General features: G+C 65.2%; 71 protein-coding genes and 1 tRNA gene (2 of these 72 running past the window's edge). 38 read left to right on the top strand and 34 right to left on the bottom strand.

Annotated features, from left to right (window positions below; translation table 11 throughout):
* Together sciP and IC614_RS11420 are read right to left on the bottom strand one after the other, a co-directional pair.
* Positions 1-238: the 5' portion of a CtrA inhibitor SciP gene (sciP, locus tag IC614_RS11425; RefSeq protein WP_200971587.1), read on the bottom strand. Its footprint begins 59 nt before the window's first position; the window shows 238 of its 297 coding nt (coding positions 1-238); it begins with the start codon at positions 236-238; the stop codon falls past the left edge of the window.
* Positions 239-339: 101 nt separating this feature from the next.
* Positions 340-579, bottom strand: coding sequence for a hypothetical protein (locus IC614_RS11420; RefSeq protein ID WP_207791118.1), 240 nt, complete (start codon positions 577-579; stop codon positions 340-342).
* Between the two features lie 169 nt (positions 580-748).
* On the opposite strand from IC614_RS11420, the gene mnmA reads away from it, so the two are divergent.
* A complete protein-coding gene (gene mnmA, locus IC614_RS11415; protein WP_200971585.1) occupies positions 749-1858 on the top strand; it encodes a tRNA 2-thiouridine(34) synthase MnmA in 1110 nt (369 codons plus the stop codon).
* Between the two features lie 30 nt (positions 1859-1888).
* On the opposite strand, the gene IC614_RS11410 is transcribed toward mnmA, so the two are convergent.
* Entirely contained in the window at positions 1889-2326 is a 438-nt protein-coding gene (locus tag IC614_RS11410) for a hypothetical protein (RefSeq protein WP_200971584.1), read from the bottom strand.
* Between the two features lie 111 nt (positions 2327-2437).
* Here IC614_RS11410 and IC614_RS11405 point away from each other — a divergent pair, with 111 nt between their 5' ends.
* From IC614_RS11405 to IC614_RS11385, 5 genes are all read left to right on the top strand, one after another.
* Positions 2438-2617, top strand: coding sequence for a hypothetical protein (locus IC614_RS11405; protein WP_200971583.1), 180 nt, complete (start codon positions 2438-2440; stop codon positions 2615-2617).
* Between the two features lie 115 nt (positions 2618-2732).
* Complete coding sequence (locus IC614_RS11400; protein ID WP_200971582.1) at positions 2733-2906, top strand: hypothetical protein; 174 nt, start codon at positions 2733-2735, stop codon at positions 2904-2906.
* Positions 2907-2925: 19 nt separating this feature from the next.
* Positions 2926-3156: a hypothetical protein gene (locus tag IC614_RS11395; RefSeq protein WP_200971581.1), complete on the top strand. Its 231-nt coding sequence runs from the start codon at positions 2926-2928 to the stop codon at positions 3154-3156.
* Positions 3153-3335 carry a hypothetical protein gene (locus IC614_RS11390; protein ID WP_200971580.1) on the top strand — a complete coding sequence of 61 codons (183 nt, stop codon included), beginning with the start codon at positions 3153-3155 and terminating at the stop codon, positions 3333-3335. Before IC614_RS11395 ends, IC614_RS11390 begins: the two co-directional genes overlap by 4 nt.
* Positions 3336-3415: 80 nt before the next feature.
* Entirely contained in the window at positions 3416-3859 is a 444-nt protein-coding gene (locus tag IC614_RS11385) for a hypothetical protein (RefSeq protein ID WP_200971579.1), read from the top strand.
* 60 nt (positions 3860-3919) lie between these two features.
* Here IC614_RS11385 and IC614_RS11380 read toward each other — a convergent pair whose 3' ends face one another.
* Positions 3920-5257 (bottom strand): amidohydrolase, encoded by a 1338-nt coding sequence (locus IC614_RS11380; RefSeq protein WP_200971578.1) that lies wholly within the window; start codon positions 5255-5257, stop codon positions 3920-3922.
* Positions 5258-5319: 62 nt separating this feature from the next.
* Here IC614_RS11380 and uvrB point away from each other — a divergent pair, with 62 nt between their 5' ends.
* Positions 5320-7524: an excinuclease ABC subunit UvrB gene (gene uvrB / locus IC614_RS11375; protein WP_200971577.1), complete on the top strand. Its 2205-nt coding sequence runs from the start codon at positions 5320-5322 to the stop codon at positions 7522-7524.
* A 44-nt stretch (positions 7525-7568) separates the two neighbouring features.
* Entirely contained in the window at positions 7569-8054 is a 486-nt protein-coding gene (locus tag IC614_RS11370; RefSeq protein WP_200971576.1) for a DUF2721 domain-containing protein, read from the top strand.
* 46 nt (positions 8055-8100) lie between these two features.
* On the opposite strand, the gene IC614_RS11365 is transcribed toward IC614_RS11370, so the two are convergent.
* The 3 genes from IC614_RS11365 to IC614_RS11355 form a co-directional block, all read right to left on the bottom strand.
* Positions 8101-8649, bottom strand: coding sequence for a hypothetical protein (locus tag IC614_RS11365; RefSeq protein ID WP_200971575.1), 549 nt, complete (start codon positions 8647-8649; stop codon positions 8101-8103).
* Between the two features lie 251 nt (positions 8650-8900).
* A complete protein-coding gene (locus IC614_RS11360) occupies positions 8901-9074 on the bottom strand; it encodes a hypothetical protein (RefSeq protein ID WP_200971574.1) in 174 nt (57 codons plus the stop codon).
* 21 nt (positions 9075-9095) lie between these two features.
* Positions 9096-9971, bottom strand: a complete 876-nt coding sequence (locus tag IC614_RS11355) for an alpha/beta hydrolase (protein WP_226372647.1) — start codon at positions 9969-9971, stop codon at positions 9096-9098.
* 155 nt (positions 9972-10126) lie between these two features.
* Here IC614_RS11355 and IC614_RS11350 point away from each other — a divergent pair, with 155 nt between their 5' ends.
* From IC614_RS11350 to IC614_RS11325, 6 genes are read left to right on the top strand one after another with little or no spacing between them, the layout of a single operon-like run.
* Positions 10127-10744 (top strand): YceI family protein, encoded by a 618-nt coding sequence (locus tag IC614_RS11350; RefSeq protein ID WP_200971573.1) that lies wholly within the window; start codon positions 10127-10129, stop codon positions 10742-10744.
* A 41-nt stretch (positions 10745-10785) separates the two neighbouring features.
* A complete protein-coding gene (argC, locus tag IC614_RS11345; protein ID WP_200971572.1) occupies positions 10786-11802 on the top strand; it encodes an N-acetyl-gamma-glutamyl-phosphate reductase in 1017 nt (338 codons plus the stop codon).
* Entirely contained in the window at positions 11799-12959 is a 1161-nt protein-coding gene (gene argJ / locus IC614_RS11340; RefSeq protein WP_200971571.1) for a bifunctional glutamate N-acetyltransferase/amino-acid acetyltransferase ArgJ, read from the top strand. The genes argC and argJ overlap by 4 nt, the downstream gene beginning before the upstream one ends.
* Positions 12956-13822 (top strand): acetylglutamate kinase, encoded by an 867-nt coding sequence (argB, locus tag IC614_RS11335; RefSeq protein WP_200971570.1) that lies wholly within the window; start codon positions 12956-12958, stop codon positions 13820-13822. Before argJ ends, argB begins: the two co-directional genes overlap by 4 nt.
* Positions 13819-14697 carry an ornithine carbamoyltransferase gene (gene argF / locus IC614_RS11330; protein ID WP_200971569.1) on the top strand — a complete coding sequence of 293 codons (879 nt, stop codon included), beginning with the start codon at positions 13819-13821 and terminating at the stop codon, positions 14695-14697. The genes argB and argF overlap by 4 nt, the downstream gene beginning before the upstream one ends.
* Entirely contained in the window at positions 14694-15170 is a 477-nt protein-coding gene (locus IC614_RS11325; protein ID WP_200971568.1) for an arginine repressor, read from the top strand. Before argF ends, IC614_RS11325 begins: the two co-directional genes overlap by 4 nt.
* Here IC614_RS11325 and IC614_RS11320 read toward each other — a convergent pair.
* From IC614_RS11320 to IC614_RS11310, 3 genes are read right to left on the bottom strand one after another with little or no spacing between them, the layout of a single operon-like run.
* Positions 15167-15811 carry a TadE/TadG family type IV pilus assembly protein gene (locus IC614_RS11320; protein ID WP_200971567.1) on the bottom strand — a complete coding sequence of 215 codons (645 nt, stop codon included), beginning with the start codon at positions 15809-15811 and terminating at the stop codon, positions 15167-15169. The genes IC614_RS11325 and IC614_RS11320 overlap by 4 nt on opposite strands.
* Positions 15812-15828: 17 nt before the next feature.
* A complete protein-coding gene (locus IC614_RS11315) occupies positions 15829-16416 on the bottom strand; it encodes a TadE/TadG family type IV pilus assembly protein (protein WP_200971566.1) in 588 nt (195 codons plus the stop codon).
* Positions 16416-18188, bottom strand: coding sequence for a pilus assembly protein (locus IC614_RS11310; protein ID WP_200971565.1), 1773 nt, complete (start codon positions 18186-18188; stop codon positions 16416-16418). Before IC614_RS11310 ends, IC614_RS11315 begins: the two co-directional genes overlap by 1 nt.
* 137 nt (positions 18189-18325) lie before the next feature.
* Between IC614_RS11310 and IC614_RS11305 the strand changes: the two genes are divergently transcribed.
* From IC614_RS11305 to IC614_RS11280, 6 genes are all read left to right on the top strand, one after another.
* Complete coding sequence (locus tag IC614_RS11305; protein ID WP_200971564.1) at positions 18326-18649, top strand: polyhydroxyalkanoic acid system family protein; 324 nt, start codon at positions 18326-18328, stop codon at positions 18647-18649.
* Positions 18650-18712: 63 nt separating this feature from the next.
* A complete protein-coding gene (locus IC614_RS11300) occupies positions 18713-20020 on the top strand; it encodes an FAD-dependent oxidoreductase (RefSeq protein ID WP_200971563.1) in 1308 nt (435 codons plus the stop codon).
* An 89-nt stretch (positions 20021-20109) separates the two neighbouring features.
* Positions 20110-20186 (top strand) — tRNA-Pro (locus tag IC614_RS11295).
* Positions 20187-20279: 93 nt separating this feature from the next.
* Positions 20280-20456, top strand: a complete 177-nt coding sequence (locus IC614_RS11290; RefSeq protein WP_200971562.1) for a hypothetical protein — start codon at positions 20280-20282, stop codon at positions 20454-20456.
* Positions 20457-20576: 120 nt separating this feature from the next.
* On the top strand, positions 20577-20951 hold the full coding sequence (locus IC614_RS11285; RefSeq protein ID WP_200971561.1) for a hypothetical protein: 375 nt from the start codon (positions 20577-20579) through the stop codon (positions 20949-20951).
* Between the two features lie 115 nt (positions 20952-21066).
* A complete protein-coding gene (locus IC614_RS11280; protein WP_200971560.1) occupies positions 21067-21693 on the top strand; it encodes a hypothetical protein in 627 nt (208 codons plus the stop codon).
* Between the two features lie 102 nt (positions 21694-21795).
* Here the strand turns inward: IC614_RS11280 and IC614_RS11275 are convergent, their stop codons facing one another.
* The gene (locus IC614_RS11275) at positions 21796-22098 is read right to left on the bottom strand and encodes a glycine zipper 2TM domain-containing protein (RefSeq protein ID WP_200971559.1); all 303 of its coding nucleotides are present in this window, start codon (positions 22096-22098) and stop codon (positions 21796-21798) included.
* A gap of 166 nt (positions 22099-22264) precedes the next feature.
* On the bottom strand, positions 22265-22570 hold the full coding sequence (locus tag IC614_RS11270; RefSeq protein ID WP_200971558.1) for a hypothetical protein: 306 nt from the start codon (positions 22568-22570) through the stop codon (positions 22265-22267).
* 129 nt (positions 22571-22699) lie between these two features.
* Here IC614_RS11270 and IC614_RS11265 point away from each other — a divergent pair, with 129 nt between their 5' ends.
* The 4 genes from IC614_RS11265 to IC614_RS11250 all read left to right on the top strand — a co-directional run bounded on the left by IC614_RS11265 (position 22700) and on the right by IC614_RS11250 (position 24822).
* Positions 22700-23218, top strand: coding sequence for a hypothetical protein (locus IC614_RS11265; RefSeq protein ID WP_200971557.1), 519 nt, complete (start codon positions 22700-22702; stop codon positions 23216-23218).
* Positions 23219-23618: 400 nt separating this feature from the next.
* On the top strand, positions 23619-23810 hold the full coding sequence (locus IC614_RS11260; protein ID WP_200971556.1) for a hypothetical protein: 192 nt from the start codon (positions 23619-23621) through the stop codon (positions 23808-23810).
* An 89-nt stretch (positions 23811-23899) separates the two neighbouring features.
* Complete coding sequence (locus IC614_RS11255) at positions 23900-24469, top strand: CC0125/CC1285 family lipoprotein (protein WP_200971555.1); 570 nt, start codon at positions 23900-23902, stop codon at positions 24467-24469.
* A gap of 65 nt (positions 24470-24534) precedes the next feature.
* Positions 24535-24822 (top strand): hypothetical protein, encoded by a 288-nt coding sequence (locus tag IC614_RS11250; protein WP_207791117.1) that lies wholly within the window; start codon positions 24535-24537, stop codon positions 24820-24822.
* Here the strand turns inward: IC614_RS11250 and IC614_RS11245 are convergent.
* Positions 24819-25211 (bottom strand): hypothetical protein, encoded by a 393-nt coding sequence (locus IC614_RS11245; protein WP_200971553.1) that lies wholly within the window; start codon positions 25209-25211, stop codon positions 24819-24821. The genes IC614_RS11250 and IC614_RS11245 overlap by 4 nt on opposite strands.
* Positions 25212-25264: 53 nt before the next feature.
* On the opposite strand from IC614_RS11245, the gene IC614_RS11240 reads away from it, so the two are divergent.
* The gene (locus tag IC614_RS11240; RefSeq protein WP_200971552.1) at positions 25265-25495 is read left to right on the top strand and encodes a KTSC domain-containing protein; all 231 of its coding nucleotides are present in this window, start codon (positions 25265-25267) and stop codon (positions 25493-25495) included.
* Positions 25496-25516: 21 nt separating this feature from the next.
* Here the strand turns inward: IC614_RS11240 and IC614_RS11235 are convergent, their stop codons facing one another.
* The gene (locus IC614_RS11235; protein ID WP_200971551.1) at positions 25517-26119 is read right to left on the bottom strand and encodes a YdeI/OmpD-associated family protein; all 603 of its coding nucleotides are present in this window, start codon (positions 26117-26119) and stop codon (positions 25517-25519) included.
* 104 nt (positions 26120-26223) lie between these two features.
* On the opposite strand from IC614_RS11235, the gene IC614_RS11230 reads away from it, so the two are divergent.
* The 4 genes from IC614_RS11230 (at position 26224) to IC614_RS11215 (ending at position 31736) form a co-directional block, all read left to right on the top strand.
* Positions 26224-29055 (top strand): M16 family metallopeptidase, encoded by a 2832-nt coding sequence (locus tag IC614_RS11230; RefSeq protein WP_200971550.1) that lies wholly within the window; start codon positions 26224-26226, stop codon positions 29053-29055.
* Positions 29056-29140: 85 nt separating this feature from the next.
* Positions 29141-30211, top strand: coding sequence for a sensor histidine kinase (locus IC614_RS11225; protein WP_200973206.1), 1071 nt, complete (start codon positions 29141-29143; stop codon positions 30209-30211).
* Positions 30208-31008, top strand: a complete 801-nt coding sequence (locus tag IC614_RS11220; protein WP_200971549.1) for a LytR/AlgR family response regulator transcription factor — start codon at positions 30208-30210, stop codon at positions 31006-31008. Before IC614_RS11225 ends, IC614_RS11220 begins: the two co-directional genes overlap by 4 nt.
* A gap of 77 nt (positions 31009-31085) precedes the next feature.
* Positions 31086-31736, top strand: coding sequence for a DUF4893 domain-containing protein (locus IC614_RS11215; protein WP_200971548.1), 651 nt, complete (start codon positions 31086-31088; stop codon positions 31734-31736).
* Here the strand turns inward: IC614_RS11215 and IC614_RS11210 are convergent.
* Together IC614_RS11210 and IC614_RS11205 are read right to left on the bottom strand one after the other, a co-directional pair.
* The gene (locus tag IC614_RS11210; RefSeq protein ID WP_200971547.1) at positions 31733-32968 is read right to left on the bottom strand and encodes an ABC transporter permease; all 1236 of its coding nucleotides are present in this window, start codon (positions 32966-32968) and stop codon (positions 31733-31735) included. The genes IC614_RS11215 and IC614_RS11210 overlap by 4 nt on opposite strands.
* Complete coding sequence (locus tag IC614_RS11205) at positions 32965-33909, bottom strand: ABC transporter ATP-binding protein (protein WP_200971546.1); 945 nt, start codon at positions 33907-33909, stop codon at positions 32965-32967. Before IC614_RS11205 ends, IC614_RS11210 begins: the two co-directional genes overlap by 4 nt.
* 43 nt (positions 33910-33952) lie before the next feature.
* On the opposite strand from IC614_RS11205, the gene queG reads away from it, so the two are divergent.
* Positions 33953-35011, top strand: a complete 1059-nt coding sequence (gene queG, locus IC614_RS11200; RefSeq protein ID WP_200971545.1) for a tRNA epoxyqueuosine(34) reductase QueG — start codon at positions 33953-33955, stop codon at positions 35009-35011.
* A gap of 50 nt (positions 35012-35061) precedes the next feature.
* Here the strand turns inward: queG and IC614_RS11195 are convergent, their stop codons facing one another.
* Positions 35062-35457 (bottom strand): hypothetical protein, encoded by a 396-nt coding sequence (locus IC614_RS11195; protein ID WP_200971544.1) that lies wholly within the window; start codon positions 35455-35457, stop codon positions 35062-35064.
* A 120-nt stretch (positions 35458-35577) separates the two neighbouring features.
* On the opposite strand from IC614_RS11195, the gene IC614_RS11190 reads away from it, so the two are divergent.
* Complete coding sequence (locus IC614_RS11190; protein ID WP_200971543.1) at positions 35578-36573, top strand: adenosine kinase; 996 nt, start codon at positions 35578-35580, stop codon at positions 36571-36573.
* A 70-nt stretch (positions 36574-36643) separates the two neighbouring features.
* Here IC614_RS11190 and IC614_RS11185 read toward each other — a convergent pair whose 3' ends face one another.
* Entirely contained in the window at positions 36644-38224 is a 1581-nt protein-coding gene (locus IC614_RS11185) for an amino acid permease (RefSeq protein WP_200971542.1), read from the bottom strand.
* 96 nt (positions 38225-38320) lie between these two features.
* Positions 38321-38698, bottom strand: coding sequence for a histidine triad nucleotide-binding protein (locus tag IC614_RS11180; protein WP_200971541.1), 378 nt, complete (start codon positions 38696-38698; stop codon positions 38321-38323).
* A gap of 91 nt (positions 38699-38789) precedes the next feature.
* Here IC614_RS11180 and IC614_RS11175 point away from each other — a divergent pair, with 91 nt between their 5' ends.
* From IC614_RS11175 to IC614_RS11160, 4 genes are all read left to right on the top strand, one after another.
* Positions 38790-39272 (top strand): SspB family protein, encoded by a 483-nt coding sequence (locus tag IC614_RS11175; protein WP_200971540.1) that lies wholly within the window; start codon positions 38790-38792, stop codon positions 39270-39272.
* A gap of 88 nt (positions 39273-39360) precedes the next feature.
* On the top strand, positions 39361-40758 hold the full coding sequence (gene fumC, locus IC614_RS11170; RefSeq protein WP_200971539.1) for a class II fumarate hydratase: 1398 nt from the start codon (positions 39361-39363) through the stop codon (positions 40756-40758).
* Positions 40759-40991: 233 nt separating this feature from the next.
* The gene (gene gmk / locus IC614_RS11165; protein ID WP_200971538.1) at positions 40992-41624 is read left to right on the top strand and encodes a guanylate kinase; all 633 of its coding nucleotides are present in this window, start codon (positions 40992-40994) and stop codon (positions 41622-41624) included.
* A 63-nt stretch (positions 41625-41687) separates the two neighbouring features.
* A complete protein-coding gene (locus tag IC614_RS11160; RefSeq protein WP_200971537.1) occupies positions 41688-42245 on the top strand; it encodes a hypothetical protein in 558 nt (185 codons plus the stop codon).
* Between the two features lie 77 nt (positions 42246-42322).
* On the opposite strand, the gene IC614_RS11155 is transcribed toward IC614_RS11160, so the two are convergent.
* Genes IC614_RS11155 through IC614_RS11120 form a run of 9 tightly spaced genes read right to left on the bottom strand, consistent with a single transcriptional unit; the run spans position 42323 to position 46850 of the window.
* Positions 42323-43012, bottom strand: coding sequence for an ATP12 family chaperone protein (locus tag IC614_RS11155; RefSeq protein WP_200971536.1), 690 nt, complete (start codon positions 43010-43012; stop codon positions 42323-42325).
* Positions 43009-43239 (bottom strand): hypothetical protein, encoded by a 231-nt coding sequence (locus IC614_RS11150; protein WP_200971535.1) that lies wholly within the window; start codon positions 43237-43239, stop codon positions 43009-43011. Before IC614_RS11150 ends, IC614_RS11155 begins: the two co-directional genes overlap by 4 nt.
* Positions 43236-43895, bottom strand: a complete 660-nt coding sequence (locus tag IC614_RS11145) for an HAD-IA family hydrolase (protein WP_200971534.1) — start codon at positions 43893-43895, stop codon at positions 43236-43238. The genes IC614_RS11150 and IC614_RS11145 overlap by 4 nt, the downstream gene beginning before the upstream one ends.
* Positions 43892-44386: an FMN-binding negative transcriptional regulator gene (locus IC614_RS11140; RefSeq protein WP_226372781.1), complete on the bottom strand. Its 495-nt coding sequence runs from the start codon at positions 44384-44386 to the stop codon at positions 43892-43894. Before IC614_RS11140 ends, IC614_RS11145 begins: the two co-directional genes overlap by 4 nt.
* Complete coding sequence (locus tag IC614_RS12420) at positions 44359-44490, bottom strand: hypothetical protein (protein ID WP_264175510.1); 132 nt, start codon at positions 44488-44490, stop codon at positions 44359-44361. The genes IC614_RS11140 and IC614_RS12420 overlap by 28 nt, the downstream gene beginning before the upstream one ends.
* Positions 44491-45585 carry an RluA family pseudouridine synthase gene (locus IC614_RS11135; protein ID WP_200971533.1) on the bottom strand — a complete coding sequence of 365 codons (1095 nt, stop codon included), beginning with the start codon at positions 45583-45585 and terminating at the stop codon, positions 44491-44493.
* Positions 45582-45959 carry a fluoride efflux transporter CrcB gene (crcB, locus tag IC614_RS11130; RefSeq protein WP_200971532.1) on the bottom strand — a complete coding sequence of 126 codons (378 nt, stop codon included), beginning with the start codon at positions 45957-45959 and terminating at the stop codon, positions 45582-45584. Before crcB ends, IC614_RS11135 begins: the two co-directional genes overlap by 4 nt.
* A gap of 46 nt (positions 45960-46005) precedes the next feature.
* Positions 46006-46365 (bottom strand): ribose-phosphate pyrophosphokinase, encoded by a 360-nt coding sequence (locus tag IC614_RS11125; protein WP_200971531.1) that lies wholly within the window; start codon positions 46363-46365, stop codon positions 46006-46008.
* Between the two features lie 2 nt (positions 46366-46367).
* Positions 46368-46850 carry a hypothetical protein gene (locus tag IC614_RS11120; RefSeq protein ID WP_200971529.1) on the bottom strand — a complete coding sequence of 161 codons (483 nt, stop codon included), beginning with the start codon at positions 46848-46850 and terminating at the stop codon, positions 46368-46370.
* 103 nt (positions 46851-46953) lie between these two features.
* Between IC614_RS11120 and rarD the strand changes: the two genes are divergently transcribed.
* Entirely contained in the window at positions 46954-47871 is a 918-nt protein-coding gene (gene rarD / locus IC614_RS11115) for an EamA family transporter RarD (RefSeq protein WP_200971527.1), read from the top strand.
* Here rarD and IC614_RS11110 read toward each other — a convergent pair.
* Complete coding sequence (locus tag IC614_RS11110; protein WP_200971525.1) at positions 47866-49050, bottom strand: BaiN/RdsA family NAD(P)/FAD-dependent oxidoreductase; 1185 nt, start codon at positions 49048-49050, stop codon at positions 47866-47868. The genes rarD and IC614_RS11110 overlap by 6 nt on opposite strands.
* A 155-nt stretch (positions 49051-49205) precedes the next feature.
* Here IC614_RS11110 and IC614_RS11105 point away from each other — a divergent pair, with 155 nt between their 5' ends.
* Complete coding sequence (locus IC614_RS11105; RefSeq protein WP_226372646.1) at positions 49206-50492, top strand: spinster family MFS transporter; 1287 nt, start codon at positions 49206-49208, stop codon at positions 50490-50492.
* A 108-nt stretch (positions 50493-50600) separates the two neighbouring features.
* Positions 50601-50864 carry a DksA/TraR family C4-type zinc finger protein gene (locus tag IC614_RS11100; protein WP_200971523.1) on the top strand — a complete coding sequence of 88 codons (264 nt, stop codon included), beginning with the start codon at positions 50601-50603 and terminating at the stop codon, positions 50862-50864.
* A 25-nt stretch (positions 50865-50889) separates the two neighbouring features.
* Here the strand turns inward: IC614_RS11100 and IC614_RS11095 are convergent, their stop codons facing one another.
* From IC614_RS11095 to IC614_RS11075, 5 genes are all read right to left on the bottom strand, one after another.
* A complete protein-coding gene (locus IC614_RS11095) occupies positions 50890-51183 on the bottom strand; it encodes a glutathione S-transferase N-terminal domain-containing protein (RefSeq protein WP_226372645.1) in 294 nt (97 codons plus the stop codon).
* An 18-nt stretch (positions 51184-51201) separates the two neighbouring features.
* Positions 51202-51528 (bottom strand): hypothetical protein, encoded by a 327-nt coding sequence (locus IC614_RS11090; RefSeq protein WP_207791116.1) that lies wholly within the window; start codon positions 51526-51528, stop codon positions 51202-51204.
* Positions 51529-51638: 110 nt separating this feature from the next.
* Positions 51639-52025, bottom strand: a complete 387-nt coding sequence (locus IC614_RS11085; RefSeq protein ID WP_200971518.1) for a hypothetical protein — start codon at positions 52023-52025, stop codon at positions 51639-51641.
* 117 nt (positions 52026-52142) lie between these two features.
* Positions 52143-52538: a hypothetical protein gene (locus tag IC614_RS11080; protein ID WP_200971516.1), complete on the bottom strand. Its 396-nt coding sequence runs from the start codon at positions 52536-52538 to the stop codon at positions 52143-52145.
* Positions 52539-52590: 52 nt separating this feature from the next.
* Positions 52591-52654, bottom strand: partial view of a class II aldolase/adducin family protein gene (locus IC614_RS11075; RefSeq protein WP_200973204.1) — the 3' end only. Its footprint extends 722 nt past the window's final position; only the last 64 of its 786 coding nucleotides appear in the window; its start codon lies beyond the right edge, outside the window — the gene reads right to left on this strand; it ends in the stop codon at positions 52591-52593.

The raw sequence follows: 52654 nt of genomic DNA, 5'->3' as shown, positions 1-52654 counted from the left end.
CGGCCATGCCGGCACGCTCGACCGCGCGCTGCCAGGTCGCGAATTCTTCGAGCGTCAGGCCGTAACGCTCGCAAGCCTCGTCGACGGACAGAAGGCCGCCATTGACCGCCGCCACCACCTCGGCCTTCCGGCGCACCACCCACCGGCTGGTCGAACGGGGCGGCAGCGTGTCGAGCGTCAGCGGATCGCCAAGCGGGCCGATCACCTGGGCGGGACGGATGGTCTGGTTCTCGATCATGGCTATCTCGTTTGAGCCCGTGACCGGGCCTTCTCCTTCCTGAGTGCGCCGTCGCGGGCGGGGTTTTGGAAGGTTCTAGGCAAGGGAGGTAAATTTTCCCTTCACGCCCCAGAACCGTCGAAATCCCGTTCCGCAATGTCGCGGTTGAACGATCCGCTCTGGCCCAGAATGGCCTGGCGCCACGCGGGGCCGCCCGCGATGAGTTCGATGAAGCTATCGCCTTCCGGAGGGGTTTCGGATTCGTCCGCCATGGGGAATAGGGCCGAATGGCCGGCCTGGGTGGCATTCAGCAGGGCGACCAGCGTCGCATAGTCTTGCGCCGCCGATCCGGATGCCGCCATCTTGAAGCGCGGCCGTGAAAGAGGTGCCAAATTCATGGGGCGGGAAGCTAGAATCGAAGGCTGACGATTCGGTAAATGCGGCGGAAAGGATTCCTCGCCCTGCCGGAATCGTGCCAAGGCGAGACAGGGCTGTCCGAACCGGCGGGAAATCCCTATACGCGTCCGCATCATGACAGCCGATTTCCAGCTCGATCGCCCGGCCAGCGAGGCGCGGATCGTCGTCGCCATGTCGGGCGGAGTCGATTCCTCCGTCGTGGCCGCCCTCGCCGCCCGCACGGGCGCGGAAGTGATCGGCGTCACGCTGCAGCTCTACGACCATGGCATGGCGGTACAGAAGCCGGGCAGCTGCTGCGCGGGACAGGACATTTACGACGCGCGCTCGGTGTGCGACCGGCTCGGCATCGCCCATTATGTGTTCGATTATGAAAGCCGCTTCCGCGAAGGCGTGATCGACCGCTTCGCCGACGAATATATGAACGGCCGCACGCCGATTCCCTGCGTGCGCTGCAACCAAGGGGTGAAATTCACCGACCTTTTAAGCCTTGCCAGAGAGCTTGGCGCCGATTGTCTCGCCACCGGCCATTATGTCCGCCGCGTTGCCGGGCCGAAGCGGGTCGAATTGCACCGCGGCGCCGATCCCGCGCGCGATCAAAGCTACTTCCTGTTCGCGACGACGCAGGATCAGCTCGATTTCCTGCGCTTTCCTTTGGGTGGCATGCCCAAAAGCGCGGTGCGCGAAATCGCGAAGGACATTTCGCTCACCGTCGCGGAAAAGCCGGACAGCCAGGACATTTGCTTCGTCCCCAATGGCGATTACGCATCGGTAGTGAAGAAAGTGCGCCCGGAAGCCGGGGATGGCGGCGAGATCGTCGACCGCGCCGGCAACATACTCGGCCTCCACAAGGGCCTCATTCATTACACGGTCGGCCAGCGGCGCGGCCTCGAGATCGGCGGCCAGCCCGAACCGCTTTATGTCGTCAGGCTGGAGCCGGAGAGCCGCCGCGTCGTCGTTGGCCCCAAGAGCGCCCTTGCAGTGCGCGCCGCCCGGCTTGGCGAGATCAACTGGCTCGGCGGCAAGGAAACGTCAGATCGTCTTACCGCCAAGGTCCGTTCGATGGCCCGGCCGGCGCCGGTGCGCTTCGACGGCGAAAGCATCCATTTCGACGCGCCCGAATATGGGGTGGCGCCCGGACAGGCGGCAGTACTTTATCTTGGCGACCGGGTCATGGGCGGCGGCTGGATCGAAGAGACCTTCGCGGCCGAATTGGAAACATTTTAGGCCTGTTTGCAATGTCCACCGCGCCGGGCCTTATCCTGCGCGCGGCGGACGCTGGGGCTTAACCGGGGCGGCTGGCGGCTGGGGCGCGTCGGCATCGCCAGGTGCGGAGGATGGGGCCGCCGCTTTGGCGCCGGACAGGCTTTGCTCGAGGCCGTCGAGCGCCGAAAGCGCCTTATCCGCCATTTCGTCGGCCAGCAGCGTGAAACGATCGCGCAGCGATCCGCCCGCGCGGTTCAGACGTTCACGCATGTCCCCCACCTTATCGGCGATTTCGGTTTTGTGGCGCCGCGCCGTAAGCGCGCCCGCGGCGGCGACCAGGGCGGCGGCGGCGATTTCAGCCACGATGGGATTCTTGGCGACCTCCAGGATCGGATCGGCCGCCTTGCGGACCTTCTTCGATACCTTCACGCCCGCAATCTTCTTCGGCATTTTCAATTTGGCCTTCGCCTTCTTGCCTTCCTTCGCCATCGTTCACCTTCCATCCGCTTCATCTGATATAGCTCAGTAACACACTAACCTGTAAATCCCAACAAAAAGGGCGGCCCGCCTGCGCGGACCGCCCTGATTGAAGCTCATGACATGAGCTTATTGTTGCTGGCGATCCTTACGATCACCCTGATGCTGCTGTTGCTGGCGGCCCGATTGGCGCTCGTCCTGCTGCTGCTGTTGCTTCTGCGGTTGGCGGCCGGATTTATTTTGATTGGCCATGACATCTCTCCTTGGTCTTCAGGCTCCCGTCGCTGGGAAGCTGGCTTATGAAAAAACGCCTGGCCACCCTTACCGTTCCGGCTTTCGTCCCACGCCGCGCTCCATTCAGCGACGCGGAACGGGGAAGCCGCATGGACGTTATTATCTCATGACTACCAAGCACATAGTGGCCGACAAGGCTCCGTGCAGCCAGGGCCGCGCGCCCGGCCTCTATGACGAGCAATTGCAGCGTCAGCAGCAGGAGCGGTTGCTCTTCACCCAAATGGCGACGCGCGATGCGCTCGCTCCGCATTCCGCCGCTTCGGCCGTGGAGCGGCGGCGCAAGGCGCTGCATTTCTAGTTTGTAAAAGGATCATGCCATGACCGCCGACGACGATAATCTTTCGACGCGTCACCAGCGGCCCGGCGACGCCGCCCGCCCGCAGGACACGCTGGACCGGGAGGATGAGCGGGGCCGCCGCGCATCCTTCGATCCCAAGACCGGGCGCGTCGCGGGCTCCGGTTCGGGCGCGGGCGGCGGCAACCTTGGCGAAGATTATGACGAGGATCCGCAAGCCGGGGGCGGCGCGGAGGAAGGCAAGCCGCGATGAACGGGCGCCCCGGCACCGGCCACCCTCTTCCGGCGAGCGAAGAAGCGCGGCATGGCGAAATACCCGAAGCGCTCGAACGGGAAAAAGGCACGGGCGCGGACGACCCGGCGCTTCTGACCCCAAACCCGGAGGGCATCGATCCGTCCGGCGAACAATATCCCGTCGACCCCGACCTTTAGAAACCGCGTCTTCGCCTCACAAGGAAGGTGCATTGCGCCGCCGGATCGGCTAATCGGCTCTTCCGATTGGGGGGAAAGACATGATGACGCGCCGACCGATCCTGTTCATCCTGGGCCTGGCCTGCGCCGCCGCGGCCGGCGCGCAAAAGCCGTCGAGCGAAAGCACGCCGCCGCCTGAAAAACTGCTCGCCCAGATCGGCCTCGGCGTGTCGGACGAGGAACTCGCCCGCGCGACCGCCGAAGCCGCCCGCCACCCGCTCGGCACGCTTGCCAACCCCGTGCGGGTCGGCGGCCCGCATGGCGAAAGGGCCTATATCGATCGCCTGCGCTGCGCCGACGGATCGCAACCGGCGGTCGGGCAAAGAGCATCCGGCGGCGTCGGCGCCTTCGGAACGATCGTCAATCTCTATCCGCTCGACTGCAAGGCCGCCGCGCCGGGCAAATTCGATCTCGTCATGGACATGTATCATGACGGCCATCGGGAAACGAACGCGCCCGCGGGCTTCGCTCTTTCCGCGCCCTAGATAGGGCCCGGCTCGCGAAGGCCGCGGACGGCACTCCAATCGGCCCTGGAACCGGCTTGCTCAATTTCCGGCGGCCGACCCTCCCGGTTTCAACAATTCCAGGACCGCCACCGTCATCGTTTCGGTCCCCACCCTGATCGAGGGTTCCGGATCGATCTTGAAGAAGGGCGAGTGGTGCGACGGCACCGCCGGTCCGCCCGCTTTCTCCGCATCGATATCCTTTTGCGGCGTACCGCCTACCGCGAAATAGACACCCGGGACATTATGTTCGGGCTGGACGAAATAAGCGAAATCCTCGCCGCCCATGCTGACCCGCGGCTCTTCGTGGAAGAGCGCCTCCGAAAAGGCGGCCGTCATCGCGCCGCGCAACCGGGCGGTCAACGCCGCGTCGTTGATCGTCGGAGGCGTCGATTCATGGCCCACCTTCACTTCCGGCAGCCGATCTTCGGGAAGGCCGTTCATGCGGCCCACATTCTGGGCGATCCGCTTGATGCCGTCGAGCAGCTTTTGCCGGGTTTCCTCATCGTCCGAACGAACAGTGAGCTGCAGCTCGGCGCGGTCGGAAATGATGTTGTGCTTGAGGCCGGAATGGAAGGCGCCGACCGTGATCACCGCCGGTTTCAGCGGCGCGATCTCGCGGGTGACGAGGGTCTGGAGCGCCATCACGATCTGCGATCCCATCACGACCGGATCCTTGCCCATGTGCGGAGCCGCGCCATGCGCGCCGACGCCGTGAACAATGATGTCGACGCTGTCGGCGGACGAATAATTGATGCCGGGTTCGAGCAGGATCTTGCCCGTCGGCGCCCCGGCGCGGACGTGGAAACCGAGGGCATAATCCGGCTTGGGAAATCGCGTGTAGAGCCCGTCCTGCAGCATCGCCCGCGCGCCGCCGACCCGTTCTTCGGCGGGCTGGGCGACGAATAGGACGGTGCCCCGCCACCGGTCCTTCAGCGCCGCCAGCCGCCGCGCGGTGCCGATCAAGGACGTGATGTGCACATCGTGGCCGCAGGCGTGCATGACCGGAACCGTCTGGCCGTCGACCCCCTTCTGCATGACGGTGGATGCGTAAGGAAGCCCGCTCGCCTCCTTCACCGGCAGCGCGTCCATGTCGGCGCGAATCAGCACAGTCGGCCCCGTGCCGTTCCGCATCACGCCGACGACGCCCGTGCCGCCGACGCCTTCCGTCACCGTGGCGCCCGCCTCGCGAAGCTGCTGCGCCATGATTTTCGCGGTGCGATTCTCGACGAAGCTCAGCTCCGGATTCTTGTGAAAATCGACGAACAAAGCGCCGAGCCGCTGATCGTAATCCGCCTTCACCGCGGCCGCGAAATCCGGCGCGGCGGCGGCAGGAGTCGCGATCGCAACCGCCGCGAGCAATAGTGTCTTGAACGTCATAATTCCCCCCTTGCCTTTCGGGATGCTAGCGCGGCGCGCGGGCAAACACCATATAGGCGGTCATGGCGATCATCATCCGCACCAGCCTGGACGAACCGGAAACCGGCCAGGACTTCATTCCCCACCGCCCGCAGCGCCCCGAAAAGAGCGAGGGCGGCAAGGCGTTCAAGATCGTGTCGGATTACGAACCGGCCGGCGACCAGCCGGCGGCGATCCGCGAGATCGTCGATCAGATCCAGGATGACGAAAGGACGCAGGTGCTGCTCGGCGTCACCGGATCGGGCAAGACCTTCACCATGGCGAAGGTGATCGAGGCGACGCAGCGCCCGGCCTTGATCCTGGCCCCCAACAAGATCCTGGCCGCCCAGCTTTACGGCGAGTTCAAGAGCTTCTTCCCGGACAATGCGGTCGAATATTTCGTCAGCTATTACGATTATTACCAGCCCGAAGCCTATGTGCCCAGGTCGGACACCTATATCGAGAAAGAAAGCTCGGTGAACGAGGCGATCGACCGGATGCGCCACTCGGCCACCCGTGCCCTCCTCGAACGCGACGACGTGATCATCGTCGCGTCCGTTTCGTGCCTCTACGGCATCGGCTCGGTCGAGACCTATTCGGCCATGGTCTTCTCCTTAAAGAAGGGCGAGACGGTCGACCAGCGCGAGATCATTCGCAAGCTCGTCGCCCTCCAGTACAAGCGCAACGACCAGGCCTTTGCGCGCGGCAATTTCCGGGTGCGCGGCGACAATCTGGAAATCTTCCCCAGCCATTATGAGGACACCGCCTGGCGCATTAATTTCTTCGGCGACGAAATCGAGGAGATCGTCGAATTCGATCCCCTGACCGGCAAGAAGGTCGCCAGCCTCGATTATGTAAAGGTCTATGCGAATAGCCACCACGTCACCCCCGGCCCGACGCTCAAGCAGGCGATGGAGGCGATCCGTCATGAGCTGGCCGAGCGCCTCAAGGAACTGGTGGCGGAAGGCAAATTGCTCGAGGCTCAGCGGCTCGAACAGCGGACCAATTTCGATCTTGAGATGATCGCCGCCACTGGGTCGTGCGCGGGGATCGAGAATTACAGCCGCTTCCTCACCGGCCGCCTTCCCGGCGAACCGCCGCCCACCTTGTTCGAATATCTCCCCGAAAATGCGCTCCTGTTCGTCGACGAAAGCCACCAGACCGTGCCGCAGATCGGCGCGATGGCGCGCGGCGACCATCGCCGCAAGCTGACGCTCGCCGAATATGGCTTCCGTCTCCCCTCCTGCATCGACAATCGCCCGCTGCGCTTCAACGAATGGGACGTGATGCGCCCCCAGACAGTCGCCGTGTCCGCGACGCCCGGCGGTTGGGAGATGGAGCAGACCGGCGGCGTCTTTTCCGAGCAAGTCATTCGTCCCACCGGACTCATCGACCCGCCGGTCGAAATCAAGCCGGTCGAGGACCAGGTCGACGACCTGATCCACGAAGCGAAGGAAACCGCGAAGAAAGGCTATCGCACCCTCGTCACGACGCTCACCAAGCGCATGGCGGAAGACCTCACCGAATTCCTCCACGAAGCGGGCCTGCGCGTCCGCTACATGCACTCGGACGTCGAGACGCTGGAGCGCATCGAGCTGATCCGCGACCTCCGTCTGGGGGTCTACGACGTGCTGGTCGGCATCAACCTGCTGCGCGAAGGCCTCGATATTCCCGAATGCGGCCTCGTCGCGATCCTCGACGCCGACAAGGAAGGCTTCCTCCGCTCTGAAACCTCGCTCATCCAGACGATCGGCCGCGCCGCCCGCAACGTCGAGGGCAAGGTGATCCTTTATGCCGATCGGATCACCGGATCGATGGAGCGTGCGCTTCGCGAAACCGACCGCCGCCGCGAAAAGCAGCAGGCCTATAACGCCCTGCACGGCATCACGCCGACGACGATCAAGCGCAACATCAGCGACATTCTCGCCGACGTGTCGAACCGCGACAGCGTCACCGTCGACACCGGCGACGAGGACGCACCGCATCTCGTCGGCCACAATCTGCGCGCTTATATCGAGGATCTCGAAAGCCGCATGCGCAAGGCTGCCGCCGACCTCGAATTCGAGGAAGCCGGGCGTCTGCGCGACGAAATCCGCCGCCTCGAAGCCGACGAGCTCGGCATCCCCGACCATGAAAAGAAGGCGCCTCTCCTCGGCCATTCGATCAGCGGCAAGCCCGGCACCCGCACCACCCGCTTTGGCAAGCAAAAGGCGGCGCGGGCGGAAAAGCGGAGCCGGGCGCGGCGCTGACCCTTGCGGTTGACGCTTCTTATGCTTGGCCGCACAAGCGGCGCATGGAAGCCGTCTCCGCCGTCACCGACGCCAATGTCTCGCTGATCGCCCACATCATCCAGCTTGCCGTCGCGCCAGTCTTCCTGCTCGCGGGCATCGGCAGCGTGTTGAACGTGCTCGCCCATCGTCTCGCCCGCGTCGTCGATCACGCCCGCCGCATTGAAGCGCGGGTGCCGGAGGAAACTGGAGCGATGCGCGCGGCGGACATCAAGGCGCTCGCCGTGCTCGACCGCCGCATGGCCTATACCCATTGGGCGATCGGCCTGTGCACGACCGCCGCCTTGCTCATCTGCCTCGTCGTCGTGGTGCTGTTCGTCGCCGATCTGGTGGCGATCAACTTCGCGATCCCCGTCTCCGTGCTGTTCATCCTCGCGATGATCAGCCTGACGATGGGGCTGCTGCTATTCCTCGCGGAAGTCACCGTCGCCACCCGCCACGTCCGGGTCAGCGAGCAATTCGTTCTGAAAGGGCGGCCCCGGAACGAATAAGGGCGAGCCCCCGGGCTCGCCCTCATCCGCATTCGCTCGTCCGGCTTCAGCCAGCGATCGTCAGGTCGACCTTTTCCACCCAGTCCGGGAAGAAAGCGGGCTCGCGGTTCGACCAGCCCGGCGCCGTCGCGGCAGCCTCGCTGATCGACTGCAGCAGAAGCCGGCGGCGATCCGGATGCAGGTGGGGAAGTGCGGCCGCGGCGCAGAAAGCCGCGGGCAGCCAAGGCCGCACCGCCGGGCCGACCAGCCGTTCGTAGAGGAAGCGATAGGCGGCGAAATCGGGCAGCTTGCCTTCCGCCAGGTCGAAAGCCGTCATCGTGACGAGCGGCGCCATCATCGGCTCGATCGCGTCGAAGCCGTTATCGTCCGGCACATGGCCGCGCACATGGTCGAGGCGGCGATAGATATGCTCCTGCGCGCGAATGCTCGACGCTTCGGCGGCGTTGCGCGACCAGCGCTTCAACGCATCCCGGCGATTGAGACCCACGTCCAGCGACCGGCGGATGTAACGCTGCGTCGCGGCCGGAAAACCGGCGAATTCCTTCATCTCGACAAGTGCGAGCGCGCCGTTGGCCGGCTTAATCCTTGTGCTCATGACCCCACCACTCCTTTGCCCTGCGAAGATCGGACAGACGGGCTTTCGCCTAGCTGAACCGAACTTCCCCGTTCCCAAACAGAGTGAATCATGCTTCACATTGATAAGCAACGATTAAATCGCGTGCGCAACGACGTGATTATACGCACGAAAATCCGCGGAAATCAGGCGCGCTTATGGCATGGAAGAGGTTTGGCCCCTTCCATGCCTTCAAGTTTTCCACAATTATTTTCAGGGTAGAGGCGCCGCGATCATCCTGGCGGCGGCGGAATCGATGGCTCCGGCGCGCTTTGGGAAGGACGGGCGGCGTCCGATTCTCCCTGCTCCTGCTGGCTCTCCTCCCAATTTTCATCCGGTTCGGGCGGCGCGACTGCGGCGGTCTGCATGATCTCCTCGTCGACGAGCTGATCCTTCCTGCCTTCCATAGGACTTCTCCTTTCGGAGGCTTAACGCATGGAACTCGATTTCGGCTTAGCACCGGCGGCCTTGTGCGCGAAATCGGCGAGATCGGCGACGACCGGCGCGCGGCCCCTGAACAAAGTGGACATGGCGGCCATGATTCCGACATGGCCGACACCCGGATAGACGCGCGTCTCCACCGCCACACCCGCTTGCGACAACGCCATGGCCATGGCGACGCTGTTCGACGCGAAGACCAGATCGTCCTTCTGCGCCGCCATCAGCAAGGCGGGGGGATCGTCGGCGCTGGCGAAGCGGACCGGCTGCGTCGCCTCAAGATCCGGCGCCTGGCCGAACGTCTCCTTCGTTACGCGCGTGTCGAGCGGCAGGAAATCGTAGGGACCGGCAATTCCGGCGAACCCCTTGACGGCCGCCCGGTCCGGGCCCAGCCATTGCGGGTCGACGCTCAGCATCGTCGCATTATAGGCTCCCGCCGAATGTCCGGCGAGGACGATCCGATCGGGATCGCCGCCATATCGCGGGGCATTGGTGCGCACCCACCGGACCGCCGCGGCCCCGTCTTCCAGAAAGCCCGGAAAGCGCACCTCGGGCACCAGCCGGTAATCGGGGATCGCCACCAGGAAGCCCTGCGCCGCCAGCGCATGGCCCGCGAACGAATAATCGGCTTTTGACCCGCTATTCCACGATCCGCCGTAAAAGAAGACGATCACCGGCAAGGGCGCGGCTGGCGCGACGGCCGGGCGATAGAGATCGATCCCGCCGCGCGGGCCCGGCATGTAATGCGCGTTCCGCGCCGCGACCGCCGCGCCGTCATCCTTGGCGACCAAGGCGTCGAACGCGCCGATGCCGCTGCACCCAGCCAGGGGCACGCAGGCTAGGCAGGCGAGCAGACAGGCCCTCATCGAAGGAAAGGACATCATCACCGGCACAAATGTCATCGGGGATCATCGTTCCACTGACCCGTTGCATATCCTGAAACAGCGGAATGCGGATGCGGCGCTTTCCCGAACCACTCACTTGGAATAGAATCATGCGCACATCCATGATGGGAGTTTCCATGCGCACCACCTTGATCGCTTTCGCGGCCCTCGCTGCAACCGTCGCGACCGCCCAAGCCACCCAGCAGCCCGCCCCGACGCCCGCCGCTGCCGAAGCCGTGAAGGGCGGCGCCTATGCGCTCGACAAAAGCCACGCCAAGATCGTGTGGGGCGTCTCCCACCTCGGCTTTTCGACTTACTACGGCGAGTTCACCGATTTCGACGCCCAGCTGACGCTCGACGCCGCCAAGCCCGAAAACAGCAAGCTGACCGTGACGATCGACCTCAATTCGGTCGATACGCATAATGAGAAACTGGATGCGCACCTGAAAAATCCGGATTTCTTTGATGTCGCGAAATATCCGGCCGCGACCTTCGCCTCGACCCGGGTGCAGCGTACCGGGCCGACGACGGCGGAAGTAACCGGCGACCTGACGCTCCACGGCATGACCAAGCCGGTGACTTTGTTCGTGACGTTGAACAAAGCCGCGCCCGGACCGATGACGCAAGTTTATACGGCAGGCTTTTCGGCGGAAGCGACGATCGACCGCACTCAATTCGGCATGACGACCTATGCGCCCGCGCTGGGAAAGGACGTGAAGTTGCTGATCAGCGGAGAATTCAACCTGAAATCCTGATCGGTCTTGCATAAATATGCATAACATTGCATATTTATGCAATGATCAAAGTCGGTATCCTCGGCGCATCCGGTTATGCGGGTGGAGAGCTGTTGCGGCTCTGCGCCGCGCATTCCGCGTTCACGCCCATTCTGTTGTTCGGCGACAGTCAGGCGGGTGAGGCGGTCGCCGCCGCCCACCCGCATCTCGCTCTCGCCTATCCCGGCGTGCGTTTCGAACGCTATGCTCCGGAACGGCTGGCGGAAATCGATCTTCTTTTCGCCTGCATGCCGCACGGGGAATCGCAGAAGATCGCGCCCGACATCCTCGCGCGCGGCGTGCCGTTCGTGGACCTTGGCGCCGATTTCCGGTTGGACGATGCCGCGACGTTCGCGCGCTGGTACGGCGAAGCGCATGAGCAGCCGGACCTGTTGGCCGAATTCGTCTACGGCCTGCCCGAAATCGCGCGCGATCGCATTCGCGGCGCGAAGCTGGTCGCCGCGCCCGGCTGCTATCCGACCTCCGCCATCCTGGCGCTGAAGCCGCTCGTCGATGCGGGCCTTATCGAAAAGACCGGCATTATCGTCGATGCCGCCTCGGGCGTCACCGGCGCCGGGCGCGCCGCCAAGGCGGGCACGCATTTCTGCACCGTCGACGAAAGCCTCGCCGCCTATGGCCTCATCGATCATCGCCACACTGCGGAGATGGAAATGGGCACCGGCGGCGAAGTGCTGTTCACCCCCCATCTCGCCCCGATGAACCGGGGCATCCTCGCCACCTGCTACGCCAATGCGGCGCGCGACATGGATGCAGGCGCTCCGCTCGACACCTTGAAGGCAGCCTATGAAGGCGAACCTTTCGTTCATGTTTCCGGCGCCCTCCCCGCGACGAAATGGACATTGGGGTCGAACGCCGTCCACCTCACCGCGCGCTACGATCCGCGTACGCGCCGCGTCGTCGCCATCGCCGCCCTCGACAATCTGGTGAAGGGTGCCGCGGGCCAGATGATCCAGTGCGCCAACCTGATGCTCGGTCTCGACGAAACCGAAGGCCTGGCCCGAATAGGAGTGTATCCATGAGCGTAACCGCCGCCGAAGGCTTCGTCGCCGCCGGCATCCACGCCGGCATCAAGCCCGAAAAGCATGACATGGCGCTGGTGGCGACGGCGGCCGGCAAGCCCGTCATCGCCGCCGCCGTCTTCACCCAGAACAAGTTCGTGGCGCCGCCCGTCGTGGCGAGCCGGTCGCGCCTTGCGGAGAATGGCGGGCGAGCGGCGGCGATCATCGTCAATTCCGGCAATGCCAATGCCGGCACCGGCGCGCCCGGCACTGCTGATGCCGAAGCGATGTGCGCTGCGGCGGCGGAAGCGGTCGGCTGCTCGCAAGGTGATGTGCTGGTCTGCTCGACCGGACTGATCGGGATTCCGCTCCCTATCGAAACCATCCTCGCCGGCGTGCCGAGGCTCGCTGCCGGCCTGTCGGTGGATGGCGCAACCGATGCCGCGAAGGGCATTCTCACGACCGACACTCAGCCCAAGGAAGTGGTGGTGAAGGGATCGACCTTCACGCTTGGCGGCATGGCCAAGGGCTGCGGCATGATCGCGCCCAACATGGCGACGATGCTCGCCTTCCTCACCACCGACGCGGAGGTAGAGCAAGCCGAACTACAAGCGATGTTGAAAACCGCCGTGGACGCGACCTTCAATACCCTGAATGTCGACGGCGCCACCTCCACCAACGACACGGTTATCCTCCTTGCCTCGGGCAGGAAGGGCCGGCCGGACATGGAAGAATTCGCCCGCGCACTCGAAGACGCCTGTCTGCAGCTCACCCTGATGATGGCCGCCGATGCGGAAGGCATGACGAAGATCGTCACCCTCGACGTCACCGGCGCGGCGAGCGACGAGGAGGCCCGGATCGCGGCCAAGGCGATCGCCGAGAACAATCTCGTCAAGTGCAGCTGGTATGGCAGCGACCCATATTGGGGCCGCTTGCTCGGCGCGGCGGGGTCGGCGGGCGTCGCCTTCGACATGGGCGGGTGCGGCGTGTCCTATGGCGGCATCCGCGTCGCCCAAGGCGGCGTCGAGATCGCGCACGACAAGGCTTTCGTCGCCAAGCACATGCAGGGCCGCGATATCGCCATTGAAGTCAGCCTGGGCGCCGGATCGGACACCGCCCGCACCATCGGCATCGATCTTGGCCCGGGATATATCAAAGAGAATAGCCAGACGTCATGACGCCGACCCAGACCGCGAATATCCTCGTCCAGGCCCTTCCCTATATCCAGCGCTTCGCCGGAAAATCGGTGGTGGTGAAACTGGGCGGCGCCGCCATCGACAAGGAATTGGACCGTGCCCTCGCGCAGGATGTCCTCCTCCTGCGCAGCGTCGGCGTGCGCTGCGTGCTCGTCCATGGCGGCGGGCCGCAGGTCGACAAGATGATGCGCCGCGTCGGCAAGGAACCGGAATTCCGCGACGGGCTGCGCGTCACCGACGCCGAGACGCTGGAGATCGTCCGCATGGTGCTGGTCGGCAAGATCAACCGCGATCTCGTCGCCACCATCAATGGCGAAACGCGCGAGGAGCCGGTGGCGGTCGGCGTGTCGGGCGAGGATGCCGGGCTGCTCACCGTCGCCCCGCGCGATCCCGCACTCGGCTTCGTCGGCGATGTCAGCCAGGTCCGCCCGTCCGTGCTGCACCGCCTTCTCGACGAGGGCCTGACGCCGGTCGTCTCGACCATCGGCGCCGATGAAGGGGGTCAGCCCTACAACGTCAATGCCGACGAAGCGGCGCGCGCGATCGCCGTTGCGATGCGGGCGGAAAAGATCGTCTACCTGACCGCCGCGCCCGGCCTGCTGGAGGATAAGGACGACCCATCGACGCTCGTGCCGCGCCTCACCGCCGCCGAACTCACCGGCCGCATCGCCGGGGGCAGCGTGCACGGCGGCATGATCCCGAAGCTGCGCGCCTGCGCCGATGCGGTCGAAGGCGGGGTCGGCACCGCGCACGTCATCGACGGCCGGGTGGCCCATGCGCTGCTGATCGAATTGCTGACCGATGCCGGGATCGGCACCATGGTGAAGAAGGAACGCGACTGGTGAACGACCTTATCGACATTGCCGGGATCAGCCCGGAAACCTTCGCGGCCATTCTCGACCTGTCGGAAGCCGATGCCGGGAAGCCGCTCGCCGGGAAGGGGGTCGCCCTCCTCTTCCAGAAACCGTCCGCGCGCACCCGCAATTCGATGGAGATGGCAGTGGTGCAGCTGGGCGGCCATCCCATCTATATTCAGAAGGACGAGGTCGGCCTCGGCACGCGCGAAAGCGTCGAGGACGTGGCCCGCACCCTCGCTTGCTATCACAGCGTCATTGCCGCGCGGGTGAACGACCACGCGCTTCTGACCGGCATGGCGGCGGCGACGGACACGCCGGTCCTCAACATGCTGTCCGACACGGCGCATCCGCTTCAGGCGCTTGCCGATCTGCTGACCGTGCGCCAGTTGCTCGGACGGCTTGAGGGCGTGAAGATCGCTTATGTCGGCGACGCCAACAATGTCGCCCGCTCTTTGGCCGAAGGCTGCGCGCTGACCGGCGCGGAACTGGCCGTCGCCAGCCCGGAAGGCTATGGCTTTTCCGGCGACGAGGTTGCGCGCATCGGCGGCGGCCTCCGCCAGCTCGTCGATCCGGCCGAGGCGGTGGAAAGCGCCGATATCGTCTACACCGACGTCTGGGTCTCGATGGGGCAGGACGATGAGACGGCGGTGCGGCAAAAGGCCTTCTCGGCCTACCAGGTGAACCGGGCGCTGATGGCGGCCTGTCCCCGCGCTTATTTCCTCCACTGCCTCCCCGCCATTCGGGGCCAGGAGGTCGCTGCGGAGGTCATCGACGGCCCGCAAAGCGCGGTCTGGCGGCAGGCGGAAAATCGCATGCACACGGCACGCGGCGCGCTCGCCTGGATGGTGGGAAGCGGACGATGAACGCGGTCGCCTCCGGCGGCACCGCCCGCGCCCGGCGCCTCCGCATCATCGCCGATATCATCGCGGGCGAAGCGGTGGCGAGCCAGGAGGAAGTGACGGAGCGGCTCGCGGCGATGGGCCTCACCGTCACGCAGGCCACCGTCTCGCGCGACCTCGATCATCTCGGCGCGGTGAAGGTGCGGCAGGGCGGCACCATGCGCTACGCGCTTCCCGGCGGCGCGCCCGCCGAACCGACGCCGGGCCGGCTGGAGCGCATCTTCGCCGAATGGGTGCTTTCGGTGGAAGCGGCCGGCACGCTGCTGATCCTCAAGACGCCGCCCGGCTCGGCCCATATCGTCGGGCATGCCCTCGATCAGGCGCAGCCGGCGGAAATTGCCGGGACGCTGGCGGGCGACGACACCTTGTTCGTCGCCCTGCGCGACGGCGTCGATCCAGGCATCATGGCAGACAGGCTGAGGGCGATGGCGGGCTAAGCGGTATAGCGGTCGCAGGTCGATGCCTGGACCGCCGGGGCCGGATTGGCCGGATTGTTGGCGTTCGACAGATCCCGCGTCTCGCGCGTCAGGAAGGCGGACGTGGCCCGGATGACCGGCTCGCCGAACAGGCTCTTCGAAATGAGCGGGCGGTAGCGGTAGAACAATTCGACGAACATCACCGACGATTGCGGCGGCGCCTTCACTTCCTTGTCCGCCGGGCCCATGCCCGGAAAACCCATGCCCGCCGCTCCGCGGCCCTGCACCCCATAGCTGGAAACATGCGCGGCGCGCCCGATGCACCGCTGCCAGTGAATCCATTGCCCGCCATCGGCGTTCTGCTCGAGGCTGGACAGGATGATGCGCCCGCGTTGCGTCAGCTCTGCACCCTTGCCCTGCAGCCGCGCGCCCTGAAAGGCGTCGTTGATGTCGACTTCCCGAATGCGTTTCGACGACATGGTGGATTCGCTGATCCGCGACGCGGTGTCGGCGAGGCTCGAACTGATCTGGCTCATGCGCAGATGCGCCAGCGCCAAATTGGCGGCCTCGATCCCGTAAAGGCCGATGATCAGGATCACCGGCAAGGCGAGGGCGAATTCGATATAGGCGACGCCGCGCCGGCAGCGGGCGAGGAAAAGCATGTGCGACCGGGCCGCTTTCACGAGCATCGCGTCACCACGGGGCTGCTGGAATCCTCATAAGGCTGGTTGCGGACAATGGTGGTGCCGACAATGCTCTGCAGCTCCGGCCAGCCGAGCAGGGACGCCATCGGGAAGAAACGTTTGTAGGTGACGGTCATCTTGTACAGCACCGCGTCCTCGGCGCCGCCTTGCCCCGATCGCCCGACATCGGAATCCCAGCGGCCGTTGCCGTTCACGTCCTCATAACATTCGCCGACATCGTATCGGCCATTGGCGGGCGCGCCGTCGGAAAAGCGTTCCGGCTGCCCGATCTCGCTGAAACTTTCGTAATTCAGCCGCTCGGGAGCGAAGTCCGCGTCCCGGCCGACGATGGGCATCACCGCGGACTTCACGAGGGCGTCGATCGCCGCCGTTCGCGCCGGCCCGGTCGCAAGCGTCGAATCCCGCGCCGCTTTCTGCATGGCGCCGGTGAGCAGCGTCTGCGCGTAAAGCCGCTGGCCGAGGTCGAACAGGCCCATCAGCAACAGGATCATGATCGGCGCCAGCAAGGCGAACTCGATGGCCGTCACGCCCTTCGTATCGCGCCGGAGCGAATGGAGGCGCATCAGTTGGAAAGCCTCAACCGCGCGAGGCGCGACGCGATATATTGGAAACGCTGCTGCAGCTCAGCGGGATTGGCCGCTTCGAACGCCTGCCCCGGCGTAGCGCAATCGATGAGATGCTGGTTACTGGGATCGATGAAGCTCCGCTCGAACAGAATGACCCAGACGCTGACATTGTCGGCCTTTGCGGCGGCGCAAGCGATAGCAAAGCGATTCTTAAGCTTTGCCTGCCCATCGACACCGGAATAGCTGCTGTCCCGCAACCAATGATCGAGCTCCTCAATCCCGTAGATGTTGTAGCTGTAGTCATTTGGATTGAATGTGCCGTCCATCATGATGATCATGTGACGCAGGACTGGTTTGCCATTGGGGGCTGGGCCGTGATTGCTCGCGAACAGACCGCGCGTGGACATCAGGCGCCCGCCCCAAATCATCGCCGCTTCGTGCAACGCATCGCTGGCTCCTACCGGCGACGGATCCAAAGTGTTAATATAATTTGCCACTACCCCTTGACTGTGTTCACCGAGCTGCAAAGCAGGTTTGGGACAATCATAGTCCGGTCTGTTATCAACGATGATTTCCCTTGACCAGAACGGGTCTGACTCACTTAATAAAAGTCCAGTGCTTGGCGTTGGTTGGCGGAAAGAAACTGCGGGCCAGACCGGCGCCCACCGCGTTTCCTGCGAATCCGGCACTCGGTGGATGTCGTCCTGCCCAACCTTACGTTCTTCTATGCAGCCATCCCAACGGGACGAAGGGTCAATGCTAGAAGACGGAGCCCAGGCAGGATTGGAAACTGTCTCGCCCCGAACCAGAGGGTCGATATCGTAGTTAACCCGCATATGGTCCCAAAGTGGGTGGTAATAATCTCTCACGGTTTGGATCGTGCGGGTGCAGCTATTACCGACGTAGCTCACGAAAATATGCGTTCTGACCGTGACGAGGCCCGGAGGGGCGCCCTCTACTTCCCGGTCATTGCCTCCGTTAGTCGCCCATGCCCTGCATTCAGCCTCACTGGACCTAGCTTCGCTGAACGTGTCACTGCTATTTTGAATTCTAATTGTCCTGTAGGATGAAGAAGGTTGACGCGAGTTGTAGCCATAAAGCCCGCTCCGCATCGCCCCGATAGGCTGCAGAAGACCACCAACGTTAACGTTGCTGGAATAAGGGATGAACCCCACGCGCAGCCGTGAACCCGATCCTTGGGTGGCACTGTTGAGCGTGCTGTAAAAATCCGTGACAGACCTCCTAAGTGCCTCGATCCAGCCACCCTGCATGCCGCCGGTGATGTCGAACAGGAACATGATGTCGTTGTTGACGATGTTCAGTTCCGCATTGCATTTGACCGACATCGGGATGCGGTCATAGCCGAAGATGCGCATCAGGGTCGCCGGGACGCGGGCGGATGCCGTGCCTTGGACCGCCTTGATCGCCGGGCCGCTTCCGTCCACCTGAGTGACGTTGAAACTCACGCCTTCCGCGCCATAAGCGCCCGATCGCAGATTGGCGTCGAAAAAGGCCTGCGCCTGCTGGCGGGCGGCGGGCGTCAAATCGTCGCCGGTCATCGTGCGGCGCCCGGCCAGGGCGCCCGCGTCGCACGCCTCCTGGAGCCGTGTCTTGACGAGGTACGCGCGGCTCGCATCGACGGCGCCGCCGATGATCCCGATCAGCGGAATCGTGGCGGCCGCCATGATCGGCAGCGCGTTGCCGCGCTTATCCTTTAGGATTTTGGTCAGTTTTTCAAAAAGATGAACCGCGCCAGCGCTGAACGACACATTGCCCCCATGCTTGTCTGTTCACCCCATTCTTGTCTTTTTTCTTTTGGCTTTGCCCGCGAAGGGCTAAATATCCGTTAATCCGGACATGATGTCCGGATCGTGCAGTCGGTACCGCATGCGTCAGAAAGCCCGCCATGACCACCCCTCTTGTCATCAATCTTCCCCATAAGCTCGGCCGGGACGAAGCGCGGCGCCGGATCGAAGGCGGCACGAGCAAGCTCGCGAGCCACATACCCGGCGGCGCCGCCGAAGTGTCGCACGATTGGGCCGGCGATCGCATGAACCTGTCGGTCCAGGCGATGGGGCAAGCCGTGACGAGCCAGATCGATGTCGAGGAGGCCAATGTCCGCCTTCAAGTGCTGCTGCCCGGCATGCTCGGCATGTTCTCCAGCCAGATCGAAGCCTTCCTGCGCGGCAAGGGCGGCCAGTTGCTCGAGGACAAGAGCCGCAAGGACTGACGCCTTATCGCTGGACTCCCCGGCCCGCCGCGCTAGCATCCCGCCAAGATACGGGAGGCGTCCATGCGGCATGTGGCGGTGATCGGTTCGGGTCCGGCGGGCTATTACAGTGCGGAAGCGCTGCAGAAAGCGTTCGGCGACGATGTCCGGATCGACGTGATCGACCGGCTTCCGGTTCCCTACGGCCTCATCCGTTTCGGCGTCGCGCCCGACCATCAATCGATCAAGGCGGTGTCCAAGCGCTATGAGAAAGTCGCGCTGACCGACAATGTCCGCTTCGTGGGCAATGTGACGGTCGGCAAGGATGTGACCGTCGACGAGCTGCTGTCCCTGTACGACGCCGTGATCCTCGCGACGGGCGCGCCGCACGATCGCCCGCTCGGCATCCCGGGCAGCGATCTCCCCGGCGTGATCGGATCGGCGGCCTTCGTCGGCTGGTATAACGGCCATCCCGATTTCGCCGATCTCGATCCGCCCTTGAACGGCGCCGACGCGGCGGTGATCGGCAACGGCAATGTCGCCTTGGACGTCGCCCGCATATTGTCGAAGACGGAGGCGGAATTTGCCGGATCGGACATTGCCGGCCATGCGCTTGAAGCCCTCAACGGATCGGCGATCCGCACGATCCATATTCTCGGCCGCCGCGGCCCGCACCAGATCGCGATGACGCCCAAGGAGCTGGGCGAACTCGGCCATCTCGATGCCGCCGCGCCGCGCGTCGATGCGGCCGACTTGCCGCCCCCAGCCGCCGACGAGACGCTGGAGCCAGGCCTCCGCAAATCCGTCGCCCATCTCCGCGCGTTCGCCGAAGCCGGCGCGGCCAAGGCGAAAGTCATCGATTTCGATTTCTTCGCCGCCCCCGTCGCGATCGAAGGTGACGGCAAGGCGGAGCGCATCGTCGTGGAGCGGACGCGCCTCGACGTTGCGGGAGGGGCGGTCGGCACCGGGGAAACCTATGCCATTCCCGCCAGCCTTGTCGTCACGTGCATTGGCTATCGCACCCCGCCCATCGCTGGCATTCCCTATGACGACCGGCTCGGCCGCTTCGTCAACCGGGACGGGCTGATCGGAGACGGCTTGTACTGCGTCGGCTGGGCGCGGCGCGGGCCGACCGGCACGATCGGCACCAACCGGCCGGACGGCTATGAAGTCGCCGAAGCGATCGCCGCGACGCTCGGGCCCGGCGACAGCGGCAAGGCAGGCCGCTCCGGCCTCGACGCGCTGCTCGCCGGACGCAATGTCGACATCGTCACCTTCCGCGATTGGCAGAAGATCGAGGCCGCGGAAATCGGCCGCGCCCGCGCCGGGGCGCCGCGCGAAAAATTCATCCAGATAGCCGACATGCTGGATGCGGCCCGGCCCAACCGCTGAGCCGCCAGAAGGCCGCTTGCATCGCCCGGAGCCCGCCCCTATAGGCGTCCACCTGCCTTCCGGTCGGCCTTCGGGCCGGACGCATCGGTCGGGGAGTAGCTCAGCCTGGTAGAGCACTGTCTTCGGGAGGCAGGGGCCGGAGGTTCGAATCCTCTCTCCCCGACCATTTCTCTTCATCTTTGCAATATTTCCGCTCCGGATTCGCAATGCCCGTGCTGGGCCTTAAGGAACATCGTGCGGGCCAAGCGGTTGGTCGCCCATGATTTTTCCGGCTGTCCCCGCGCTCGTCATCCTGATGCTGGCCTATATGTTCTGGCTCGCCGTCTTCCGCATGCGGCGGGAGAGGATCGCGTTCGCGCGGGCCGAAATCCGGCGGCGGCTGGCGGCGCGGCGGGCGCGGCGCGAGAAGCGGCGGCTGGCGCAGCTTCATCGATAACCTCCCCTTGCGGCCTGATGTGCGCCAGTCCGCATTTCGGATCCGCCGAAATGCGTTGAGCCTCCGGAACGGGATGTTCTTCTCCGCCGTTTTCCATTTCTCAACCAAGGAGACCATGACGTGGAAAATCAGCGCGACCAGGACAATCAAAATCCCAACCGTAGCCAGCAACAACACCAGCAGGGCGGCGCGCAGGGCGCCTCGTCCGATTATGGCAGCAACCGGGCGCAGCCGAGCCAGGGCGCTGAAAATCCGCTCGATCAGCAGCAGGCCAATCAGGACCGCGAACCCAATCGTTTCGACGACAGCAAATCCTATTCCAGCGGCCAGCAGGAGCAGCAAGGCGGCATGGGGGGCGAGCCGGGCCGCCAGCAGCAGGGCTTCGGACAGGATCGGGAGCGCCAGCAGAATCAGGAAGAAAGCAGCCTTGAAAGCGAAGAAAGTGAAAGCGGCGACGAAGAGGATGACGACATCCAATTCCGCAGCGACATCTGATCGGATTTGACGACCGGAGGCCGCCCTTTTCGAGGGGCGGCCTTTTGTCGAATTGGAACTGTTTTCCTGGCCGCTCGTCTGTTACGCTCGAAAAACGACCATGCTGGAGGCGGCCATGCAAGACACGAACAATCCCGGTAAGGACAGCCAGACCGAGGCTGCGAAGAAGAAATTGCGCAAGGCGGGCGACAAGGCCGCCGAGCTGGCGAAGAACCCGGTCGCCCAGGGCGTCCTTGCCGCAGGCCTGGTGACCGCCGCTGCCGCATTATCCACCAACAAGAAGGTACGCGACGGCGCGAAGAAGGCGGGCCAAAATGCCGCCGACACTGCCGAGGACGCGTTCGACAAGGCGACCCGCGTCGGCGTCGCGATCATCGCCGCGGCGGCCGATGCGGTCCGCAAGATGCTGGGCGGCAATGGCGCCGGAAACGGGGAACGCAACGCCGCGCCCGCGCAGTCGGCGAAGGCGGAACCCGCGACGCGGGCGGAAGCGCCGAAGGCGAGCCAGGCAAGCGCCTCTGCCAAGCCGCGTTCGTCATCGGCACGGAAGCCGAAGGCGGCGGCGAAACCCGACGCCGCCAAGCCCGCGGCGGCAAAGGCGAAGTCGTCCACGGCCGCGAGGAAGCCGGCTGCCAAAAGTGCCGACGGTGGCAAACCGGCGGCGAAGAAAACCTCTTCCGCCTCCGCCCGCAAGACCGGCGCCGCGGCCAGGACGAAGGCCGCGCCGCGCAGCAAGGCCTGATCTTTTTTCGATAAGGAAAAGGCCGGGATGGCAGCACTGCCATCCCGGCCTTTTCCTTATTCGGCCCGGCTGGGCGCACTCGTCCGCCCAGGCCTTTGCCGTTTAGCGGCAGCGGCTCCGGCCGCGTTCGATCTCGCGACCGATCAGGGCACCGGCGGCAGCGCCGAGAATGGTGCCTGTCGCGCGGTCGCCGCGCGTATCGATCGCCCGGCCGGCGAGGGCACCGGCCGCGCCGCCGACCAGCATCCCGGTCGTGCCGTTCGGACGCTTGCACCGCCAGCGGCCACGGCTGTCCTTCCAGGTTTTGCCATGATAGCCGTCATGGGCGACGGCCGGAGCGGTCGGAAGGGCAACCATCGGAACGCTCATCGAAGCGGCGGCGATCGCCAAGGAAATCTTACGCATAACATCAACCCTTTTACTCATTGTTGTGGGGAACCAACGCGGCCTGCATCGCAGCGGTTTCATTAACCCTGCACAACGAACCCGGCTCCAAGCGCCGGGCGAGACGCGGGCTGCGATGAGATGTTATGGTTAACGGATGAACCGAAGGAAAGGGGAGCGAAACGGACTATTTGAGCGCGCAGGCCAGCGCCGATGCCGACACGACTTCGAAGATTTCCGGATCGTCCACCTGCCGCACCCGATCGACGAAGCGGCGCACGGTGAGGCTACGGCCCTCCTCTTTCAAATCGTCGGCGAGGCTGGAAATCCTGCGCAGCTGGAACACGGTCAGGCGATTGGTCCAGCGCCCGGCCATGCATTGCGCCATCGGACGGGATAAGCCCGCTTCCGACAATCGACTCGCCACACGTCCCTCGAACGGCTGCGCGCAGGCGGAAAGGGACAACAGGACCAGAAAAGGAAAAATGCGCATGGGCGATTTCGTTTCGGATATGGGGGCGATTGATCCATCATATCCGGATCGAAACCGCTTCGCCACGGTTTCCACGGCACAGGCTTCAAGGGAGTGTAGCGTATGAAAGTGTCGCGTCAGTTACTGCTTATGGGGACCACAGCCGTCCTCGCCGCTTGCGTGCCCCAGCGGCAGCAAATCCCCGCGCCGCCTCCGGTCCGGCCGCAGGCTCCGCCTCCCGCTCCGGTGCCTCCTCCCCCGCCAGCCGCGCCCCCGAAAAACTGGGCGGACCTGCCGCTCACCCCTGGCAATTGGTATTACCGGGATGAGGCGCAGACCTCCCAGGCCCTGTTCGGCCCGCCCGCGAGCGAGGCCCTTTTCCTGGTCCGCTGCACGAAGGCCAGCGGCCAGGTCACGCTGCAACGCGCGGGAACGACGACCGGAAACACCATGACGGTGCGAACATCCTTCACCGCGCGCAACCTGCCGATTTCGATCCAGACCGATCCGCTTCCTTATCTGACCGCGACTCTTCCGGCGACCGACCCTCTGCTCGACAGCATTGCGTTCAGTCGCGGCCGCTTCACGGTCGAGGTGACGGGCGAACCGATGCTCGTCATCCCCGCCTGGCCCGAACCCGCGCGCGTCGTCGAAGATTGCCGAAGATGAAGATGCAATAAGGAAAGGCGATCTGCGCGGCGGCCCGTTCGCCTGGATCGCCCGGGCGTGGCGCGAAGTGCGGAATCTTATAGAGAAATTAGTTTGATACAAGACTTGATCGCCGATTCGCCGCGACTCATATTGATGTCATCTTCAACGAGCGAAAGGAGGTGATCCGATGTCTCATGGTTCAGCTAAGAGGTCGGTTCGGTTCGTTCGGGAGACGAAGGCTTAAGGGCTTTCGCGGTCTCCCGGGCTGGAGCCCCTCCGGCCGCTGACCATGTTGGAAGGGTCGCTGGATCATGGGTCCGGCGGCCCTTTCGCTTGCCTGGAATCCACCCGCCATGCGGCGGAACCCCATCCCCGCCGGAACGTTCGTTTCGCAGCCAAAATCAAGGGAGTCCGGGCCATGGATGAGCGCGAACGCGAAACGCATACCACGATCGTCGAGACGGATCGCGGCGGAGGCGGCGGCACGATCGCGCTGATCGTCCTGGTCCTGCTCGTCCTTCTCGGCCTGTTCCTGTTCCGCGACCAGATTTTCGGCGGATCGGACGTTCCGGAAAAGGTCGACGTCGAAATCACCACCAACGGCGGCTGACACCCGGCGCCCGTCTCGCGAAAGAGGTGGCGCACGGAACGGCGGCCCCCTCCCTGCGTTTCTTCCGAAAAGAGAAGAAAGGCCGCGCCATGACCAGCCGTGTCCAATCGAGAAAGCCGAAATTACTCCTCCCCCTCACCGCGGCGCTTGCGCTCGCCGCCTGTGCGACGGCGACGCCTTACCAGCCGCTCGGCACGTCGGGCGCCTCGGGCGGCTATACCAGCCAGCGCATCGAGGATAATCGCTACCGCGTTACCTTCAGCGGCAATCAATTCACCAGCCGCGACCGGGTGGAGAATTACCTCCTCTACCGCGCCGCCGAGCTGACCCTGCAGCAGGGCTTCGACGGCTTCACCATCGTCCAGCGCGCGACCGACCGGCGGACGGAAACGGACGTGACCCGCGATCCGTTCGGCCCCGGGCCCTATGGCTATTGGGGTCCGTCCTGGCGCTATCGCGGTCCTTATGGCTGGCGGACCTGGGATCCCTGGTATGGCGATCCGTTCTTCGATCGCAGCATCGATGTGCGGACCATCGATCAATATGAGGCGAGCGCCGAAATCGTGATGTTCCGCGGACCGCGCCGGGACGACCGCTACAGCTTCGACGCGCGGCAGGTCATTGCGAACCTGGGACCGACGATCCAGCTTCCCCGCTAAGCGGGTCGCGCCGGTTCATTGATGGGTAAGGTGGAAAGGGCTATAGAGACAGCATTATGGGACTGATGACTCTCCTCAAGCGGCAAAAGCCCGTCCATCTCGTGGCTATCGCGGTCGGCATCGGCCTTCTCGCGCTTGCCGCCGGGCCGGTCGCGGCGATGGCTGCCGATCCCGTCCGCAAGACGCCGGACAATTTCGCTTATGACATCAAGGACGGAAAGCGCGTGCCCAAGGCGGGCAACCGCGTCACCAATCCCGACGGCAGCTGGCGCGAAGAGCGCCAGGACGGCGATTGCGTGATCGTTCGCGAAAAGACCGCCAGCGGCGAATATCGCGAAACCCGCAGCTGCTAATTTCCCGCAGCCTCCGGAAAGCGGCAGGCCGGTAGCCCGAGCTTCGCATTGTCCGCGCAGGTCCGGGTCTGGACCCGGCCGGACGCACCGACGAATATGGCCCAATCGCGATTGCCCTCGCAGCGCAGGGTCCACATCTTGAGGCCCTGATAATCTTCCTGGAAACCGCTTGTCAGAAAGCGCGGGCAGCTGCCGCCATTGTCCTGCACCGCGCGGCGCAACGTCAGGCCCCGGTCGGTCTCGTTCAAGGCCGTCAGCCGTTCGTGAAAGGGATTGGGCCGCGATGCTTTCGCCGCCGCGGTTTCGTTGGCGGGCGGCGGATCGGCATCGCCGCATGCGGAGGTGAGCAGAACAAGCGCCAGTGCGATCCCGCGTCCCATCGTCATCATCCTGTCTCCCATCCTGTGGAACCCTTATCGCCGTCTTTCTGTTGCCCGCAATCATGCCGCGCGTGCAATCCTCCTCGGTCGAACGGGTGGACTATACGCCCGAAAGCCGCACCCTCGATATCTGGTACACGGATGCCGGCCGCTATTCTTATTCCAACGTTCCCGAAAGCGTCTACCGGGCGCTCCTGGCGGCGCCGTCGATCGGCCGCTTCGTCAATGCGCAGGTGAAGGACCGTTACGCCTTCACCCCGACGCCCGGCCGCCGGAAGTTCCGGCCGGACTGAATATGCGTGGCGGCCCGCCCTTCAGGCGCCGCACCCTTTTTCGTACCGCCAGTTGCGTTTCTTGCCCTCCGCGATCCAGATCATGGCCTGCGCGATCCGGCTGCCGCGCGTTTCCGCCCGCTTCGCTTCGACGATCCATTCGAGATACTCCCGCCTGGCGGAGGGGCTGAAGGCTTCGAAAACCGCTCTTGCCCGTGGATCCGCGTCCAATGCCTCGCGAAAGTCCCCGGGCATTTCGGGCATCGGCTTCGGCTCCTTTTTCGGCCGCTTCACGCCGGTTTCCGAAAGCGCCATCGCGGCGCGGATCAGTGCCGCCAGCTCCGCCTCCTCCGGCAGGTCGGCGACCGCCGTCAGCTTGCCGAACTGTCCCATCGCCCCGCTGCTGCCCGCCGCCGCGCCGGTCAGCGCCGCGCCGTGCAGGAAATTGAGCGCCGCATGCGCCTTGAACCCGGCCATCATCGCGATCTGCCTGCCGTTGTGGAGGAAGGCGGGCGCGCCCCATTTGATGTCTTCCGCGATATCCGGCGCCGCGCGGTGCATGACGGCGCGAATATGGGTCAGGATCGGCCGCGCGAAATCGGCCTGGCGGGCGATATAGGCGTCGACGCGGTCATCCATGGGCATGAGGGGCTCTCCAGGGCATTTCCCATCTTCTCCCACCGTTCAGCGCCTGTCCATCCGCTTCGATGGAGGTTGCAAACCCCTCCACCCTCATTAGCTTAAGGCCCATGCATCGACCGATACGCTGGCTGATCGCCGCTTTCGCACTTCTCGCGACCCCGCTTGCCGCCGCCCAGCAGGGAAGCGACGGCTGGTTCTACGCGAACAGCGACATCGCCCCCGACCCTGCCTGGACGTTCGGCACCCTGCCGAACGGCGTCCGCTATGCGGTGCGCAAGAACGCCTTGCCGCAGGGCCAGGTCTCGATCCGGGTGCGCATCGACACCGGTTCCCTCAATGAAGAGGATCACCAGCAGGGCTGGGCCCACTTCGTCGAGCATCTGGCCTTCCGAGGCTCGGCGAGCTTCGGCGATCGCGAGGCGCGCCATATCTGGCAGCAATTCGGCGCCAGCTTCGGCAGCGATACCAATGCGACGACCGATTCGACGCAGACCGTCTATCAGCTCGATCTGCCGCATGCGGATCAGACCTCGCTCGACAAGAGCCTCCACGTTCTCTCGGAGATGGTCGACACCGCCCTCTTCGCGCCGGAAGCGGTGGATGCGGAGCGCAAGATCGTGCTCGCCGAAAAAAGGCGCCGGTCGGAACTCGCCTCCCGCTATGACGAAGTGTCCCGGCCGCTTTTCTATGCCGGCCTCAAATATGCCCAGCGCGACACGATCGGCACCGAAACCACGCTTGCCGGTGCCGACGCGGCGGGCCTCAAGGCTTTTTACGAACGTTGGTATCGTCCCGAACGCGCCACCATCGTCATGGTCGGCGACGCCGATCCGAAGATGATGGCGGACTTGATCGCCAAGCGCTTCGGCGACTGGAAGGCGGAAGGCCCGCCGCCTCCCGCCGTCGATTACGGCGCGATCATCCAGCCCAAGGAGGGCGCGGCATCGCTCGCTTATCCCGGCGCGCCTTATAACGCGTCGGTCGTCTGGCTGCGGCCCTATGAAGCCGAAGCGCCGACCCTGGCGCGCGAGAAACTGGATTTTGAACGGACGCTCGCCACGCAGATCATCAATCGCCGCCTCGAGGCCCATGCCCGCAGCGGCAAGGCCGCCTATGTCGGGGCGGGGGTCGGCAATGCGCGGTCGACCAACATCGCCGACACCACGCAGCTCAACATCACCGCGCGCGAGGGCCAGTGGCGCGAGAGCCTGAACCAGAGCTTCGCCATCATCGCCGACGCGTTGCGCGCGCCGCCGAGCGAGGCGGAAATCGCCCGCGAGCTTCAAAATATGCGGCGCGCCGCGGTTTCGGCCGTGGAAGGCGAAAATACGATCAAGTCGCAGCAATGGGCGCAGGCCCTGGTCGGCGCCATCGACGGCAACAGCGTCATTACCAGCGCGAAAACGTCGCTCATCCTGCTCGATCAATTGAGCCCGGCGATGACGCCGCAGGCGGTCTGGACGCGCATGAAAAGCCTGTTCGAAGGCTCCGGCCCCCGCATGGTGCTGCTCTCCCCCAGCGATGTCGGCGGGCAGGGCGCGGCGATGTCGGCGCTTCTGGCGGCGCAAAAGGCCGCGCCCGCGACGCGCGTGGCGGACCGGGTCGTGACGTTCGACGATCTGCCGAAGCTCGGCGCGCCCGGACGCGAGGTTTCGCGTCAGGAGATTGCGGACCTCGGCGTCACCATCGTTCGCTTCGCCAACGGCTCCACCCTCACCTTCAAGAAAACCGATTATGAGCAAGGCCGGGTCGGCGTGAAGCTGCTGTTCGGCGAAGGCGTCGCGGGCCTGCCCACCGACCGTTCGACGCTCGCCTTCATGAGCGGCGTCGTGGCGCCGTCGGGTCTGGCGGATCTCGACCTCGACGGGCTGGAGCGCCTGCTGACCGGGCGCCGCATCGCGATGAACTTCGCGGTGACCGAGGACGCGTTTCAATTGTCCGGCAGCACCAACAAGGAGGATCTGGCCGATCAGATGCGGCTGCTCGCGACCAAGCTCGCTTATCCGCGCTGGGACGACGCCTTGTTCGCGCGGGCCAAGGCCGGGATGCTCGACAGCTACGATCTCGCCTTCGCCTCGGCGTCGGCGCGCGCGGGCCGCGAATTTTCCGCCTTCGCCCGGCGCGGCGACCTCCGCTGGGCGACGCCCGAAAAAAGCGTCATCAGCGCCGCGACCGACGCGGAGTTTAAGGCTTTCTTCGCGCCCGCTCTCTCGACCGGCCCGATCGAGGCGATCGTCGTCGGCGACGTGGATATCGAAACCGCCGTCGCCGCCATGAAGGCGACCATCGCCGCTCTCCCTGCCCGCCCCGCCGCCGCGCAGCCGCGCCGCCCGGCATCTCCCCCGGCCCCGTCGCCCAAGCCGGTCGTCTTCACCCACAAGGGCGATCCGAGCCAGGCGCAGGCGATCATCGGCTGGACAACCTTTGGCGGCATGGAACGGCGCAAGGAATTGCGCGCGCTCGGCATGGCCGCCAACATCCTGCAGGTCCGCTTGTTCGACCGCCTGCGCGAGGAGGAGGGCGCGAGCTATTCCCCGACCGCATCGTCGGGCAGTTCCGACATCTTCCCCGATTGGGGCATCTTCTACGCCTCCGCCGAAATCCGGCCGGAAAGCGCCGATACCTTCTTCCGCATCGCGCGGGAAATCGTCGCCGATCTCGCCGCCAAGCCGGTGGAGCCGGACGAATTCGCCCGCGCCCAGAACCCGATCGTCAGCGGCATCGAACGGCGCCTGGCGACGAACGGCTATTGGCTCGACACGCTGGAGGGGTGGACGGAAGATCCCAGGCTGATAGAGCAGACGCGAACCTTCCTTGCCGACTATCAGGCGATGACGGCGGAAGATTTGCGGGCCGCGGTCGCGGCTCACGTCACCGAACAGGGCGATTGGTCGATGCTGGTGCTTCCGGAACAAAAGGCGGGAACGGTTGGCGACTGAGCCCGCGATCCTGACGCCGCCGGCGGCGATCGGCACGGCGGGCGCGGCGGCCACCCTGCCGCCCGCGCGGGGCAAGCGTTTCCATCTGCAGCAAGAACCTTTTTTCGACGACAAGAACCGCGCCTTCTGGATTCTCCAGTCGGCCGGGTGGGCGGGCTACTTTCTCCTCCGCGCGCTGTCCGGCCTCGCCAACGCGATGGGCTTCTCCTTCCTGCTGCACACCGCGCTGCTGACCGCGACCGGCTATTCGCTGACCCTGTTGATGGCGGCGGCCTACCGGCGGCTCTTCCGGTTGAAGCCGGTCATCACCTGGACGGTGTCGATCCTCCTCGTTTTCCTCGCCTCGGCCATCTTTTCGGCGATCGAAACGTGGAGCCACGCCACCTTCATCCGCCCCGGCTTCCGGCCCGAGGGCTTCCAGTTCTTCGGCGCGATCCTGCTCGATTTCACCCTGCTCGTCGCCTGGTCCGCGCTTTATTACAGCATCAATTACTACATCCTGCTGGAAGAACAGGCCGACAAGCTGCTCCGGCTCGAAGCGCAGGCCAGCTCGGCCCAGCTCGCCATGCTGCGCTACCAGCTCAATCCGCACTTTCTGTTCAACACGCTCAATTCCATCTCGACCCTCGTCCTGTTGCGGCAGACCGAGCGGGCGAATGCGATGCTCTCGCGCCTGTCATCCTTTCTCCGCTACACTTTGGTCAACGAACCCACCGGTTCGGTGACGATCGCGCAGGAAGTGGAGACGCTGAAGCTCTATCTGGAAATCGAAAAAATGCGGTTCGAGGACCGGCTCCGTCCCGCCTTCAACATCGATCCGCACGCGGCCCGGGCGCGGCTTCCCTCCCTTCTCCTTCAGCCGCTTGTCGAAAATGCGATCAAATATGCGGTGACGCCGCAGGAGGAAGGCGCGGAAATATCCATCGACGCGCACCGCATCGGCGACCGGGTGACGATCACCGTGTCGGATACCGGCCCCGGTCCCCAGGAACAATCCGCCGCGTCCGCCGTCTCAACCGGCGTCGGCTTGCCGAATATTCGGGACCGTCTGGCGCAAGCCTATGGCGCCGACCATCGTTTTGAGACTCAAACGAACACTTCAGGGGGATTTAGCGTTATCATCGATATTCCTTACCTAACCGAGGAACCCAAATGACCATCCGCACGATCCTGGTCGACGACGAACCGCTTGCCATCCAGGGCCTGCAGCTCCGCCTCGAACGCCACGAAGATGTCGAGATCATCGATACCTGCAACAATGGGCGGGAGGCGATCCGGTCGATCAAGACCCATAAGCCCGACCTCGTTTTCCTCGATATCCAGATGCCCGGCTTCGACGGCTTTTCCGTCATCCAGGGCTTGATGGAGGTGGAACCGCCGCTCTTCGTCTTCGTGACGGCTTATTCCGATCACGCGATCCGCGCGTTCGAAGCGCAGGCGGTCGACTATCTCATGAAGCCGGTGGAGGAAGACCGGCTCGCCGACACGCTGGAACGGGTGCGCCAGCGCCTCACCGAGCGGCGAAGCGCGGAGGAAGCGGGGAAGCTCAAGGAAGTGCTCGCCGAAGTCGCCCCCGACGCGGTCGATACCGTCGACCAGGCGGAGGAAGGCTATGCCGCCAACCGCTATGAAAAGCTCATCAACATCAAGGATCGCGGCCAGATCTACCGCGTCGACGTCGATTCCATCGAGAAGATCGACGCGGCGGGCGACTATATGTGCATCTATACCGGCGACAACACGCTCATCCTGCGCGAAACGATGAAGGACTTGGAAAAGCGCCTCGACCCGCGCCGCTTCCAGCGCGTGCACCGGTCGACCATCGTCAACCTCGACCAGGTCCGGCAGGTGAAGCCGCACACCAATGGCGAATGCTTCCTCGTCCTCGACAGCGGCAGCCAGGTGAAGGTCAGTCGCTCCTATCGCGACGTGGTTGCACGATTCGTTCACTGATCGCGCCTATCTGACAGGTTTGCCGGGCTCATCGACCGGCCTGTTGCGTACCGTCTGTCCACCCTCGTGGAGAAGAGATGCGACCGCGCCTCCGTTCGATCCTATGCACCCTGACCCTGGGGCTCGGCGCTTGCCAGACGCCAGCGCCGCCCAAGGCCGCGACCGTCATGATCGAGGTTCCAGACGAGGATAGATGGACGCGTGTCGCCACCGCTAGCGACACGGCAAAGATCGAATCGGTCGCAGCCGCCTGGTCCGACGCCCTGAAGCTCGCCAGGAGCAAGGGTTTCGGCCGCGCGATAGCGAATGAAGGCTCCCTTCTCGACCCCGGCGCCACGCTTCCGCGCCCGGCGCCGACGCCCGGTTTCTACCAGTGCCGTATCCTCCGCTTCGGCGCGCCGGGCACAAAGCAGCGCGCCTTCACCGCCTATAAGAGCTTCTATTGCTATGTCGGGGTCAATGAGGACCGGCTTGCCCTCACCAAGGATACAGGGTCCGAACGCCCGGGCGGTTATCTGTGGGACGATGAGGGCAGCAAGACCCGCCTGATCTTCCTCGGCGCTGTCGCGCTCGGCCCGGAAAAGGCGCCGCTTCCTTACGGCGAGAATGCGGCGCGCGACATTGCCGGCCTGTTCGAGCGGGTGGAGGATTTCCGCTTCCGCCTCGTCATGCCCGCGCCGCGCCCGGAATCGCGCCTGGACGTGATGGAATTGGTGCCCGCGCCCTAGGGCTTGCGCGCGAAGGCGGCTTTCAAGGGCCCGAAGAAGGATCCCGCCTTGCCCGATTTCATCACCGTCACGCGGAACATGAGCGTCGCCACCCGGACGATGATGAACAGCCAGGTGAGCTGCCACAGGATGGCGAGCAGATGGGGCCACAATGCGGGCGACTGGGCGGCGAGCGCGATCATCGTCAGCGGCGATGTGAGCGGGAACAAGGCCCCGCCGATCGTCCAGGACAGGTTGGCCTGGCCCACCGTGGCGCTGGCCGCGGCAAAGAAGATCAATTGCCCGAACGTGATCGGCATCGACAGGGTCTGCACCTCGCGCACGCTGTTCGCCTGCGCGCCGATGCCGACGAACAGGGCGCCGAACAGCATATAGTTGGCGGCGAAGTAGAAAAGCAGGAGCAGGATGAAGAGCGGCCACCCGACCGCGGGCGGGATCAGCCAGCCCGCCACGCCCTGGAAGAAATAGACCGCGGCGACGCCGAGCGTTCCCCAGATGACGACCCCGATCACGGAAATGGCGAGCATCGCCATGATCTTGCCGAGGAACACCGCGTCGAGCGGCACGGCGGCCGCGAGGATCTCGATGACCTTGTTCGATTTTTCCTCGACCAGGTTCGACAGCAGCATCCCGGCCAGGAAAATGGTGAAGAAGAAGATGACCGTCTGCCCGACGCGGGCAAGGGCATGGCGGCCCATATTGACCTCGCCGCCCGCGCCCGGCGTGGTGACGATGGCGACGTCAGGCGCCTGCGCCGCCGCGCCCGCGGCGCGCAAGGCGTCTCCGGTCCGGGCGGTTTCCGCGACGAGCGCCATTTCCTTCGACAGGTTGCCGACCGTATCGGCGGGACCGTAGATGACGGGACGGTCCAGCGTCCCGGTCATGACCGCCGACACGTTCGCCTCGCTGGACGCGAGGAGCGCGCGCGCCTGGGCCTCGCCCGCCCCTTCCGGCACGATGCTTTCGATCACCGGCAAGGCGCGTTCGCCCAGCGCTTCGCTCAATTTCTTGTGCGCGGCCTCCATCGCCGCCGCCGTTTCGGCCGCCGCGACGATCGCGACCTTCGGGCGGCTGATGTCGCGGTCGGCATCGCCGGTCGTCTCGCCGATCAGATAGCCGAACCCGATGCCGATCAGGGGCGCGAGCAGGAACAGGACGAACGTCCGCGAATAGACGGTCGCGACGAAATCGCGGCGGCAGATGATCCAGGCGGCCCGGAAAATGTCGTTCACGCTGCAGCCTCCATTCCGGCATCCCGCTTCATTTCACGCGCAGCGGCATCGCCCGCGATCGCCACGAAGGCGTCGTGCAGGCCGGGCCGCTCGATCGACAATTCCTCAATTCCCGCGCCGCCCTCGATTAGCGTCTTGAGCAAGGGCTCGATCCCGCTTCGGGGCAATTCGAACTGAAAACAGCCATCCGTCTGCACCGCGTCGGCGGGCAGCGCCTTCCGCCATGGCCCGTCCTGCGCGCGCGTCCTCAGCCGCACTTGCGGCCGCAGCCGGTCGCGCGCCTCGGAGACCTTGCCTTCGAAACGGAGCTTGCCGCCCGCGATGATCGCGATCCGCTCGCACAATCGCTCGGCATGGGCGATGACGTGGGTGGAAAAGATGACGGTCGTGCCGTCCGCCGCCTCCGCCTTGATCAGGCTTTCGAGCCGTCCCTGGTTGATGGCGTCGAGACCCGAAAACGGTTCGTCGAGGACGATCAGCTTCGGCCGGTGGACGATGGTGCCGAACAGCTGGACCGTCTGCGCCATGCCCTTGGACAGGCTCTTGATCGGCTTGTGAATATAATCGCCAAGGCCGTTGTCCCGCAGCATGCCCTCGGCGCGCTTGCGCCCCGTTTCGAGCGGCAGGCCGCGCAGCGCGCCCATGAAGGCGATGGCCTCGCGCGCCGTCATCGATGGATAGAGGCCGCGCTCCTCGGGCAGATAGCCGACGATGGCGGCCGCCTCGATCGGTTCGTCATGGCCGAGCAAAGTCCGTTCCCCCCGATCCGGATCGATGATGCCGAGCAGCATGCGAATCGTCGTGGTCTTGCCCGCGCCGTTGGGGCCGAGAATGCCGTAGATCGTGCCTTCCGGCACCATGATGTCGACGCCATCGACCGCCGTCTTGCCGTCAAACGCCTTGAACAGGCCTTTCGCCTCGATCGCCACCCCACCCGGCATCTTTTCGCATCCCCTTTTTCTTTCAAGATGGTAGCTGGACCCTATGGATGATGGCAAGGCAAAGCTGCGCGAACGGTTGGAGGCGGAGGCGCGTGCCCTCGGTTTCTGCGCGTTCGGCGTCGCCCCCGCCGATGCGGCGCCCCAAAGCGGCGCCCGCCTCCGCGACTGGCTGGCCGATGGCGCCCATGGCGACATGATCTGGATGGAGGAGACGGCGGATCGCCGCGCCGCGCCCGCCGCGCTTTGGCCCGACGTCCGCTCCGTCATCGCGCTCGGCATGAGCTACGCGCCCGCCGCCGATCCGCTCGCCTTGGCCGGTCATCCCGACAAGGCGCGCATCTCCGTCTATGCCCAGGGCGGCGATTATCACGACACCGTGAAAAAGGCGCTAAAGGCTCTCGCCCGCTGGCTGGTCGCGGAAGCGGGATGTGAACTGAAGGTCTTCGTCGACACCGCCCCGGTCATGGAAAAGCCGTTGTCGGAAGCGGCCGGCCTCGGCTGGCAGGGCAAGCACACCAATCTCGTCAGCCGCGCGCATGGCAATTGGCTGTTCCTCGGCGCCATCTACACGACGCTGGAGCTTCCGCCGGACGTGCCGCACCGCGCGCATTGCGGCTCCTGCACCGCCTGCCAGGCGGCTTGCCCCACGGACGCCTTTCCCGCGCCCTACCGGCTCGATGCGCGGCGCTGCATTTCCTATCTGACCATCGAGCATAAGGGCCCCATTCCGGAGGAATATCGCACCGCGATCGGCAACCGCGTCTATGGCTGCGACGATTGCCTCGCCGTTTGTCCCTGGAACCGGTTCGCCGACGCCGCGCATCGCAATCGCGCCTTCCTGCCCCGCGCGGAGCTTGCCGCGCCCGCCATCGCCGACCTCCTGTCCCTCGACGATGCCGGCTTCCGCGCCATATTCGCCGGATCGCCGATCAAGCGGATCGGACGCAACCGCATGGTGCGCAACGCCGCCATCGCGGCGGGCAATAGCGGCGATCTTGGACTGGCGCCGGTTCTGCGGCGCCTGACCGCTGATGATGATCCGGTCGTCGCGGAAGCGGCGGAGTGGGCGCTCAGGCAACTCACCTCCAAACCGTCACTCTGACTCCGAACCGTCACCCTGGACGTGATTCAGGGTCCATGAACAATGCTTTATCAGCGCGCCTGCCCAAGTGCCGCGACGCAGGACGCGCGATCGAAATCGCTGCCGTCCGGACGGCGCGCATCGACATGGGTGACGACCGGCTCGCCGCGCCCGCCGGGCGGGTAGAGATAGGTATCGAGCACGCAGAGGCTGCTCGAAAATTGCAGCTTGCGCGCATTCCCCTCGCGCACGTCGAGGTCGGGCCTGCCGAACGCGCGCTCCAATGTCTCCGCGGTCCGCCCAATCACGGTGCCAAGTCCGCCATAATTGGCGGGAATGGGCGCCGCCACGACAGGCGCGGCGGGCGCAGGCGCCTGCTCCGCCACGCTCGGCACGCAAGCGGTGGTGAGGCCCGACATCACGAAAAAGGCTGCGGAACGGCGGATGGATGAACCAGGCTTGCGCATGGCCCGATACAACATTGCGGCCCCGTCACCGTCAACCACTCATATACCATCTCTTCCGGTTGATCCCGCTTGCGCCGCCGTCTAGGTCGCGGACAGCAACAGCAGGGGTTTTATAAAATCGTGACCGCTATTCGTCTCGACGTTCTCGCCATCGGCAACGCCATTGTCGACGTGATCGCCAATTCCACCGACGACTTCCTTGCGGAGGAAGGTTTGGACAAGGGTTCGATGCGGTTGATCGACGCGGAAGAAGCAACGCGCCTTTATGGCAAAATGAGAACAGGTCGCGAAACAAGTGGCGGGTCGGCCGCCAACACGGCAGCGGGCATAGCCGCCTTGGGCGCCAGAGGAGGCTTCATCGGCCAAGTGTCAGATGATGAGCTTGGCGAGATTTTCAGCCATGATATCCGGAGCCTCGGCGTGGAGTTCGTCACGCCTGCAGCACAGGGCGGCATTCCGACCGCGCGCTGCCTGATCCTCGTCACGCCCGACGCGCAACGGACGATGAACACCTTCCTCGGCGCATCTCAGCATCTTCACGTCGCCCAGATCGACGAGGATCAGGTCAAGTCCGCCGCCATCCTCTATCTCGAAGGCTATCTCTGGGATCCGGAAGAACCGCGCAAGGCGATGGAACGCGCCATCCAAGTTGCGCGCGGCGCGGGCCGCAAGGTTGCCTTCACCCTATCGGACAGCTTCTGCATCGATCGTCACCGCGACGGCTTCAACGGTCTCATCGACCAGGGCAAGATCGACATTCTCTTCGCCAATGAGGCGGAGATCAAATCGCTGACCGGCGAGGACGATTTCGACAAGGCCGTCGCGCTCACCCAGACGCGCGTGCCGCTCCTCGTCGTTACCCGCAGCGAAAAAGGCGCCATCGCCGTCGAGAAAGGCGAGAAGGTCGCCGTGGCGGCCGAACCCGTCGCCAAGGTCGTCGACACCACCGGTGCGGGCGACCTCTTCGCCGCCGGCTTCCTCGCCGGCCATGCGCAAGGCCGCTCGAATGCCGACGCGCTCCGCATGGGCGCCATCGCCGCGGCCGAAGTCATCTCCCACTATGGCGCGCGGCCGGAAACGGACCTGAAGGCGCTGGTAGCGCAGCGCATGGGCTGAGAACCCGCTTCGAAGCCAACAAAAAAGGGAGGCTTTCGCCTCCCTTTTTCTTTGCCGGAAGCCGCGAGCCTCAGGCGTTATGCCCGTCATCGACGCCCGGAATGCCGGGCTCGATGTCGGCGATTTCCGTCTCATGCACTTCCACAAGACCACGGCCGAGATGGCTGTTCCTGTAGCTGTAGAGATAATAGATGACGAGGCCGACGGCGCCCCAGATCGGCAGCACCAGCATCGCGTCGCGCGGCAGGTTGAAGAACAGGAAGATGCAACCCAGGATCGTCAACGGCCCGAGCAGCCACAAAGCGGGGGTGCGGAACTTCCGCTCCCGGTTCGGCTCCTTCTTGCGCAGCATCATCACCGCGATCGCCACCATCATGAAGGCGTAGAGCGTCCCGGCATTGGCGATGTCGGCAAGCTGGCCCACGGGCAGGAAGGCCGCGGCGAAGGCGACGATGCCGCCCGTGATCGCGGTGACGACATAGGGCGTCTTCCACTTCGGATGGACCTTTGACAGGCCTTCGGGAAGAAGGCCGTCGCGGCTCATGACGAAGAAGATGCGGGTCTGGCCGAACAGCAGGATCAGGATGACCGACGGCAGCGCGACGAACGCCGCGATGCCCAGCATGTTGCCGATGCCGGAGAAACCGATCACGCGCAGGACGTGCGCCAGCGCTTCGTTCGAGCAGACCAGCATCTCGCCATATTGCGGCAGCGCGCATTGGCGGGCGAGCTCTTCCGAACCGGCCGGGAACGGAATGCCGTTCGGACCCATGATCGGCTGGCCGCCGATGGTGCCGATCGCGCCCGCCGCGACCAGGATATAGAAAACGGTGCAGAAGAGCAGGCTGCCGATCAGGCCGATCGGCACGTTCTTCTGCGGATCGCGGGTTTCTTCCGCCGCGGTCGAAACCGCGTCGAAGCCGACATAAGCGAAGAAAATCGTCGCCGCTGCGCCGACTGCGCCGATGCCGGAACCGAAGCCGCCGAACACGCCGGCGGGCAGGAAGGGATTGAAGTTGGCGACTTCCGCTTTCGGAAGGGTGAGGATGATGAAGGCCGTCAGCGCCGCCACCTTGATGGCGACCAGGATCGCGTTGACGCGCGCGGACTCGGTCGTGCCGATCATCAGCAGCCAGGTGACGAGAAGGGCGATGACCACGGCGGGCAGGTTGATGAACCCGCCCGGCGCGCCGCCCAGGGCCAGCGGTCCGGCGCTCAAGGCGGCGGGCAGCTGGATGCCCAGGAACTGATCCAATATCGTCCCCGTGAAATAGCCAGACCAGCCGACCGCCACGGCGCTTGCCGCGACAGCATATTCAAGAACGAGCGCCCATCCGACCGTCCAGGCGAGAAGCTCGCCCATGACCGAATAGGTGTAGGTGTAGGCCGACCCCGCGACGGGGATCATCGCCGCGATTTCGGCGTAGCAGAGCGCCGCGACGATGCAGATGAGGCCGGCGATGGCGAAGGCGAGCATCAGGCCCGGCCCCGCTTTCTGCGCGCCGGCGGCGGTCAGAACGAAGATGCCGGTGCCGATGACGCAGCCGATGCCGAATAGGGTAAGCTGGAGAGCACCGAGCGACCGGTGCAGCGACTTCTTCTCGGCAGTCGCGAGAATAGCGTCCAATGGTTTGACACGCCCGAAAATCATACGGGTCCCCTCATGACGGCCGCTCCCTGCGGCCTGGTTGTTATTGCGCGGCGGAGCCTAGCCGCAATCTCGCGGCGCGCAACAGTTTATGACGCTTTAGCGGCTGAGCATCGGCCCCAGCGGCCCGCCGCCGAAGATATGGACGTGGAGGTGCGGCACTTCCTGGCCCGCATTTCCGCCGGTATTGGCGAGCAGGCGGTATCCGGGCGCGACCAGCCCTTCCTCCCGCGCGATCCGTCCCACGGCCCTCACGAAAGCGGCGATCTCCGCGTCCGGCGCGCGCCCCGAAAAATCGTCCCATGACACATAAGCGCCCTTGGGGATGACGAGGATATGGGTCGGCGCGGCGGGGTTGATGTCGTGAAAGGCGAGGACATGATCGTCCTCGAACACCTTTTTACACGGCAGCTCGCCGCGCAGGATGCGCGCGAAGATATTGCTGTCGTCATAGGGGCGTGTGGCGTCGATCGGCATGCTCTTCTCCAGGACCGGCGGCCGTCCATGATTCCATCCGGCGCGGCGCATCGCGCTTGACCGTGAAGCGGGCCGCGCTACGAGTCAAAGCATGAGTGACGAAACGCCCGACAGCCTGATTCCCTATGACGAGATCGTGCAGGACGCGCTGCGCGCCGTCGTCGGCCGCGTCCTCGGCGAAGTGCAGAAGACCGGCGACCTGCCGGGCGGCCACCATTTCTACATCACCTTCAAGACGCGCGCCGCCGGGGTCGACATCCCCCAGCACCTGATCGAGCGCTTTCCCGACGAAATGACGATCGTCATCCAGAACCGGTTCTGGGATTTGAAGGTGAAGAAGGATCTGTTCGAAATCGGCCTCAGCTTCAACCAGGTGCCCGCGAAGCTCGTCATCCCCTTTTCCGCCATCACCTCCTTCGTCGATCCCGCCGTCGATTTCGCGCTGCAATTCCATGCCGAAGTCGACGAGGACGGCCCCTCGCCCCATGACGAGGCGGAAAACGACCATCCCGTCGCCGAACCGGTCGAGGACGGATCGAACGTCGTTTCCGTGGATTTCAGCCGGAAGAAGTAAGGCCTGTCCCGCCGCCAAGCTGGTTGAACGATCCCTTATAAGGGACGTTGCCTTATAAGGGACGGCGATCCGGGGCGGAAGGAGAGGCATGCAGAGCGAAGCCACCCGTACCGAGACCGACAGCTTCGGCCCGATCGAGGTTCCCGCCGACGCTTATTGGGGCGCCCAGACGCAGCGCTCCATCGCGAACTTCCCCTTCGGCGCCCGCGAGCGGATGCCGGTCGAGATCGTCCACGCCCTCGCCATCGTGAAGAGGGCGGCGGCGCGGGTGAATCGCGGCCACGGCCTCGATCCTCAGAAGGCGGAGGCGATCGATACGGCGGCGGCCGAAGTCGCCGCGGGGAAGCATGACGATCAATTCCCGCTCGTCATCTGGCAGACGGGCTCGGGCACCCAGTCCAACATGAACGTCAACGAGGTGATCGCCGGCCGCGCCAACGAAATCCTGACCGGCGCGCGCGGCGGCAAGAGCCCCGTCCATCCCAATGACGACGTGAACCGGAGCCAATCGTCCAACGACAGCTTTCCGACCGCCCTCCACATCGCCGCCGCCCGTGCCGCCACCGCGCGCATGATGCCCGCGCTCGACGGCCTTCGCGCCGCGCTCCAGGCGAAGGCGGAGGCGTGGGACGATATCGTCAAGATCGGCCGCACCCATTTGCAGGACGCGACGCCCTTGACGCTCGGCCAGGAATTTTCGGGCTATGCGAACCAGCTCTACCGCTGCGCCCGCCGGATCGAACCGGCGGTGATGCACGGCATGTGCCAGCTGGCGCAGGGGGGAACGGCGGTCGGCACCGGCCTCAACGCGCCCGAAGGCTTCGGCGCGGCCGTCGCGCAGGAAATCGCGGAGCTGACCGGCCTCCCCTTCTTCACCGCCGAGAACAAGTTCGAAGCGCTGGCGTCGAACGATCCCATCGTCCACCTGTCCGGTACGCTCAACACCTTAGCCGTCGCGCTCACCAAGGTCGCGAACGACATCCGCCTCATGGGTTCGGGCCCGCGCTCCGGCTTCGGCGAGCTCGACTTGCCCGAAAACGAGCCGGGCAGCTCGATCATGCCGGGCAAGGTCAATCCGACCCAATGCGAGATGCTCACCATGGTCGCGGGCCAGGTGATCGGCAATCACATGGCGATCACGGTCGGCGGTCTGCAGGGCCATCTGGAGCTGAACGTCTTCAAGCCATTGATCGGCGCCAACGTGCTCCGCTCCATCGACCTCCTCGCGACCGGCATGGACAGCTTCCGCCGCCGCTGCATCGAGGGCCTCGAGCCGGATCGGGAACGGATCGCCGAATTGGTCGACCGCTCCCTCATGCTGGTCACCGCCCTCGCGCCCGAAATCGGCTACGACAATGCCGCAAGGATCGCCAAATATGCCCATGAAAACGGCCTGACGCTGAAGGAAGCCGGCTTGGCCCTCGGCCTCGTCGACGAAGCGACCTTCGACCGCGTCGTGCGGCCAGAAAGGATGATCGGGCGCTAAATCCTCCCCGGAACGGGCTAAATCCTCCCCGGAACGGGGAGGTGGCAGCCAAAGGCTGACGGAGGAGCTGGCACGAAGGGGAGCGCAATCCCTCCACCAGACTGCGCATGGTCCCCCAAGCTCCGCCCTGCGATGCTCGGATGTCCCCCGGACATCCTCCGCTTCTCGCCCCCGTATCGGGGAGGATCGGTTCAGCATCTTGACCCCCGCGCCCGCGCGCGCCACTAGCGGCTATGCCTCTTCCGTTTCCGCTCAAGCGCCGGGGATTGCTGTTTGTCCTGTCCAGCCCCAGCGGCGCGGGCAAGTCCACCATCGCGCGGCTGCTGCTCGGCTCCGACGACGGCATCGCCCTTTCCGTCTCGGCCACCACGCGTCCCATGCGGCCGGGCGAGGAACATGGGAAGGATTATTTCTTCGTCACCGACGCCGAATTCGACCGCATGGTCGAAGCGGGCGAGTTCCTGGAATGGGCGCATGTGTTCGGGCGACGCTACGGCACGCTCCGTTCGGAGGTGATGCGCACCATCGAGGGTGGCCAGGATGTCCTGCTCGACATCGACTGGCAGGGCACGCAGCAATTGAAGCAGGTCGATCCCGACATCGTCCGCGTCTTCATCCTGCCGCCGTCGATGGACGAGCTGGAACGGCGCCTGCGCTCGCGCGGCACGGACAGCGAGGATGTGATCCAAAGCCGGATGACCCGCGCCGCGGCCGAGATCAGTCACTGGGCCGAATATGATTATGTGCTGATCAACAACGATGTCGAAAAATGCCGCGAGCTCGTCCACAACATCCTGAAGGCCGAGCGGCTGAAGGCGACGCGGCGCATCGGCCTCCACGATTTCGTCCGCGGTCTGATCGGCTGATCCCATTTGCCAAGCTGGCGCGTTTGCATCACTCTCCACCAATAACAGACAGGGGAGACTCGCATGCCACGCATCATCCTGGGATCGCTCGCCGCCGCGATCGCCATGTTCATCGTCGGCTTCATCTTCTACGCCACGCCGCTCGTCCGCTTCAGCTATGCGACGCTCGGCAACACTCAAGCCGCCACTGTTCAGCAGGCGCTCGCCGCCAATCTTCCCAAGACCGGCACCTATTTCGTGCCCAATCCCGATGAGAGTTCCGAGCAGACGGTGATGTATGGGCAGGGCCCCATCGCCACCATTCACTATAATCGCGGCGGCTTCGCGGCGATGGATACGGGCGCGCTGGTCGGCGGGCTCGTGCTCAACTTCATCGTCGCCCTGCTGATCGGATCGGCCCTGATCGGGATCGATGCCCGGGTGCCGGACTTCGCATCGCGCGCGCGGCTCGTCCTCATTTTCTCGTTGGCAGCATCCGCGCTAATGCACCTGGGCGGCCCGCTCTTCTACCATCACGATTGGCCGCACGCCATCTACGCCTTCATCGCCGATGCCGCGACCTTGGCGGTGGCGGGCTTGGTCATCGCCCGCTGGTTCCTGCCGCGTGGCGTGAAACCCTAAACTAAGAGTGCTCCTGCGAAAGCAGGAGCCCAGCCGCACCGGTTGAGCCACTGGGTTCCTGCTTTCGCAGGAACCCATCAAAGCAAGCTCAAAAACCGGTGCGCCGCCTCGAAATCCCGCCGCCGCGCCTCCAGCGCCGCTTGCGCCTCGGCATCCGCGCCCCATTGCTCGGCCTGCCAGGCTTCGTCGAGGCTCGCGGCGGTCCAAGCCGTGTCGAGATCGACCGCGCCCTCGGCGAGGGCAAGCGCGATGACCAGCGACCCGCTGATCGTGACGAGCGGCGACAGGCCCGCAAGCTCGAACGCGCTCCGGCTGCCAACCGCTGCGCCGAGCCGCTCGACCGTGCCTGCGGGCTGGGCGCTGTGCATGACGCCGCAGACGAGCGTGAAATCCACGTCGAAGCGCCGTCGCGCCCAATCGAGCAGGGGCGCCCAGGCCCCCTCCTGCCGCGCCGCCAGGCTATCCGGCCCGTCCGCGCGGTAGCAAAGAAGGTCGCTCTCGCCATAACGGGCAAGCCCATCGGCAAACGCCATCCGCTCCTTCGCCACCCGGTCGATGGCCGCATTGGCAAGGCCGGTCAGCGGCATCGTGCGCGGATCGACCCGGTCGCCTTGTCCTTCCCATTCCGCCGCGACCGCTTCGGCCAGCGCCGCGGTCGGCAGCAGCAAGGGCTCGCGCGCGGGCGTCCGCACCGGCCGCCCGTCGAGCAGAATCTCGTGCCCTTCCGGCCCCGCGCGGACCGCGACCGCCTGGTAGAAACGCTTCACCGTTCCCGCCACCTGCGCGCCAGCCAGCGCGGCGCAAGAAAGCTGATCGCCAGCCCGATCAGCGCCAGCGGAAAGCCCACTTCTGTCCAGCCGCCCTGGCGCAAGACATTGCCCTGCCAGACGACGATCCCGAAAATGGTGAGCGCCGTTCCGCCGATCCGCGTCAGATTGAGCGCGATGAAGCGGTTGCGCCAGGTGGCGTCGTTGGACGGCAGGGGGTCGGTCATGAAAAGCTCCTGGCGATGGCGGCGATGGCGGCCGGTTCCCCGACAATGTGATCGGCGCCCGCCTCTTTCAACGTCTCGCGATCATGATAGCCCCATGTCACGCCGACGCCGCGCACCGACGCCGCCCGCGCCATCATGATGTCGAAGCTCGTGTCGCCGATCATCATCGCGCTTTCCGGCGCCGCGCCCGCCTCGGCCAGCGCCGCTTCGATCATTGAGGGATGGGGCTTGGACGGGTGACGGTCGGCGGTCTGCAAGGTGACGAAGCGGGCATGGAGGCCATGATGCTCGAGGCAAAGGCGCAGGCCCCGGTCCGACTTTCCGGTCGCGACGCCAAGCAGCCAGCCCGCTTCGTCCAGCGCTGCGATCAGTTCGGTGATGCCGTCATAGAGCGGCTCGTGCACCAGCCCCCGCCCACGCAGTCCCTGAAAGACGATCTTATAATCTTCGGCGAGGGCAAGATGAAAATCGGCCTCCGCTTCGGGAAGCATGGCCCGCATCGCCTCGACGAGGCTCAGACCGACCACCCGCCGCGTCCGCTCCCGTGCCGGAGGGTCTAGCTTCGCCCGCGCGAAACATTCTTCCATCGCCAGGCAGATATTGGCCTGGCTGTCGACCAACGTTCCATCGCAATCGAAGATGGCGAGACGGTTCAACGCGTTCCGTCCATCAGGTCCGCCATGTCCGCACGGCCGCTCTCGCGCAAGGCGGCAATCGCACCGTCGAGATCGCTCGCGCCCTTGTTCTGCCCCAGCTTGCGCGTGGCGATCAGGCTTTCGACCGTCATCTCGAACCCGGCGATCGCCTTCAGCATGCCGTCGAACAGGCCGGGCGACATCTTGGCGCGAGTCCAGGGCCGCTTGGGCAGCAGGCGCGCCTCATGCTCGGCCGACAGATCGTCCAGCTGCGCCGCAAGATCGTCCTGCGACAGCCGCGTCACCAGCCCCCGCGCCTGGGCGGTCACATAATTCCAGGTCGGCACCTGGTCGTCGCTGCCATACCAATCGGGGCTGATATAGGCGTCCGCACCGGCGAAGCTGGCGAGCGCCACCCGCCCCTCCATCTGCTTCGCGACCGGATTGGCGCGGGCGAGGTGAAAGCGCAAATGCCCGTCCCGCGTCACGACGACCGGCGCGTGGGCGACCAGCGGCCCGTCCTGCCTTGGACGAACAGATGCGCGAAAGCCGTGACGCGAATGAAATCGAGAACGGCGCCCCGGTCCGTCCAGTGAAATTTGGGATTGCGATGCACTTATCCCCTCCCCCGGGATCGCCTTTCCCCCTTGCGCGACTTGCGGCGCGCCTTGGCCTCGGCCCGCGCCTTCTTTTCGCGCCCTTCCGCCGTCTGCCCGAACGGCACTTCGTCCAGCGGCAGGTCGCCGTCGGCAATATCGAAGCCCAGGGCCTGCAAGCTCTCGTCGAAATGATCGGGCAGGCTGGCGGTGACGTCGATCTTGCCGCCGTCCGGATGGTCGATGCGCAGCCGCCGCGCGTGAAGATGCAATTTGCGGCTGATCGCGCCGGTCAGGAATGCGTCCTGCCCGCCATATTTGCCGTCGCCGACGATCGGATGGCCGATCGCCGCCATGTGGACGCGGAGCTGATGGGTGCGGCCGGTCAAGGGCTGCAATTCCACCCATGCCGCGCGGTTGCCCGCCCGTTCGATCACGCGGTAGCGCGTCCGCGACGGCAGCCCTTCCTCTTCGTCGACATGCATCTTCTCGCCGCCCGTGCCGGGCTGCTTGGCGATGGGCAGGTCGATGAAGCCGTCGCGGATTTCCGGCACGCCGACGACCAAAGCCCAATAGATTTTCCGCGCCGTTCGCCCCGAAAAGGCCTTGGAAAAGAAAGCGGCGGCACGCGCCGTCCGCGCGACGAGCAGCACGCCCGACGTATCCTTGTCGAGCCGGTGGACGAGCTTGGGCCGCGCCTCGTCCTCCTCGACCAATCCATGCAGCAGGCCGTCGAGATGGACGTTGGTCTTGGTGCCGCCCTGCGTCGCGAGCCCCGGCGGCTTGTTGATCACGATGGCCTGGGGATCGCGATGGATCGCCATGTCCCGCACATAGGCGATCTCGTCTTCGCTCAGTCTCCGCTGCTGCACCCGCTTCGGCCGGGTCTCGGGCGCGGGTGCCTCAGCCGGGGGCACGCGGATGATCTGTCCCGCCTCGATCCGGTCGCCCGGCGCAGCGCGCTTGCCGTCGACCCGCAGCTGCCCGGTCCGCGACCAGCGCGACACGATGTTGAAGCTGGCATCGGCCAAGTTGCGCTTGAACCAGCGGTCGAGGCGGATGCCGTCATCGTCGGCCGAAACCGTGAATTGACGCACCTGATCGCTCTCGCTCATGCCGCCCCCCGCATCAGCCAGAGGCCGAGGAACAGCATCATGACCGATCCCGCGACCGACGACACTGCATAAGCCCCGGCCAGCGCATAATCGCCGCGCTGGAACATGGTCGCGCTTTCCAGGCTGAAGGCGGAAAAGGTCGTGAAGCCGCCCAGCACGCCGGTGCCGAGGAACAGGCGCAACGGCTCGCCGGTCGCCCCTTCCTTCAGCAAGACGCCCGCGAGCACGCCCATCAGCAAGCCGCCGAGCAGGTTCACGATCCACGTCCCCCACGGAAAGGCGGGGCCGAGATTATGAAGCGCGACCGTGCCGATATGATAGCGGAAACCCGCGCCGATCGCGCCGCCGGTCATGACGAGGAAAAGATTGAACATGAGGCCTCGCGCTGTAGCGGGGCGGCGGCCCTTTTGCCAGTGGCCCTTAACGCGCCCGCCAATAAGCGAAGGTTTTGGCCTGCACGCTGGCGATGAACCGCGCCGCCTCCGGGCCTTCCCACGGCCCGTTATAGCCCCGGCTTCGTCCCCCGCCGGCGACCCACCAGCCCTGGCCCGGCAGCCCGTCGCTCTGCCGGACGACCAGCACCGCCAGTTCCGGCTCGCCACGGCTCTCCGCATCCTCGTCGACCGTGCCGAGCACCGCGCACAGCTGCCGCATCTTCGGCCGGGAAAAGCCATAACCCAGCCGTTCCAGCAATTCGGCATAAGTGAGCGCCGTTTCCGCCCGCGCCGCGCCGATCAAGTGGGCCCGCACCTCCCGCCAGTCTGCGAGCGGCTCACCCACACTCAGTCGCGAAACTGGAGCGTGCCTTCCGTGCCGCCGTCCGCGCCCGGCTTCAGGATCACGTTGAAATATTCGCCGCTCTCGTCGCGGACGCTCATCGTCTGCACGCCGTTGGTGATGTTGATGCCGTTCACCTTGAACGCCCGGCTGCTTCGCGGATTGGCATACCATTTCGCGACTTCGTCCACTGACCGTTCGCTCGCGAAGCCCAGGTTGACGCGCTGCGTTCCGGTCGCGGGATCCGTGGCGAGGCTGAGGCCTTCCGCCTTGGCGCCGGGAAACAGGGCATCCTGATCGGTGGTGATCTCGATATCGCGGCCGGCGCCCGCGGGCAGCGCGATGGACATGTTGAAGCCTGGCGCCGTAACCTCCGCCACGCCATCGTCCGCCGCGCGCGCGGCATTGCCCGCGTCATCCTCATCGGCCGACGAACAGGCGGCAAGCGCCAGGGCCGGAATCAGCCCGCAAAAGATCGAAAATCGCATCTTTCATTCTCCCCACAATCGCATCGTTTCTAGGCGGGATGCGCCGTCCCGCCAATCGCCATTAAAAGTTGCGGTTTGCAACCGGCAATTCTAAACGCGCGCCATGACCAGCCACCAGAACATTGCGCGATCCGGCCTCTGGCTCGGCGTCGCGGCCTACACGATCTGGGGCTTCCTCCCGGCTTATTTCAAGCTGCTCGCGCATGTCGATCCGGCCGAGCTCGTCGCCCACCGCATCCTCTGGTCGCTCCTCTTCCTCGCCGCCTTGCTCAGCGCCTGGAAACGCTGGCCGAAGCTCGCGGCGGCACTGCGGACGCCCAAAGTGGTCGCCATTCTGGCCCTCACCGCCCTCCTCATCGGGGTGAACTGGCTCATCTATATCTGGGCGGTGGTGAACGGCCATGTCCTCGCGGGCAGCCTCGGCTATTATCTCAATCCGCTCGTCAACATCCTTCTCGGCGTCGCGGTGCTGAAGGAGCGCCTCACCCGCCCGCAGATGGCGGCCGTGGCGCTGGCCGGAGCGGGCGTCGCGATCCTCGCGGCGGGCGCGGGCGAGGGCCTGTGGATCAGCCTCACCCTCGCCTTCAGCTTCGCGAGCTATGGCCTCCTGCGCAAGATCGCGCCGGTCGAGGCGGTCGAGGGCCTATCCATCGAGACCCTGATCCTGACGCCCATCGCCCTTGCCTGGGTCATGATCCTCCAGACGCGCGGAACGAGCGGCCTCGGCATGGATATGACGACCACCATCCTCCTCATCCTGTCGGGCGCGGTGACGGCGATCCCGCTCCTCCTCTTCACCGCCGCCGCGAAAAGGCTGCCTTATTCGACGCTCGGCTTCCTCCAATATATCGCGCCCTCCCTCCAGTTCCTGCTCGCCGTGTTCGCTTATGGCGAGCGCCTGACCGCGGCGCATATGATCTGCTTCGGCCTCATCTGGACCGCGCTCGCCATCTTCGCCGCCGACGGCATTCGGCTTGGCCGCCGCGCCAAGGCGCGCGCGGAGGCCGCCGCAGGACTATAAAGCCTGCCCGGCCGCCCAGCCGCTCGCCCACGCCCATTGGAAATTATAGCCGCCGAGCCATCCGGTCACGTCCACCGCCTCCCCAATGGCGTAAAGCCCGGGCACCGCGCGCGCCTCCATCGTCCGTGACGACAGGCCGTCGGTCGAAATGCCGCCGATCGTCACCTCCGCCTTGGCGAAGCCCTCCGTCCCGCTCGGATGAAAGCGCCAATCGCCGAGCCGCCGCTCGACATCGGCCAGCCCTTTGTCCGGAAGATTGGCGAGGTCGCCGGGCAGGTTCACCCGTTCGGCCAACGTCTCCGCCAAACGGTCGGGCAGCATGGCGGACAGGAGCGACCGCAACGTCGCGCGCGGCCGCTCCCGCTTGGCGGCGAGCGCCCATCCGGTCGGCGCATCGGGCAGGAAGTCGATGCCGACCGGCTCGCCATGCCGCCAATAAGATGACGCCTGGAGAATGGCCGGGCCCGACAGGCCCTTGTGCGTGAACAGGGCCGCCTCCCGAAAGCGCCCCTTGCCCGCCTGCGCCACCACCTCGGTCGCGACTCCGGACAGCGACCGGAACAGCACTTCATCGCCGCCCAATGTCAACGGCACGAGCGCGGGCCGCGGCTCGACGATCTTGAGGCCGAAGCGCCGCGCGAGATCATAGGCGAAACCCGTCGCGCCGATCTTCGGAATGGATGGCCCGCCGGTCGCGACGACGAGCGCGGGCGCTTCGCTGACCCTTCCGCCATGCGTCACGCGGAAACGCCCATCCGCATGGTCGACCGCCGCAATCGCGTCTCCGAACGCGAACGCGACCCCGCCCTTCGCGCATTCGTCCATCAACAGGGCGACGATCTGCCGCGCCGATCCGTCGCAGAAAAGCTGGCCCAAAGTCTTTTCGTGCCAGGCGATGCCATATGCGTCGACCAGCGCGATGAAATCGTCCGGCGTGTAGCGGCCCAGCGCCGATTTCATGAAATGCGGGTTGGCGGAAATGTAACGGTCGGGCGCAGCGTGGATATTGGTGAAATTGCACCGTCCCCCGCCCGAAATAAGGATCTTGCGCCCCGGCTCGTCCGAATGATCGACGACCAGCACCCGGCGCCCCCGCTGCCCCGCGACGGCGGCGCACATCAGCCCCGCGCCCCCGGCGCCGAGCACGATCGCGTCATAATTTTGGAGCGCTTCGGCCATTAGCGGGCCTTAGCCATCATCGTGCTCCTGCGAAAGCAGGAGCCAGCCCTTCGATCGACAGCCTCGGCCTCTATGGACAGAAGCTGCCGGACAGGGTCTACAGGCCGAACGGCGATATTGTCCGGCGCGGGCGGCCGTCCGCTATCAGGGAGAATATGATGCAGGCGGGGAGCGGAACGGCACGGACAGTGGGCGGCAACCGGGTGCTCGCCATCCTGCTCCTCGCCTACATCTTCAACTTCGTCGACCGGCAAATCCTCAGCATCCTGCAAATCCCGATCAAGGCCGAGCTTGGCCTTTCCGACGGCCAGATCGGCCTGATGGGCGGCCTCGCCTTCGCCCTTCTCTATTCCGGGCTCGGCATTCCCGTCGCCTGGCTCGCCGACCGCAAGGACCGGGTGACGATCATCTCGGTCAGCCTCGGCGTGTGGAGCGCCTTCACCGCGCTTTGCGGCACGGCGCAGAATTTCTGGCAGCTCTTCCTCTGCCGCATGGGCGTCGGCGTCGGCGAGGCGGGGGGCGTCGCGCCCGCTTACGCGCTCATTTCGGATTATTTCCCGCCTGAAAAGCGGGCGCGCGCGCTCGCCATCTTCTCATTGGGCATCCCGATCGGATCGGCGCTCGGCGTCTTCTTCGGCGGCTGGCTGGCGAGCAACATCGACTGGCGCTCGGCCTTCATGATCGTCGGCTTGGCGGGCATCGCGCTCGTGCCGCTCGTCCTTTTGGGCATTCGCGATCCCGGCCGGGGCCGTTTCGACAGCGGCGGCAAGGCCGGTGGCGAAGCGCCGCCCTTCGCCACCGTCGCGCGCACCGTGGCGCGGAAGCCGAGCTTCTGGCTCCTGTCCTTCGGCGCGGCCTGCGGCTCCATCGTCGGCTACGGCCTCGCCTTCTGGCTGCCGCCCTTTCTCACCCGCAGCTTCGGCCTCGCGCTCGTCGATATTTCCTGGTTCTACGGCTCGGTCGCGCTTGTCGGCGGCATGGCGGGCGTTTGGCTCGGCGGCTGGTTCGGCGACAAATTGGGCAGCATCAAGCCGTCCGGCTATCCGCTCATTCCCGCCATCTGCTTCCTCCTCGCCGCGCCGGTTTATGCGGCGGGCATCTTCGCCCCGTCACTGCCCGTCGCCTGGGTCATGTTCGCCATCGGAACGGCGCTCGGCCTTGCCTGGCTCGGTCCGGTGGTCGCGGCGGTCCAGCATATCGTGCCGCCCGCCATGCGCGCGACGGCATCGGCCTCCTTCCTGCTCATCAACAACCTGCTCGGCATCGGCTTCGGCATCTACGTCCTCGGCTTCATGTCCGACAGGATGACCGCAACCCATGGCGACGAAGCGCTCAAATATTCGATGTTCTACGGTCTCGGCTTCTACCTGTTGAGCGCCACACTCTACGCCCTCGCCGCCCGGCGGATTGGCCGCGATTGGCACCGGGTCGAGGCGGCATGACGAGCCTCCGCCAGGCCCGCCCAAACGCCTTCAGGTAAGGATAGCCGCGAAGAACCCTCTTCCCGCCCCATGGGTTATTTGCACGGCAGTTGCTTTGGGAGCAGGCCCATGGCCGGCGGATGGACGCGCGACGGCGCGGTGCAGGATCAGATCGACGATACCGTCCTCGACGCGGTCAACGGCGCCCGCGCCCGGCTGCCGTCGGGCGAAGGCGCGACGCATTGCGAGGATTGCGGCGAGGAAATCCCCGAACGCCGCCGCCGCGCCCTCCCCGGCGCCCGCACCTGCGTTCCCTGCCAGGCCGAACGCGACGCCCACAGGGTGATCGGCGGCATCAATCGCCGGAGCAGCAAGGACAGCCAGTTGCGCTGACCGCCTCGCCACGCGTTTCGGGAAGTCAGGACCGGCCGGTGAACACCGCCAGTTGATCGGCGAATGCCTTCTGATAAGCGGGGCGCGCTTCGCCGCGGGCGATATAGGAGGTGAGGGCCGGATAATCATCCAGAATTCCCGTCAGATTGCCTTCATGATAGGCCGGAATCTGCCCGAACGGATGCAGCGCGAGGTAGGCGGGCGCCTTCATCTCCTCGAACGAAACGAGACGCACCTCATAAGGCTGTCCCACTTCCTCCAACGCCCAGCGAACCCGCAGGTCGCGCGCCAGCCTTGCCGCGATCGGGGGAGTGCTCAAAAGCGGTGATGATGGGGGTCATGGCGAGACGTCTCGTTTGGGGTCGTCCTTCGCTGCGGCATCCTCCTCTAGCCGCAATCGGGCAACCTCCATCCGGTTGCCGTTTTCCGTCTCTTCGACAATCCATCCGCCCATCGCCTTGCCATCGTCGCGATACAAATCGAAGCCCGCTTCGCGGAGCCTGACGAGCTGCATGGCCGCATGGTAATGCGAGGCGGTTAGCCACCTCAGAATATCCATGGCTTGCGCGCGGGTCAGCGGTTCGGAATTCCCCGGCGCCGCCTCCAGCTCTTGCGACAGCCTGGCGAGAAACGCGTCGGACGCTTGTTCAGCCGTGATCATCATCTGAAAAGATGTAGCCGAACTCACCGTATTCACGCGAACGAAATGCTCGCTCCCCTTATGGTGGACTGAGATATGTCGCGGGCAGGCTTTTGCTCCAATGATGGCGGAATTCAGGAAGCCCAACGGCGGCGGCAGTCGATCAGCTGCCAAGCCCGCCCTTTGAGGCGCAACGTGCATATGTCGCCATGCCCCGATCGTGTGGCATGCATGACACCGACCTGGATCCGCGCGGCCGTGCCCGCATAAACAGGCCGCCCGAACCTCAGCCAGTAATTTCTGCGCGTCCCCAGGGCCGCGAACGGCTTCACGCCCAGCCGTTCCCAAGCACAGGACGGCAGATAATCGCCGGACGGCAGCAGCGGAGGCCCGTTCTTCTTGTCCAGGCCGAGATGCTCCCGCGCCACCGCCGCGATCACCGCGCAGTCGCGCGCGCTGGCCGTGGCGACAGGGGCCTCCATAGGGCCAGCCGCGAGAACCGATGCGATCGCCAGGATCATTGCCACACTCCTCGCCGCGTCATGCGGCCCCTTGTCTCTAAGACGTTGTCCGGGTGAACGGGGTATGAAATTTCAGGATCGACGCAATGACTGCTCTCGACCCACAGCGGACAGCGTTCACTTGCGCGGCCATGCCCGCCTGGGCGCTTCCGCGGCCTGGGCGCGCGTCGCTTCATCGCCGGGATCGATGTTTATGACATGGCGGGCCGCGAACGGCAGCTCGATGCCGCTCCAAAACTCGTCATTTTCTTCGATGGCGTAAGGATCGTTGTCGAGGATGCCAAAATAATGGTCTCCAACCCGTCCGCGAACGAGCACCCACATGCGCTCGACCGCGACAGGCTCCCCGGGCTTGTCGACGGCAATGCGAAAGATCAGCTTGGCATAGTCGCCCGGCTGAAGCGCTTCGCGCTGCTCTAGGTCAGGAAGCCAGAAGGTTTCAGGCGCTTCGCGATGAAGCGCCTCGCCATCCTCCAGGCACCACCCATCAAGATCAAAGTCTGGCTCTCTCATGGAAAAGGCGCAGGGATTGTCATGTCCGCTTCCTTTAAGCAGGGGCGCACGCTCAACGCGCAAATTCCGGGTCCAGCCGGTACGCCTTTCGCAGCAAGGCGGGCCAGGCAAGCATG

Origin of the sequence: Sphingosinicella flava (assembly GCF_016025255.1) — a bacterium.
Classification (GTDB): domain Bacteria; phylum Pseudomonadota; class Alphaproteobacteria; order Sphingomonadales; family Sphingomonadaceae; genus Allosphingosinicella; species Allosphingosinicella flava.
The sequence above is the reverse complement of the archived record's forward strand: the minus strand, read 5'-3'. Positions and strand labels throughout refer to the sequence as shown.

Coding starts and splice junctions, on each gene's coding strand:
- IC614_RS11420 (WP_207791118.1), bottom strand. CDS start 579: ATGGCGGCATCCGGATCGGCGGCGCAAGACTATGCGACGCTGGTCGCC.
- mnmA (WP_200971585.1), top strand. CDS start 749: ATGACAGCCGATTTCCAGCTCGATCGCCCGGCCAGCGAGGCGCGGATC.
- IC614_RS11410 (WP_200971584.1), bottom strand. CDS start 2,326: ATGGCGAAGGAAGGCAAGAAGGCGAAGGCCAAATTGAAAATGCCGAAG.
- IC614_RS11405 (WP_200971583.1), top strand. CDS start 2,438: ATGAGCTTATTGTTGCTGGCGATCCTTACGATCACCCTGATGCTGCTG.
- IC614_RS11395 (WP_200971581.1), top strand. CDS start 2,926: ATGACCGCCGACGACGATAATCTTTCGACGCGTCACCAGCGGCCCGGC.
- IC614_RS11390 (WP_200971580.1), top strand. CDS start 3,153: ATGAACGGGCGCCCCGGCACCGGCCACCCTCTTCCGGCGAGCGAAGAA.
- IC614_RS11385 (WP_200971579.1), top strand. CDS start 3,416: ATGATGACGCGCCGACCGATCCTGTTCATCCTGGGCCTGGCCTGCGCC.
- IC614_RS11380 (WP_200971578.1), bottom strand. CDS start 5,257: ATGACGTTCAAGACACTATTGCTCGCGGCGGTTGCGATCGCGACTCCT.
- uvrB (WP_200971577.1), top strand. CDS start 5,320: ATGGCGATCATCATCCGCACCAGCCTGGACGAACCGGAAACCGGCCAG.
- IC614_RS11370 (WP_200971576.1), top strand. CDS start 7,569: ATGGAAGCCGTCTCCGCCGTCACCGACGCCAATGTCTCGCTGATCGCC.
- IC614_RS11365 (WP_200971575.1), bottom strand. CDS start 8,649: ATGAGCACAAGGATTAAGCCGGCCAACGGCGCGCTCGCACTTGTCGAG.
- IC614_RS11360 (WP_200971574.1), bottom strand. CDS start 9,074: ATGGAAGGCAGGAAGGATCAGCTCGTCGACGAGGAGATCATGCAGACC.
- IC614_RS11355 (WP_226372647.1), bottom strand. CDS start 9,971: ATGAGGGCCTGTCTGCTCGCCTGCCTAGCCTGCGTGCCCCTGGCTGGG.
- IC614_RS11350 (WP_200971573.1), top strand. CDS start 10,127: ATGCGCACCACCTTGATCGCTTTCGCGGCCCTCGCTGCAACCGTCGCG.
- argC (WP_200971572.1), top strand. CDS start 10,786: ATGATCAAAGTCGGTATCCTCGGCGCATCCGGTTATGCGGGTGGAGAG.
- argJ (WP_200971571.1), top strand. CDS start 11,799: ATGAGCGTAACCGCCGCCGAAGGCTTCGTCGCCGCCGGCATCCACGCC.
- argB (WP_200971570.1), top strand. CDS start 12,956: ATGACGCCGACCCAGACCGCGAATATCCTCGTCCAGGCCCTTCCCTAT.
- IC614_RS11325 (WP_200971568.1), top strand. CDS start 14,694: ATGAACGCGGTCGCCTCCGGCGGCACCGCCCGCGCCCGGCGCCTCCGC.
- IC614_RS11320 (WP_200971567.1), bottom strand. CDS start 15,811: ATGCTTTTCCTCGCCCGCTGCCGGCGCGGCGTCGCCTATATCGAATTC.
- IC614_RS11315 (WP_200971566.1), bottom strand. CDS start 16,416: ATGCGCCTCCATTCGCTCCGGCGCGATACGAAGGGCGTGACGGCCATC.
- IC614_RS11305 (WP_200971564.1), top strand. CDS start 18,326: ATGACCACCCCTCTTGTCATCAATCTTCCCCATAAGCTCGGCCGGGAC.
- IC614_RS11300 (WP_200971563.1), top strand. CDS start 18,713: ATGCGGCATGTGGCGGTGATCGGTTCGGGTCCGGCGGGCTATTACAGT.
- IC614_RS11290 (WP_200971562.1), top strand. CDS start 20,280: ATGATTTTTCCGGCTGTCCCCGCGCTCGTCATCCTGATGCTGGCCTAT.
- IC614_RS11280 (WP_200971560.1), top strand. CDS start 21,067: ATGCAAGACACGAACAATCCCGGTAAGGACAGCCAGACCGAGGCTGCG.
- IC614_RS11275 (WP_200971559.1), bottom strand. CDS start 22,098: ATGCGTAAGATTTCCTTGGCGATCGCCGCCGCTTCGATGAGCGTTCCG.
- IC614_RS11270 (WP_200971558.1), bottom strand. CDS start 22,570: ATGCGCATTTTTCCTTTTCTGGTCCTGTTGTCCCTTTCCGCCTGCGCG.
- IC614_RS11265 (WP_200971557.1), top strand. CDS start 22,700: ATGGGGACCACAGCCGTCCTCGCCGCTTGCGTGCCCCAGCGGCAGCAA.
- IC614_RS11260 (WP_200971556.1), top strand. CDS start 23,619: ATGGATGAGCGCGAACGCGAAACGCATACCACGATCGTCGAGACGGAT.
- IC614_RS11255 (WP_200971555.1), top strand. CDS start 23,900: ATGACCAGCCGTGTCCAATCGAGAAAGCCGAAATTACTCCTCCCCCTC.
- IC614_RS11250 (WP_207791117.1), top strand. CDS start 24,535: ATGACTCTCCTCAAGCGGCAAAAGCCCGTCCATCTCGTGGCTATCGCG.
- IC614_RS11245 (WP_200971553.1), bottom strand. CDS start 25,211: ATGATGACGATGGGACGCGGGATCGCACTGGCGCTTGTTCTGCTCACC.
- IC614_RS11240 (WP_200971552.1), top strand. CDS start 25,265: ATGCCGCGCGTGCAATCCTCCTCGGTCGAACGGGTGGACTATACGCCC.
- IC614_RS11235 (WP_200971551.1), bottom strand. CDS start 26,119: ATGCCCATGGATGACCGCGTCGACGCCTATATCGCCCGCCAGGCCGAT.
- IC614_RS11230 (WP_200971550.1), top strand. CDS start 26,224: ATGCATCGACCGATACGCTGGCTGATCGCCGCTTTCGCACTTCTCGCG.
- IC614_RS11220 (WP_200971549.1), top strand. CDS start 30,208: ATGACCATCCGCACGATCCTGGTCGACGACGAACCGCTTGCCATCCAG.
- IC614_RS11215 (WP_200971548.1), top strand. CDS start 31,086: ATGCGACCGCGCCTCCGTTCGATCCTATGCACCCTGACCCTGGGGCTC.
- IC614_RS11205 (WP_200971546.1), bottom strand. CDS start 33,909: ATGCCGGGTGGGGTGGCGATCGAGGCGAAAGGCCTGTTCAAGGCGTTT.
- queG (WP_200971545.1), top strand. CDS start 33,953: ATGGATGATGGCAAGGCAAAGCTGCGCGAACGGTTGGAGGCGGAGGCG.
- IC614_RS11195 (WP_200971544.1), bottom strand. CDS start 35,457: ATGCGCAAGCCTGGTTCATCCATCCGCCGTTCCGCAGCCTTTTTCGTG.
- IC614_RS11185 (WP_200971542.1), bottom strand. CDS start 38,224: ATGATTTTCGGGCGTGTCAAACCATTGGACGCTATTCTCGCGACTGCC.
- IC614_RS11180 (WP_200971541.1), bottom strand. CDS start 38,698: ATGCCGATCGACGCCACACGCCCCTATGACGACAGCAATATCTTCGCG.
- IC614_RS11175 (WP_200971540.1), top strand. CDS start 38,790: ATGAGTGACGAAACGCCCGACAGCCTGATTCCCTATGACGAGATCGTG.
- fumC (WP_200971539.1), top strand. CDS start 39,361: ATGCAGAGCGAAGCCACCCGTACCGAGACCGACAGCTTCGGCCCGATC.
- gmk (WP_200971538.1), top strand. CDS start 40,992: ATGCCTCTTCCGTTTCCGCTCAAGCGCCGGGGATTGCTGTTTGTCCTG.
- IC614_RS11160 (WP_200971537.1), top strand. CDS start 41,688: ATGCCACGCATCATCCTGGGATCGCTCGCCGCCGCGATCGCCATGTTC.
- IC614_RS11150 (WP_200971535.1), bottom strand. CDS start 43,239: ATGACCGACCCCCTGCCGTCCAACGACGCCACCTGGCGCAACCGCTTC.
- IC614_RS11135 (WP_200971533.1), bottom strand. CDS start 45,585: ATGAGCGAGAGCGATCAGGTGCGTCAATTCACGGTTTCGGCCGACGAT.
- crcB (WP_200971532.1), bottom strand. CDS start 45,959: ATGTTCAATCTTTTCCTCGTCATGACCGGCGGCGCGATCGGCGCGGGT.
- IC614_RS11120 (WP_200971529.1), bottom strand. CDS start 46,850: ATGCGATTTTCGATCTTTTGCGGGCTGATTCCGGCCCTGGCGCTTGCC.
- rarD (WP_200971527.1), top strand. CDS start 46,954: ATGACCAGCCACCAGAACATTGCGCGATCCGGCCTCTGGCTCGGCGTC.
- IC614_RS11110 (WP_200971525.1), bottom strand. CDS start 49,050: ATGGCCGAAGCGCTCCAAAATTATGACGCGATCGTGCTCGGCGCCGGG.
- IC614_RS11105 (WP_226372646.1), top strand. CDS start 49,206: ATGATGCAGGCGGGGAGCGGAACGGCACGGACAGTGGGCGGCAACCGG.
- IC614_RS11100 (WP_200971523.1), top strand. CDS start 50,601: ATGGCCGGCGGATGGACGCGCGACGGCGCGGTGCAGGATCAGATCGAC.
- IC614_RS11090 (WP_207791116.1), bottom strand. CDS start 51,528: ATGATGATCACGGCTGAACAAGCGTCCGACGCGTTTCTCGCCAGGCTG.
- IC614_RS11085 (WP_200971518.1), bottom strand. CDS start 52,025: ATGATCCTGGCGATCGCATCGGTTCTCGCGGCTGGCCCTATGGAGGCC.
- IC614_RS11080 (WP_200971516.1), bottom strand. CDS start 52,538: ATGAGAGAGCCAGACTTTGATCTTGATGGGTGGTGCCTGGAGGATGGC.